General features: G+C 36.3%; 63 protein-coding genes. 2 read left to right on the forward strand and 61 right to left on the reverse strand.

The window, feature by feature from the left end; genetic code table 11:
- Positions 1 to 461 precede the first annotated feature (461 nt).
- The 29 genes from rplQ to rpsJ form a co-directional block, all read right to left on the reverse strand.
- On the reverse strand, positions 462 to 848 hold the full coding sequence (rplQ, locus tag N7659_RS06335) for a 50S ribosomal protein L17 (protein WP_263276342.1): 387 nt from the start codon (positions 846 to 848) through the stop codon (positions 462 to 464).
- A 14-nt stretch (positions 849 to 862) separates the two neighbouring features.
- Entirely contained in the window at positions 863 to 1,801 is a 939-nt protein-coding gene (locus N7659_RS06340) for a DNA-directed RNA polymerase subunit alpha (RefSeq protein ID WP_199568285.1), read from the reverse strand.
- Positions 1,802 to 1,851: 50 nt separating this feature from the next.
- Positions 1,852 to 2,235, reverse strand: a complete 384-nt coding sequence (rpsK, locus tag N7659_RS06345; RefSeq protein ID WP_199568284.1) for a 30S ribosomal protein S11 — start codon at positions 2,233 to 2,235, stop codon at positions 1,852 to 1,854.
- A 24-nt stretch (positions 2,236 to 2,259) separates the two neighbouring features.
- Entirely contained in the window at positions 2,260 to 2,625 is a 366-nt protein-coding gene (gene rpsM / locus N7659_RS06350) for a 30S ribosomal protein S13 (protein ID WP_199568283.1), read from the reverse strand.
- 18 nt (positions 2,626 to 2,643) lie between these two features.
- Positions 2,644 to 2,760 carry a 50S ribosomal protein L36 gene (gene rpmJ, locus N7659_RS06355; protein ID WP_000868345.1) on the reverse strand — a complete coding sequence of 39 codons (117 nt, stop codon included), beginning with the start codon at positions 2,758 to 2,760 and terminating at the stop codon, positions 2,644 to 2,646.
- Between the two features lie 24 nt (positions 2,761 to 2,784).
- Positions 2,785 to 3,003 (reverse strand): translation initiation factor IF-1, encoded by a 219-nt coding sequence (gene infA / locus N7659_RS06360; protein ID WP_001040189.1) that lies wholly within the window; start codon positions 3,001 to 3,003, stop codon positions 2,785 to 2,787.
- 120 nt (positions 3,004 to 3,123) lie between these two features.
- The gene (locus tag N7659_RS06365) at positions 3,124 to 3,762 is read right to left on the reverse strand and encodes an adenylate kinase (RefSeq protein WP_263276343.1); all 639 of its coding nucleotides are present in this window, start codon (positions 3,760 to 3,762) and stop codon (positions 3,124 to 3,126) included.
- Positions 3,763 to 3,838: 76 nt separating this feature from the next.
- Entirely contained in the window at positions 3,839 to 5,146 is a 1,308-nt protein-coding gene (gene secY / locus N7659_RS06370) for a preprotein translocase subunit SecY (RefSeq protein WP_263276344.1), read from the reverse strand.
- Positions 5,147 to 5,162: 16 nt separating this feature from the next.
- Positions 5,163 to 5,603 carry a 50S ribosomal protein L15 gene (rplO, locus tag N7659_RS06375; protein ID WP_199568280.1) on the reverse strand — a complete coding sequence of 147 codons (441 nt, stop codon included), beginning with the start codon at positions 5,601 to 5,603 and terminating at the stop codon, positions 5,163 to 5,165.
- A 124-nt stretch (positions 5,604 to 5,727) separates the two neighbouring features.
- On the reverse strand, positions 5,728 to 5,910 hold the full coding sequence (gene rpmD, locus N7659_RS06380; RefSeq protein ID WP_199568279.1) for a 50S ribosomal protein L30: 183 nt from the start codon (positions 5,908 to 5,910) through the stop codon (positions 5,728 to 5,730).
- 13 nt (positions 5,911 to 5,923) lie between these two features.
- Positions 5,924 to 6,418: a 30S ribosomal protein S5 gene (rpsE, locus tag N7659_RS06385; protein ID WP_199568278.1), complete on the reverse strand. Its 495-nt coding sequence runs from the start codon at positions 6,416 to 6,418 to the stop codon at positions 5,924 to 5,926.
- Between the two features lie 18 nt (positions 6,419 to 6,436).
- Complete coding sequence (gene rplR / locus N7659_RS06390) at positions 6,437 to 6,793, reverse strand: 50S ribosomal protein L18 (protein WP_026216744.1); 357 nt, start codon at positions 6,791 to 6,793, stop codon at positions 6,437 to 6,439.
- A 95-nt stretch (positions 6,794 to 6,888) separates the two neighbouring features.
- Positions 6,889 to 7,425: a 50S ribosomal protein L6 gene (rplF, locus tag N7659_RS06395; RefSeq protein WP_263276345.1), complete on the reverse strand. Its 537-nt coding sequence runs from the start codon at positions 7,423 to 7,425 to the stop codon at positions 6,889 to 6,891.
- A 69-nt stretch (positions 7,426 to 7,494) separates the two neighbouring features.
- Positions 7,495 to 7,893, reverse strand: coding sequence for a 30S ribosomal protein S8 (gene rpsH / locus N7659_RS06400; RefSeq protein WP_263276346.1), 399 nt, complete (start codon positions 7,891 to 7,893; stop codon positions 7,495 to 7,497).
- Between the two features lie 67 nt (positions 7,894 to 7,960).
- Positions 7,961 to 8,146, reverse strand: coding sequence for a type Z 30S ribosomal protein S14 (locus N7659_RS06405; RefSeq protein WP_001085699.1), 186 nt, complete (start codon positions 8,144 to 8,146; stop codon positions 7,961 to 7,963).
- 17 nt (positions 8,147 to 8,163) lie between these two features.
- Entirely contained in the window at positions 8,164 to 8,706 is a 543-nt protein-coding gene (gene rplE, locus N7659_RS06410) for a 50S ribosomal protein L5 (protein WP_018369830.1), read from the reverse strand.
- Positions 8,707 to 8,729: 23 nt separating this feature from the next.
- Positions 8,730 to 9,035, reverse strand: a complete 306-nt coding sequence (gene rplX, locus N7659_RS06415) for a 50S ribosomal protein L24 (protein ID WP_199568275.1) — start codon at positions 9,033 to 9,035, stop codon at positions 8,730 to 8,732.
- Between the two features lie 74 nt (positions 9,036 to 9,109).
- Complete coding sequence (gene rplN, locus N7659_RS06420; protein WP_199568274.1) at positions 9,110 to 9,478, reverse strand: 50S ribosomal protein L14; 369 nt, start codon at positions 9,476 to 9,478, stop codon at positions 9,110 to 9,112.
- A gap of 24 nt (positions 9,479 to 9,502) precedes the next feature.
- The gene (gene rpsQ / locus N7659_RS06425) at positions 9,503 to 9,763 is read right to left on the reverse strand and encodes a 30S ribosomal protein S17 (RefSeq protein ID WP_018369827.1); all 261 of its coding nucleotides are present in this window, start codon (positions 9,761 to 9,763) and stop codon (positions 9,503 to 9,505) included.
- A 27-nt stretch (positions 9,764 to 9,790) separates the two neighbouring features.
- Positions 9,791 to 9,997 carry a 50S ribosomal protein L29 gene (gene rpmC / locus N7659_RS06430; RefSeq protein ID WP_199568273.1) on the reverse strand — a complete coding sequence of 69 codons (207 nt, stop codon included), beginning with the start codon at positions 9,995 to 9,997 and terminating at the stop codon, positions 9,791 to 9,793.
- Between the two features lie 9 nt (positions 9,998 to 10,006).
- Positions 10,007 to 10,420, reverse strand: coding sequence for a 50S ribosomal protein L16 (rplP, locus tag N7659_RS06435; protein WP_199568272.1), 414 nt, complete (start codon positions 10,418 to 10,420; stop codon positions 10,007 to 10,009).
- A gap of 3 nt (positions 10,421 to 10,423) precedes the next feature.
- Positions 10,424 to 11,077, reverse strand: coding sequence for a 30S ribosomal protein S3 (gene rpsC, locus N7659_RS06440; RefSeq protein WP_199568271.1), 654 nt, complete (start codon positions 11,075 to 11,077; stop codon positions 10,424 to 10,426).
- A 12-nt stretch (positions 11,078 to 11,089) separates the two neighbouring features.
- Positions 11,090 to 11,434 carry a 50S ribosomal protein L22 gene (gene rplV, locus N7659_RS06445; RefSeq protein WP_199568270.1) on the reverse strand — a complete coding sequence of 115 codons (345 nt, stop codon included), beginning with the start codon at positions 11,432 to 11,434 and terminating at the stop codon, positions 11,090 to 11,092.
- Between the two features lie 15 nt (positions 11,435 to 11,449).
- Positions 11,450 to 11,731, reverse strand: a complete 282-nt coding sequence (rpsS, locus tag N7659_RS06450) for a 30S ribosomal protein S19 (protein WP_000533766.1) — start codon at positions 11,729 to 11,731, stop codon at positions 11,450 to 11,452.
- 84 nt (positions 11,732 to 11,815) lie between these two features.
- Complete coding sequence (gene rplB, locus N7659_RS06455; RefSeq protein ID WP_199568269.1) at positions 11,816 to 12,649, reverse strand: 50S ribosomal protein L2; 834 nt, start codon at positions 12,647 to 12,649, stop codon at positions 11,816 to 11,818.
- Between the two features lie 17 nt (positions 12,650 to 12,666).
- A complete protein-coding gene (locus N7659_RS06460) occupies positions 12,667 to 12,963 on the reverse strand; it encodes a 50S ribosomal protein L23 (protein WP_199568268.1) in 297 nt (98 codons plus the stop codon).
- The gene (gene rplD / locus N7659_RS06465) at positions 12,963 to 13,586 is read right to left on the reverse strand and encodes a 50S ribosomal protein L4 (RefSeq protein ID WP_199568267.1); all 624 of its coding nucleotides are present in this window, start codon (positions 13,584 to 13,586) and stop codon (positions 12,963 to 12,965) included. The genes N7659_RS06460 and rplD overlap by 1 nt, the downstream gene beginning before the upstream one ends.
- A gap of 25 nt (positions 13,587 to 13,611) precedes the next feature.
- On the reverse strand, positions 13,612 to 14,238 hold the full coding sequence (gene rplC / locus N7659_RS06470) for a 50S ribosomal protein L3 (protein WP_199568266.1): 627 nt from the start codon (positions 14,236 to 14,238) through the stop codon (positions 13,612 to 13,614).
- A 76-nt stretch (positions 14,239 to 14,314) separates the two neighbouring features.
- Positions 14,315 to 14,623 (reverse strand): 30S ribosomal protein S10, encoded by a 309-nt coding sequence (rpsJ, locus tag N7659_RS06475; RefSeq protein WP_018369818.1) that lies wholly within the window; start codon positions 14,621 to 14,623, stop codon positions 14,315 to 14,317.
- Between the two features lie 503 nt (positions 14,624 to 15,126).
- Here rpsJ and N7659_RS06480 point away from each other — a divergent pair.
- Both N7659_RS06480 and N7659_RS06485 read left to right on the forward strand, forming a co-directional pair.
- A complete protein-coding gene (locus N7659_RS06480; RefSeq protein ID WP_263276347.1) occupies positions 15,127 to 15,663 on the forward strand; it encodes a hypothetical protein in 537 nt (178 codons plus the stop codon).
- 5 nt (positions 15,664 to 15,668) lie between these two features.
- A complete protein-coding gene (locus tag N7659_RS06485; protein ID WP_263276348.1) occupies positions 15,669 to 16,214 on the forward strand; it encodes a hypothetical protein in 546 nt (181 codons plus the stop codon).
- A gap of 173 nt (positions 16,215 to 16,387) precedes the next feature.
- Here the strand turns inward: N7659_RS06485 and N7659_RS06490 are convergent, their stop codons facing one another.
- The 32 genes from N7659_RS06490 to N7659_RS06645 form a co-directional block, all read right to left on the reverse strand.
- Entirely contained in the window at positions 16,388 to 17,680 is a 1,293-nt protein-coding gene (locus N7659_RS06490) for an MATE family efflux transporter (RefSeq protein WP_263276349.1), read from the reverse strand.
- Positions 17,681 to 17,701: 21 nt separating this feature from the next.
- Positions 17,702 to 19,186, reverse strand: a complete 1,485-nt coding sequence (gene thrC, locus N7659_RS06495) for a threonine synthase (RefSeq protein ID WP_263276350.1) — start codon at positions 19,184 to 19,186, stop codon at positions 17,702 to 17,704.
- Positions 19,187 to 19,325: 139 nt separating this feature from the next.
- Positions 19,326 to 21,908, reverse strand: a complete 2,583-nt coding sequence (gene adhE / locus N7659_RS06500; protein ID WP_263276351.1) for a bifunctional acetaldehyde-CoA/alcohol dehydrogenase — start codon at positions 21,906 to 21,908, stop codon at positions 19,326 to 19,328.
- A gap of 391 nt (positions 21,909 to 22,299) precedes the next feature.
- Positions 22,300 to 24,336 carry an extracellular solute-binding protein gene (locus N7659_RS06505; protein ID WP_263276352.1) on the reverse strand — a complete coding sequence of 679 codons (2,037 nt, stop codon included), beginning with the start codon at positions 24,334 to 24,336 and terminating at the stop codon, positions 22,300 to 22,302.
- A gap of 471 nt (positions 24,337 to 24,807) precedes the next feature.
- Positions 24,808 to 25,512 (reverse strand): MgtC/SapB family protein, encoded by a 705-nt coding sequence (locus N7659_RS06510; RefSeq protein WP_263276353.1) that lies wholly within the window; start codon positions 25,510 to 25,512, stop codon positions 24,808 to 24,810.
- Complete coding sequence (locus N7659_RS06515) at positions 25,512 to 27,206, reverse strand: ABC transporter permease (protein WP_263276354.1); 1,695 nt, start codon at positions 27,204 to 27,206, stop codon at positions 25,512 to 25,514. Before N7659_RS06515 ends, N7659_RS06510 begins: the two co-directional genes overlap by 1 nt.
- A 2-nt stretch (positions 27,207 to 27,208) precedes the next feature.
- Positions 27,209 to 28,222 (reverse strand): ABC transporter ATP-binding protein, encoded by a 1,014-nt coding sequence (locus N7659_RS06520; protein ID WP_263276355.1) that lies wholly within the window; start codon positions 28,220 to 28,222, stop codon positions 27,209 to 27,211.
- A gap of 25 nt (positions 28,223 to 28,247) precedes the next feature.
- A complete protein-coding gene (locus N7659_RS06525) occupies positions 28,248 to 29,306 on the reverse strand; it encodes an extracellular solute-binding protein (RefSeq protein WP_263276356.1) in 1,059 nt (352 codons plus the stop codon).
- A 13-nt stretch (positions 29,307 to 29,319) separates the two neighbouring features.
- Positions 29,320 to 30,150: a glycerophosphodiester phosphodiesterase family protein gene (locus tag N7659_RS06530; RefSeq protein WP_263276357.1), complete on the reverse strand. Its 831-nt coding sequence runs from the start codon at positions 30,148 to 30,150 to the stop codon at positions 29,320 to 29,322.
- Between the two features lie 370 nt (positions 30,151 to 30,520).
- A complete protein-coding gene (locus N7659_RS06535) occupies positions 30,521 to 32,296 on the reverse strand; it encodes an acyltransferase family protein (RefSeq protein WP_263276358.1) in 1,776 nt (591 codons plus the stop codon).
- Positions 32,293 to 32,682, reverse strand: coding sequence for a hypothetical protein (locus N7659_RS06540; RefSeq protein WP_263276359.1), 390 nt, complete (start codon positions 32,680 to 32,682; stop codon positions 32,293 to 32,295). Before N7659_RS06540 ends, N7659_RS06535 begins: the two co-directional genes overlap by 4 nt.
- Positions 32,683 to 32,705: 23 nt before the next feature.
- Positions 32,706 to 33,140 (reverse strand): low molecular weight protein-tyrosine-phosphatase, encoded by a 435-nt coding sequence (locus N7659_RS06545; RefSeq protein WP_263276380.1) that lies wholly within the window; start codon positions 33,138 to 33,140, stop codon positions 32,706 to 32,708.
- A gap of 148 nt (positions 33,141 to 33,288) precedes the next feature.
- The gene (gene ruvB / locus N7659_RS06550) at positions 33,289 to 34,287 is read right to left on the reverse strand and encodes a Holliday junction branch migration DNA helicase RuvB (protein ID WP_263276360.1); all 999 of its coding nucleotides are present in this window, start codon (positions 34,285 to 34,287) and stop codon (positions 33,289 to 33,291) included.
- A 193-nt stretch (positions 34,288 to 34,480) separates the two neighbouring features.
- Positions 34,481 to 35,383 (reverse strand): helix-turn-helix domain-containing protein, encoded by a 903-nt coding sequence (locus N7659_RS06555; protein WP_263276361.1) that lies wholly within the window; start codon positions 35,381 to 35,383, stop codon positions 34,481 to 34,483.
- Positions 35,384 to 35,487: 104 nt separating this feature from the next.
- Complete coding sequence (gene purB / locus N7659_RS06560; RefSeq protein WP_263276362.1) at positions 35,488 to 36,783, reverse strand: adenylosuccinate lyase; 1,296 nt, start codon at positions 36,781 to 36,783, stop codon at positions 35,488 to 35,490.
- 94 nt (positions 36,784 to 36,877) lie between these two features.
- On the reverse strand, positions 36,878 to 37,960 hold the full coding sequence (gene purK, locus N7659_RS06565; RefSeq protein ID WP_263276363.1) for a 5-(carboxyamino)imidazole ribonucleotide synthase: 1,083 nt from the start codon (positions 37,958 to 37,960) through the stop codon (positions 36,878 to 36,880).
- Positions 37,947 to 38,435: a 5-(carboxyamino)imidazole ribonucleotide mutase gene (gene purE, locus N7659_RS06570; RefSeq protein ID WP_263276364.1), complete on the reverse strand. Its 489-nt coding sequence runs from the start codon at positions 38,433 to 38,435 to the stop codon at positions 37,947 to 37,949. Before purE ends, purK begins: the two co-directional genes overlap by 14 nt.
- Positions 38,432 to 39,685, reverse strand: coding sequence for a phosphoribosylamine--glycine ligase (gene purD / locus N7659_RS06575; protein WP_263276365.1), 1,254 nt, complete (start codon positions 39,683 to 39,685; stop codon positions 38,432 to 38,434). The genes purE and purD overlap by 4 nt, the downstream gene beginning before the upstream one ends.
- Before the next feature lie 285 nt (positions 39,686 to 39,970).
- On the reverse strand, positions 39,971 to 40,630 hold the full coding sequence (locus N7659_RS06580) for an ABC transporter ATP-binding protein (protein ID WP_263276366.1): 660 nt from the start codon (positions 40,628 to 40,630) through the stop codon (positions 39,971 to 39,973).
- Positions 40,623 to 41,471 carry a hypothetical protein gene (locus N7659_RS06585; protein WP_263276367.1) on the reverse strand — a complete coding sequence of 283 codons (849 nt, stop codon included), beginning with the start codon at positions 41,469 to 41,471 and terminating at the stop codon, positions 40,623 to 40,625. The genes N7659_RS06580 and N7659_RS06585 overlap by 8 nt, the downstream gene beginning before the upstream one ends.
- Entirely contained in the window at positions 41,468 to 41,863 is a 396-nt protein-coding gene (locus N7659_RS06590) for a hypothetical protein (protein ID WP_263276368.1), read from the reverse strand. The genes N7659_RS06585 and N7659_RS06590 overlap by 4 nt, the downstream gene beginning before the upstream one ends.
- Before the next feature lie 528 nt (positions 41,864 to 42,391).
- Entirely contained in the window at positions 42,392 to 43,936 is a 1,545-nt protein-coding gene (gene purH, locus N7659_RS06595; protein ID WP_263276369.1) for a bifunctional phosphoribosylaminoimidazolecarboxamide formyltransferase/IMP cyclohydrolase, read from the reverse strand.
- A 1-nt stretch (position 43,937) separates the two neighbouring features.
- Positions 43,938 to 44,489, reverse strand: coding sequence for a phosphoribosylglycinamide formyltransferase (gene purN / locus N7659_RS06600; protein ID WP_263276370.1), 552 nt, complete (start codon positions 44,487 to 44,489; stop codon positions 43,938 to 43,940).
- Positions 44,486 to 45,505, reverse strand: a complete 1,020-nt coding sequence (gene purM, locus N7659_RS06605) for a phosphoribosylformylglycinamidine cyclo-ligase (RefSeq protein WP_263276371.1) — start codon at positions 45,503 to 45,505, stop codon at positions 44,486 to 44,488. Before purM ends, purN begins: the two co-directional genes overlap by 4 nt.
- 13 nt (positions 45,506 to 45,518) lie before the next feature.
- Positions 45,519 to 46,964 (reverse strand): amidophosphoribosyltransferase, encoded by a 1,446-nt coding sequence (purF, locus tag N7659_RS06610; RefSeq protein ID WP_263276372.1) that lies wholly within the window; start codon positions 46,962 to 46,964, stop codon positions 45,519 to 45,521.
- 9 nt (positions 46,965 to 46,973) lie between these two features.
- Positions 46,974 to 50,705: a phosphoribosylformylglycinamidine synthase gene (locus N7659_RS06615; protein ID WP_263276373.1), complete on the reverse strand. Its 3,732-nt coding sequence runs from the start codon at positions 50,703 to 50,705 to the stop codon at positions 46,974 to 46,976.
- 9 nt (positions 50,706 to 50,714) lie between these two features.
- Positions 50,715 to 51,422 carry a phosphoribosylaminoimidazolesuccinocarboxamide synthase gene (purC, locus tag N7659_RS06620; RefSeq protein WP_263276374.1) on the reverse strand — a complete coding sequence of 236 codons (708 nt, stop codon included), beginning with the start codon at positions 51,420 to 51,422 and terminating at the stop codon, positions 50,715 to 50,717.
- A 105-nt stretch (positions 51,423 to 51,527) separates the two neighbouring features.
- Positions 51,528 to 51,770: an acyl carrier protein gene (locus tag N7659_RS06625; RefSeq protein WP_263276375.1), complete on the reverse strand. Its 243-nt coding sequence runs from the start codon at positions 51,768 to 51,770 to the stop codon at positions 51,528 to 51,530.
- Complete coding sequence (gene plsX, locus N7659_RS06630) at positions 51,763 to 52,770, reverse strand: phosphate acyltransferase PlsX (protein ID WP_263276376.1); 1,008 nt, start codon at positions 52,768 to 52,770, stop codon at positions 51,763 to 51,765. The genes N7659_RS06625 and plsX overlap by 8 nt, the downstream gene beginning before the upstream one ends.
- 85 nt (positions 52,771 to 52,855) lie before the next feature.
- Positions 52,856 to 53,617, reverse strand: coding sequence for a DNA repair protein RecO (gene recO, locus N7659_RS06635; protein ID WP_263276377.1), 762 nt, complete (start codon positions 53,615 to 53,617; stop codon positions 52,856 to 52,858).
- Positions 53,607 to 54,782, reverse strand: a complete 1,176-nt coding sequence (locus tag N7659_RS06640; RefSeq protein WP_263276378.1) for a pyridoxal phosphate-dependent aminotransferase — start codon at positions 54,780 to 54,782, stop codon at positions 53,607 to 53,609. The genes recO and N7659_RS06640 overlap by 11 nt, the downstream gene beginning before the upstream one ends.
- A gap of 107 nt (positions 54,783 to 54,889) precedes the next feature.
- Positions 54,890 to 55,852, reverse strand: a complete 963-nt coding sequence (locus N7659_RS06645; protein WP_263276379.1) for a ribose-phosphate diphosphokinase — start codon at positions 55,850 to 55,852, stop codon at positions 54,890 to 54,892.
- Between the last annotated feature and the right edge of the window lie 217 nt (positions 55,853 to 56,069).

Genomic DNA, 56,069 nt, shown 5'->3' on the forward strand with positions numbered 1-56,069 from the left:
TTTTTGACAGGTTACTTTCATAACCCTGCACGTTTGGTTTCTTGTCTTGTTCAGTTTTCAAAGGTCATGCTCTTTCGAGACAACTATTATATTCTAGCACCTCAGCTAAGCTTTGTCAATACATTTTTAAGAAAAAGAAAAAATAATTTTATATTATTTCTACAATTACTTAATCTATAAGATAAACAAAGTATTATTAATGATTTTAAAATAGTAAATCATTAAGGGTAACAATATCATTATACTATAAACATATGTTTTTTAACAATAAAATGATTTTTAATAAAAACGCCTGCTTACGACATTTTTTTATACCACAGATAAAAAAATGTCGTAAACAAGCGTAAGCGTTAGATAGCAATATGATGAGTGTTACCGCCGAAAGTAATCGGCGGTAGACCAGAGCTAGACTAAGAATAATAGTATTCCATCATCATAACACTCAACAAAATTGATAAAAATTATACTAATTCAATAATTGCCATTGGTGCAGCATCCCCACGGCGTGGTTCTGTTTTAAGAATACGAGTGTATCCTCCATTACGTTCTGCATAACGTGGTGCAATTTCAGTGAATAGTTTTTGCAATGCAGATGTAGATGTGTACTTTTCAGTAGCTTCATCAAAGTTTTCTGATGCAATTTCGTTGCGAACAAATGCTGCTGCCTGGCGACGAGCGTGTAAATCACCACGTTTACCAAGAGTAATCATTTTTTCAACGGTTTTACGAATTTCTTTTGCACGAGCTTCTGTTGTCACAATAGATTCATTTATAAGAAGATCTGTCGTCAAATCACGAAGCATTGCTTTACGTTGTGAGCTAGTGCGTCCTAGTTTACGGTAAGCCATTTTTTCCTCCTGTTTTATTTATCGTTTTTTAATCCTAGACCAAGTTCAGAAAGTTTTAATTTCACTTCTTCTAAACTCTTACGACCAAGATTTCTAACTTTCATCATTTCTGGTTCTGTCTTTTCTGTTAAATCGTAAACAGTATTAATGCCTGCACGTTTCAAACAGTTATATGATCGAACAGATAAATCAAGTTCTTCAATAGTACGATCGAATACTTTTTCATTGGAAGCTTTCTCAGTTTCTTTCATGACTTCAGTTGTTTTTGCAATTTCTGTCAAATCAGTGAAAAGATTTAAGTGCTCAATTAAAACACGAGCAGATAAGCCCAAAGCATCCTCGGGTATGATTGTACCATTAGTCATAATTTCAATCGTTAATTTATCAAAGCCATCATTACTACCGACACGGGCAGGTTCAACTTGATAGTTAACTTTTTTAACAGGCGTATAGATTGAATCTACTGCCAATGTTCCTACAGGTGCATTTTCTTTTTTATTCTCTTCAGCAGGAACGTAACCTCTTTTTGTTGCAACAGTCAATGTTGCTCTAAAGCTAGCTCCCTCAAGAATAGTAAATAAATAGTGATCTGGATTAACAATTTCAATATCACTATCTGTTAAAATATCTCCTGCGGTAACTTCCATAGGTCCTTGAACATCAAGTTCAATTGTCTTTTCGTCTTCAACGTGAGATTTTACAGCAAGTCCTTTAATATTAAGAATAATTTGCATCACATCTTCACGCACACCAGGAATAGTATCAAATTCATGGAGTACTCCATCAATTTTAATAGATGTTACTGCTGCACCTGGAAGTGAAGATAAAAGAACTCGACGAAGTGAATTACCGAGAGTTGTTCCATAGCCACGTTCTAGTGGTTCGATGACAAATCTTCCGTAATCTTTATTTTCATCAATTTTTGTTATTTTTGGTTTTTCAAACTCAATCATGTCGTTACTCCCTCTTAAACGAAAAGTTGTGTACTAGTTGTTTTTTACGATTATACACGACGACGTTTTGGAGGGCGAGCACCATTATGTGGTACAGGTGTCACGTCACGAATAGCTGTTACTTCTAGTCCTGCAGCTGCAAGAGCACGAATAGCAGATTCACGACCTGAACCAGGGCCTTTAACAGTTACTTCAACTGTTTTTACGCCATGTTCTTGTGCTGACTTTGCCGCTGCTTCTGCAGCCATTTGTGCAGCAAATGGTGTTGATTTACGAGAACCTTTAAAACCAAGTGCACCAGCTGATGACCATGCAAGAGCATTACCATGCACATCAGTAATCATAACAATAGTATTGTTAAACGTTGCATGAATATGAGCAATACCAGATTCGATATTCTTTTTCACACGACGCTTACGTGTTGGTTTAGCCAATTTCTTTACCTCCTATTTTATTTCTTATTTTTTCTTACCAGCAATCGCTACTGCTTTACCTTTACGAGTGCGGGCATTATTTTTTGTGTTTTGTCCACGGACAGGTAGTCCACGACGATGACGGATACCACGATATGATCCAATTTCCATCAAACGTTTGATGTTCAAGTTCACTTCACGACGAAGATCACCTTCAATTTTGATTTTATCCACTTCACGACGGATAGCATCTTCTTGATCTGATGTTAAATCTTTAACGCGAACATCTTCTGAAACACCTGCAGCTTCTAAAACTTTTTTAGAGGTTTGCAAACCAATGCCATAAATGTATGTTAATGAAATGACAACACGTTTATCATTTGGTATATCAACTCCAGCTATACGAGCCATTTTTTCTCCTTTCTATTTTTATCCTTGACGTTGTTTGTGTTTTGGATTTGTAGGACAAATTACCATAACACGGCCATTACGGCGAATTACTTTACAGTATTCGCAAATTGGTTTAACCGATGGTCTTACCTTCATTTTTAATCCCTCCAATTATTTCGATTATTTAAAGCGGTATGTGATACGTCCTCTTGTTAAATCATATGGACTCATCTCTACAGTAACTCTATCACCTACTAAAATACGAATATAATTCTTTCGGATCTTTCCTGATACAGTTGCTAGAATTTGATGCCCATTTTCCAATTCAACAGTGAACATTGCATTAGGCATTGTTTCAACAACTTTACCTTCAATTTCAATCACATCTTCTTTTGCCACGCAAAAGCACCCCCTAAATTTCGATTTGATTCCCTCTATAAAATAGAGGTAACAGTTATAAGTCAGACTAGCCTATTATATCACGTCTTATAGTCTTATGCAAGTAAGTTTAATCATTTGTTACAAAGACGAAATAACCTTTGAAATGTTTGCAAACACTGCATCGATTTCATCATTTCCTTCGATATCATGGACGATACCTTTTTTACGATAGTGAGCAATAATCGGTGTTCCTTGTTCGATGTTAATATCTAAGCGACGTTTAACCGTTTCTGGTTTATCATCTTCACGTTGATAATAATCATTTTCATCATATCCAGCTGCTGGTGGGTTAAATACTTTATGGAAAGTCTCCCCCGTTTCACGATGAATAATACGACCACTTAAGCGTTCTAAGAGAAGTGATGGGTCAACTTCAATATTAACAACACCATCTAGCGACATGTCCAACTCACTCAAAATAGCATCTAGGGCATCAGCTTGTTCAATTGTTCTTGGATAACCATCTAGCAGAAAACCTTTTTCAGAAACGTCGGCTTGTGCTAATCGCTCTTTGACAATACCATTAGTCACTTCATCGGGAACTAATTCTCCCTTATCCATATATGACTTAGCTAAAATTCCCATCTTAGTTTGGTTAGCGATGGCAGATCTAAACATGTCTCCTGTAGAAATGTGGATAATACCAAATTTTTCAACAATTTTAGCCGCCTGTGTTCCTTTTCCTGCACCCGGAAGTCCCATAATTAAAAGATTCATTTTTTTCTCCATCTATTTTGTCATTCACTAGTGACTCATAAAATAAAATAGAAGGTTGACAAAGTCAACCTATATTCTATTCAGTTATGTTAATGAAACCAACATATTTCTTCTTCAAAAGATAGCCCTCAAGCTGTTTCATACCTTCAATACCTGTCGAAATAAGGATTAACAAACTTGTTCCTCCTAAAGCAACGGTTGATGATAAACCAAAAAGCTGTTGAGCTGCAATTGGCGTTAAAGCAACAAACGCTAGGAAAAGCGATCCTACTGTAGCCAATTTTTTGAGTAAAGAAGTCATGTAGTCTTGAGTCTCACGTCCAGGTCTAACACTTGGTATATATGACGCCCCTTTTTGTAAATTCTCTGCTGTTTTTTCAGGGTTTACCTGAACAAAAGTATAAAAGAATGAGAATAAAACAATTAAGATGGCGTAAACAACCATTCCAGCTGGATTTTGGAAGTTTAACGCTTGACTTAGGGTGTTTAACCAAGGAATATCTTGATTTCCTGTTTGGAGGAATTGAACCAAGGTTCCTGGAATAGTTGTGATAGAACTCGCAAAAATGACAGGTATCACACCTGCTGGATTAACTTTTAGAGGCAGGTATGAACTTGTTGGAGCTCCTTGAGCTCTCTTAGTGTATTGTATTGGAATCTTATACTCAGCCTGTTGCACAAACGTTGTAAAGAAAACAATTGCAAGAACAGCTAAAGTAAAGATACTAATAAATATTATAGAATTTGTCAATTCACTTGGGCGAATATTGACAAAGTAATCTTCATAGATAGTTGAGATAGAGCCTGGTATAGCAGAAATAATCCCTGAAAAGATTATCATCGAAACGCCATTACCAAATCCTTTATCAGAGATTTGTTCTCCCAACCAAGTGACAATCAAGCTTCCTGTCGTTAATATGCATCCAATGAGAATATATGTTTGTGCATTAGGTGTTTCTACTAAAGCAACTGTTGATAGGGCACTAAACCCTGCTGTAATCCCAATAGATTGGAAGAAAGCAAGAAACAAGGAAATATATCGAGTAGCCTGATTTAATTTTCTTCTACCAACTTCTCCTTGTTTGCCCCATTCAACAAACTTAGGTAAGATATCCATTTGAAGCAACTGTACAACAATCGAAGCGGTAATGTAAGGACTTACTCCAAGAGCAAAAACAGAGAAGTTTCTCATGGCGTTACCACTCACAAGATTAAGCATATTTAAGAAAGGTAAATCGCTCAACTGCTCAAGGCTTTTTGCGTTAATTCCAGGTACTGTAATATGAGTACCAACACGGAAAACAAAGATAATAAAGATAGTAAAAAGAATTTTTTTCCTAACATTTTTTATCTTTAAAGCATCTTTCAGTAATTTAAAAAACATAATGAGCTACCTCTCATTAGATGACTTCAACAGAACCACCTTTAGCAACAATTGCAGCTTCAGCACTCTTAGAAAACTTAGATGCTTTAACTGTCAATTTTTTAGTTAATTCGCCATTACCAAGAATTTTGATTCCTGATTTTTCAGCTTTTACAAGCCCTGATTCAACAAGAACAACTGGTGTTACTTCTGTACCATCTTCAAAAATATTTAATTGATCAAGATTTACTAAAGCATACTCTTTTGCGTTAATGTTAGTAAATCCACGTTTTGGCATGCGACGGAACAATGGTGTTTGTCCACCTTCAAAACCTAAACGAACTTTACCACCGCTACGAGCTTTTTGCCCTTTTTGACCACGACCAGATGTCTTACCATTACCAGATGATGATCCACGACCAACACGATTGCGTACTTTACGAGAACCTTCAGCAGGTTTTAATTCATGAATTTTCATTTTTTCTCCTTTTTGTAAAATGCTAACGCCTTTGTAAAGATAAGGTTCTCTCTACAAAAACTCGCCTATACGTTAATTCAGTTCAAGACACCATGAAAAAATCAAAGTGTCTTGGTTATTATTTTTAGTTTACGTCTTCTACAGTGACTAAATGAGATACTGTGTTGACCATACCACGAATAGCTGGTGTATCATCTTTAACAACAGAACTATTTAGTTTACCAAGTCCAAGTGCAACAACTGTTTTACGTTGTGCTGGAAGGCGTCCGATTGGAGACTTAGTCAAAGTAATTTTAATTTGAGCCATGATATCTCCCTTCTTATCCTAACTCTGAAACAGGAACACCACGAAGTGCGGCAACCTCTTCAGCGCGTTTTAATTGTTTCAATCCTTCAACAGTTGCACGAACAATGTTGATTGGAGTGTTTGAACCTAATGATTTAGAAGTTACATCAGCAACACCCGCTAATTCGACAACGGCACGAACTGCACCACCTGCAGCTACACCAGAACCCTCGATAGCAGGTTTCAACAATACACGAGCACCGCTATAGTTTGAGCGAACCTCGTGAGGAATTGTTGTGCCAACCATTGGAACTTCAATCATGTTTTTCTTAGCAGCTTCCACTGCTTTACGAATAGCTTCAGGCACTTCTTGGGCTTTCCCTGTACCAAAACCTACGTGACCGTTACGATCACCAACAACTACTAGAGCAGCAAAGCGAAGACGACGTCCACCTTTTACAACTTTTGTAACACGGTTAATTGCAACAACGCGTTCTTCAAGTTCTACTGCATTATCTTTAAATGCCATTATTAAGTGTCCTCCCTATTAGAATTTCAATCCGTTTTCACGAGCTGCATCAGCTAAAGCTTTAACACGGCCGTGATAGAGATATCCACCGCGGTCAAACACCACTTCAGAAATACCTTTAGCTCCTGCGCGTTCAGCAATCAGTTTACCAACAACAACGGCTTGTTCAGTTTTAGTTCCTTTTGAAACGTCTTTATCAAGAGTTGAAGCGCTTGCGAGCGTGACACCCGCTACGTCATCAATCAATTGAGCGTAGATGCCTGTATTAGAACGAAATACGTTCAAACGTGGGCGATCCGCAGTTCCAGAAACTTTACCGCGTACGCGACGACGGCGTTTTTGGCGGATTTTATTTTTATCTGGTTTCGAAATCACAATTTTCACCTCTTATTTTTTAATATTGAAAACAGTTAATGTAATTAGGTGGTAGGTGCTTTGTAAACCATTGTTTACAAAGATACCACACCTTATTATTTACCTGTTTTACCTTCTTTAAGTCGAACAAATTCTCCAACGTAACGGATTCCTTTACCTTTATAAGGTTCTGGTGTACGAAGGCTACGGATATAAGCCGCAGTTTGTCCAACAACTTCTTTGTTAATCCCACTGACAAGAATTGATGTTGCTGAAGGAACTTCAAATGTGATACCTTCTGGAGCAACCACTTCATCTTGGTGAGATTTACCAACTGAAAGAACTAACTTATTCCCTTGAAGTTGAGCACGGTAACCAACACCACGCATTTCAAGAGCTTTTTTAAATCCTTCTGAAACACCAACGACCATATTATTTAGGTTGGCACGAGTTGTTCCATGGATGGTTTTCATTTCTTTTGAGTCGTTTGGACGATGAAGTGAAATTTCACTACCATCAATTTTAATTTCAATGTTTTTATTGAACTCACGAGTAAGTTCGCCTTTTGGGCCTTTGACAGTTACAACATTATCTTTATTGGTGATTTCAACACCAGCAGGTAATGTGATAACTTTATTACCAATACGTGACATATTTATTTTCTCCTGTTAGATTGTCAAGTCATAGTATGACTAGTTTTCACGGGGTGATAAGAATAATTCTTACCAAACGTATGCAAGCACTTCTCCACCAACATTTTTTTGGCGTGCTTCTTTATCAGTCAAAAGACCTTCAGAAGTTGAAATGATTGCAATTCCAAGTCCATTAAGAACTTTTGGAATATCTTCACGTTTTGTGTAAACACGAAGACCTGGTTTTGAAATACGTTTTAAGTTAGTGATAACACGCTCACCGTTTTGTCCATATTTAAGGAACAAACGAATAACACCTTGTTTGTCATCTTCAATATATTCAACGTTTTTTACAAAACCTTCACGTTTAAGGATTTCAGCAATTCCTTTTTTAATATTTGATGCAGGTGCTTCAAGAACGCTGTGTTTTGCTTGATTAGCATTACGAATGCGTGTTAAAAAGTCTGCAATAGGGTCAGTCATAACCATTTTATTTTTCTCCTCTTACTAGTAGTTTGAATACTCACTTGCTAGTTAATGTTCAATTAAGTTCAGATTACCAAGATGCTTTAGTAACACCTGGAATTTGTCCTTTGTATGCTAATTCACGGAAGCAAACACGGCAAAGTTTAAATTTGCGGTATACCGAATGTGGGCGGCCACATCTTTCGCAACGAGTGTAAGCTTGCGTTGAGAACTTAGCAGGGCGTTTGTTCTTAGCAATCATTGATTTTTTAGCCATTATATTTACCTCCTATGTTATTTTGCAAAAGGCATTCCTAAGCCTTTAAGCAATTCACGTGATTCTTCATCGGTATTTGCTGTTGTAACAATAACAATGTCAAGACCACGAACTTTATCAACATCATCAAAATTAATTTCTGGGAAAATCAATTGTTCTTTAACACCAAGTGTGTAGTTCCCACGTCCATCAAATGATTTCGTTGGAACGCCGTGGAAGTCACGGACACGAGGTAATGATACTGATACTAATTTATCTAGAAACTCATACATGCGTTCACCACGAAGAGTTACTTTAGCACCGATAGCAACACCCTCACGAAGACGGAAGCCGGCGATTGATTTTTTAGCTTTAGTGATGAGTGGTTTTTGTCCAGAAATAAGTGCTAATTCAGCTGCAGCTTTTTCTAAGTTTTTAGCGTTTGAAACTGCATCACCAACACCCATGTTAAGAACAATTTTCTCAACTTTTGGTACAGCCATAACTGATGAATAATTAAATTTTTCAGTTAATGCTGGGATAACTTCTTTAAGATATTTTTCTTTTAAGCGATTTGCCATTATACTTCTCCTTTCCTTCGTGATTAATCAAGCACTTCGCCTGATTTTTTGTTGTAACGGACTTTTTTGCCGTCAATAACTTTGTAGCCAACACGTCCAGCAACACCGTTTTTATCTAACACTTGTACGTTAGAAACATGAATTGGTGCTTCTTTTTCGATGATTGCCCCTTGTGGGTTGTCATTATTTGGACGTTGATGTTTTTTCATCATTGCTACGCCTTCTACAATAACTTTGTTAACTTTTGGTAACGCAGTCAAAACAACGGCTTCAACACCTTTGTCTTTACCAGCGATAACGCGAACTTTGTCGCCTTTTTTTACAAACATTGAGTTGTTCTCCTTAAAATTTCTTACGCCCTAATGGGCACCCTAGTAAACTAGGGGACTAGTTTGTTTTTTAATTAAAGTACTTCTGGTGCAAGTGATACGATCTTCATGTAGCCACCTTCACGTAATTCACGTGCAACAGGGCCGAAGATACGAGTTCCACGAGGTGTTTTATCATCGCGGATAATAACTGCAGCATTGTCATCAAATTTAATGTATGAACCATCTGGACGACGAGCTCCTGATTTAGTGCGCACAATAACTGCTTTGACAACATCACCTTTTTTAACAGCGCCACCAGGAGTAGCTTGTTTTACAGATGCAACGATAACGTCACCAATGCTTGCGAACTTACGTCCTGAACCACCAAGAACTTTAATGGTCAAGATTTCACGTGCGCCACTGTTATCAGCAACTTTCAAACGAGATTCTTGTTGAATCATTCTAATTTTCTCCTTTCAGGCTTATTAAATAATTATAGCTTCTTCAACCACTTCTACAAGACGAAAACGTTTTGTAGCTGATAGTCGACGAGTTTCCATGATACGAACTTTGTCGCCAGTCTTAGCGATGTTGTTTTCGTCATGTGCTTTGTACTTTTTAGAATAGTTGATACGTTTACCATAGACTGGGTGGTTACGTTTTGTTTCAACTACAACTGTGATTGTTTTATCCATCTTGTCAGACACGACACGTCCAACTAGGGTTTTACGTTGATTACGTTCCATAATTAGAATTTCTCCTTTCCCAATCTATTATTTCATTTCAGATTGCACAGTTTTAACACGTGCAATTTGCTTTTTCACTTCGTGTAAACGGGCAGTTTGATCAAGTTGACCTGCTGCAGCTTGAAAACGAAGGTCAAATAATTCTTTTTTGAGTTCGCTTTCTTTTTTAGCAAGTTCTTCTTGAGATAAGCCACGAAGTTCTTTTACAAAATCTTTAATTTCTTGAAGTTTCATGTCTTCTCCTTATTCTGCTTCACGTTTTACGAATTTGCATTTAACTGGTAGTTTGTGGCTTGCAAGACGAAGTGCTTCACGAGCGATTTCTTCAGAAACCCCACCAAGCTCAAACATCACTTTACCACGTTTTACTGGAGCTACCCAACCTTCAGGTGCACCTTTACCAGATCCCATACGCACACCGATAGCTTTAGCGGTGTATGATTTATGAGGGAAAATTTTAATCCAAACTTTACCGCCACGTTTCATGTAACGCGTCATAGCGATACGAGCAGCTTCTATTTGACGGTTTGTTACCCAGTGGCTAGTTGTTGCTTGAAGACCATATTCTCCAAATGCTACAGTTTTACCACCTTTTGCTTCACCACGCATTTTCCCACGGAATTCACGACGGTGTTTAACACGTTTAGGTACTAACATTTGTTATTTACCTCCTTTAGTGTTTTTACGAGTTGGAAGAACTTCTCCACGGTAAATCCAGACTTTAACACCTAACTTACCATAAGTTGTATCAGCTTCTTCCCAAGCATAATCAATATCTGCACGAAGCGTATGAAGTGGAACTGTACCTTCTGAATATCCTTCGCTACGAGCAATATCTGCACCATTTAAACGACCAGATACTTGTGTTTTAATTCCTTTAGCACCTGCACGCATAGTACGTTGAATAGCTTGTTTTTGTGCACGACGGAAAGCAACACGTTGCTCAAGTTGACGTGCAATCCCCTCACCCACAAGATGTGCATCTAAGTCAGGTGATTTAATTTCAATAATATTGATATGTACTTGTTTACCAGTCAATTTGTTAAGTTTTGCACGCAAAACATCAACATTTGATCCACCTTTACCAATAACCATACCTGGTTTAGCAGTGTGAAGTGAAACAATGACTTTGTTAACTGCGCGTTCAATTTCAATTGTAGAAACTGATGCATCAGCTAATTGTTTTTGGATGAATTTACGGATTGCAAGATCTTCATGAAGGTAATCCGCGTATTCTTTTTCAGCATACCATTTCGCATCCCAGTCACGGATGATTCCGACACGCATACCAATTGGATGTACTTTTTGACCCACGATTTTACCTCCTTATTTTTCTGCCACAACTACTGTGATATGAGTAGTGCGTTTGTTGATTGGTGACGCTGATCCTTTTGCACGTGGACGGAAACGTTTCATTGTTGGTCCTTCATTTGCAAATGTTTCAGAGACAACCAAGTTAGCTTTTTCCAAACCAAAGTTGTTTTCTGCATTGGCGATTGCTGAGTTTAAAACTTTTTCAATCACTGTAGCAGCTTTGTTTGGAGTGAATTTTAAAATTGCGATTGCATCAGCAACACTTTTCCCACGAATGAGATCAAGAACAAGTCGTGTTTTACGAGGTGAAACACGGACTGTACGAGCCATTGCTTTAGCTGAAGTAATTTCTGCCATTGTGTCCTCCTCCTATTATTTACGACGTGTTTTCTTGTCGTCTGCTGCGTGACCTTTGTAAGTACGAGTTGGTGCAAATTCACCAAGTTTGTGACCTACCATGTCTTCTTGAATGTATACCGGCACATGTTTGCGTCCATCATAGACAGCAATTGTATATCCGATGAAACTTGGGAAAATCGTTGAACGACGTGACCAAGTTTTAATAACTTTTTTCTTTTCGTCATTAGCTTGAGCTTCAACTTTTTTCATTAAATGCTCATCGACGAAAGGTCCTTTTTTAAGACTACGTCCCATTTTTATTTTTCTCCTTTAAATAGTGTACCACAACGGCTTGCGCTATTAGTTGGCGCTACCGAGCTGGCGGATTAAGCAATCTTATTATTTTTCGTTACGACGACGAATAATAAGTTTGTCTGATTTAGCTTTCTTATTACGAGTTTTAAGACCAAGTGCTGGTTTACCCCATGGTGTAGATGGTGATTTACGACCAACTGGCGCTTTACCTTCACCACCACCGTGTGGGTGATCGTTAGGGTTCATAACAGAACCACGAACTGTAGGACGGATGCCTTTCCATCTGCTACGACCTGCTTTACCAAGGTTAACAAGTCCTTGTTGCTCATTTCCTACAACACCGATTGTTGCACGGCAAGTTGATAGAATCATGCGAACTTCACCTGATTGTAAACGAACTAAAGTGTATTTCCCTTCAGTTCCCAATACTTGAGCAGAAGCTCCAGCAGCACGAACTAAGGCGCCACCTTTACCTGGTTTTAATTCTATGTTATGAACAACTGTACCAACTGGAATGTTAGCTAATGGAAGAGCGTTACCCACTTTAATATCAGCGTCAGGTCCAGATACAATACGTTGACCTACTTCAAGTCCTTTTGGAGCGATGATATAGGCTTTAACACCATCTACATAGTGCACAAGAGCAATATTTGCTGAACGGTTTGGATCGTATTCGATTGTTTTAACGATTGCTTCAACACCATCTTTATTACGTTTGAAGTCAACCAAACGGTAATGGCGCTTGTGTCCTCCACCGTGATGACGAACTGTAATACGACCTTTGTTGTTACGGCCAGCTTTTTTCTTCAATGATACAAGCAATGATTTCTCAGGAGTGTTTGTTGTAATTTCAGCAAAATCCAAAGAAGTCATGTTACGACGGCCATTTGTCGTTGGTTTATAAACTTTAATACCCACGTTAATTCCTCCTTAGATTATTCTGCTTCTGCCGCAAACAACTCAATAGCTTTTGAATCAGCTGTAAGTGTTACGATTGCTTTTTTAGTTTTGCTTGTGAAGCCTGTATAGCGACCTACACGTTTTGCTTTAGGCTTAACGTTAACAGTGCTAATACTCGCTACTTTAACACCTTCAAACACAGCTTCAACAGCTTGTTTGATAAGGAGTTTGTGAGCGCGAGTGTCGACTTCAAAGGTGTACTTGCCTTGTTCAAGAGCAAGCATAGATTTTTCAGTGATAACTGGTTTTTTGATTACATCGTACAAATTCATTATGCAAGAACCTCCTCAATTGCAGAGATTGCTTCTTTAGTTACAAGAAGTTTATCGCTATTCACGATATCAAGAACACTTGCAGTTGTTGCAGTTGCAACTTTTACGTTTGGAATGTTGCGAGCTGAAAGAGCTGCAAATTTGTTTTCCTCTTCAGTAATAACAAGCACTTTTGAATCGACATTTAACGCCGAAAGAACTTTTGCAAAATCAGCTGTTTTTGGTGCTGCAAATGAAAGAGCATCTACAGCTACAAATTTTTCTTCAGCTACTTTTGCTGAGTAAACTGATTTCAAAGCAAGACGACGAACTTTTTGTGGAAGTTTGTAGCCATAAGAACGAGGTGTTGGTCCAAAGACTACACCACCGCCACGCCATTGTGGTGAACGGATAGAACCTTGACGAGCACGTCCAGTTCCTTTTTGACGCCATGGTTTGCGACCGCCACCAGAGACAGCAGAGCGGTTTTTAACTGCATGTGTTCCTTGGCGTAGACTAGCACGTTGGCTAATAACAACATCAAAAACAACTGATTCATTTGGTTCGATACCAAACACAGCGTCATTTAAGACAACTTCGCTAACTTCTTTACCAGTTTGGTCAAATAGTTTTACTTTTGCCATTTTAACTGTTTTCCCCTTTCTTTAATTATTTAGCAGCTTTAACTGCTGATTTGATAGTGATAAGAGATTTCTTAGCACCTGGTACATTACCTTTAATAAGGATAGCATTCTTTTCTGGAATAACTTGGACAATTTCAAGGTTTTGAATTGTCACGCGTTTGCCACCCATACGTCCTGCCAAACGTTTGTTTTTGAACACACGGTTTGGAGCAACAGGTCCCATAGAACCAGGACGACGATGGTAACGAGAACCGTGAGCCATTGGCCCTCTAGATTGTCCGTGGCGTTTGATAACCCCTTGGAAACCTTTACCCTTGGTAGTACCAGTAACATCTACAACATCTCCGGCTGCGAATGTTTCTACAGTAATTTCTGAACCAACTTCTAAGCCTTCAATGTTTTTGAATTCACGAATGAAGCGCTTAGGAGCCGTATTAGCTTTTGCTACGTGACCTTTGGCAGGTTTGTTACTCAATACATCACGTTTGTCATCAAAACCAACTTGGATAGCTTCATAGCCATCAGTTTCAACAGTTTTCACTTGAAGAACAACGTTTGGTGTTGCTTCAATGACAGTAACAGGGATAAATTCACCAGATTCAGTGAAGATTTGAGTCATTCCCACTTTTTTCCCTAAGATTCCTTTTGTCATGAGAAAATATTTCCTTTTCTTTTTTTATAGTGAAAAGTTTTTTTACGAGCGCTTTTCATACTCTTTTGAAATCAAATTATAGTTTGATTTCGACGTTAACACCACTTGGAAGATCTAACTTCATAAGAGCATCAACTGTTTTTTGCGTTGGGTTCACAATGTCGATAAGACGTTTGTGAGTACGCATTTCAAATTGTTCACGCGAATCTTTATATTTGTGAGTCGCACGAATAACAGTATAGAGACTACGTTCAGTTGGTAATGGTACAGGACCAGCAACTGTTGCACCTGTGCGTGTCGCAGTTTCTACGATTTTTTCTGCCGCTGTGTCAAGTGTACGGTGTTCGTACGCTTTCAAACGGATACGGATTTTTTTATTTGCCATCTTTTCTCCTCTCGTCTATTTAAGATAATAGGCTAGCTCCACAAGAAAACCGACAAGTGATTGCGTGGCAATGCAACCAAGCGTGTCGCAACCTCTTGCATCAAAGCTAAGGCTGTTTTTTTACAGCACTAGAATATAATAACAAAATAACAAAGTGATTGCAAGGGATTTGGCAATAAAATTTGATTATTTTTTGATAAATAAGAGACTCCTCAAAAATAAAACTTATTTTAAAAAATAGTATTTTCCTATTTTGTATATTATAGTAGTAGAAAGATAAGGGCAATACTCTTTTGTTTTAAACAAAATTATAAGAAACAATTCTGCTGCTATTCTCCAGTTGATTCTATATGCTTAAATTCTGTTGAAGTGGAAATTAATCTAATCCGCTATCTGACTTACAACTGGTTAATAAAATGATATAATACTTGAAAAATGATGTTTTCATTTAAATAGAATTGATTGACATTAAGAAGAACAGACCAATAAGCAGCGAGGAAACAGTGTTACTAGACAAAACAAAGTTATCCCTAGTTAGAAACAAAAATTCTTTTATTTATGTAGATCTAACAGACGACCAATTTTATGAAGTGATGGAACCTCAAAATATTATTCCAGAAAACAAGTACCTTGTGGTTGCTTATATTGCTGGTGGTAGTCTTATCAAACAACTTGATCACTTCTATCTACCAATATCTCATTTTCAATTTAACTTGATACTATTGTTACTATTTTTATTTTTAATAACCTTATACTCTAGAAAACAACTGAAAGCTCTGGATAAAGAATTACCAGCCATTCCTTTAACCCTTTCGTTAGCACAAAAAAAGGAAATAATAGAAGAAGCCAAACAAAATGTAAGGATTAATCAGTATATCTTTTTGACTTTGATTGTTTTATGGACACTATCTGTTTTCTTATTTTTGTTTTTCTCAGTGACTTTGTTTCTAATCAGTAGTCTGGTGTTCTGGTATGTGCTAAATTTACTTCGCCCTACCCTTAAATTAAAAGAAAGAAAACACTATTTAGCTCTTAGGTAAAAACGATGAAAAAAACATTAATTTCTTTAGGTACCTTTAAACAAGACGATATTTTTTATGATGCTAACTTAAAAAAGATTTTTTCAAGTCCAAGTAATCCTAAAAAATTAAGAGGGTATTCAATCCATATCGCAGCAACCTTGCTATCTCTACCAATGATAAACTGGTTAAATAAACACTTTATTTCTCTTCAAATGGTTGGTAATATTTTAGTAGCCCTTGTGTTTTGTCTGATAACCCTGTACTTTACAGAACAATATGTCATAAAACTCTATGATAATATAGAAGTAAGAGAGCATTTTTTCTCCTCTTTGGATTATGAGGAATTTTTAACTCAGGAAAACAAGAATTCTAAAATTGTTGTTATCCTTTGGCAATGTCTTATCTTTCTTACAGTTTTTCTGCTCTTGCTTTTTATCATAACAGCTGTATTTACATTTTTATTTCTTGGAATATTGATGCTATTTGCCACTTCCCTATTAACCTATTCAAATGTTCTTGAACGTTATAGGATTATTAAACAACTAAATAAAGAGTTATCTAACAACTAACCTAATAAGCCACTTGATAATTCAAAAAACTAAAGATGATATTTTTAGTTAGACTGTCATAAAAGCAAGATGGTTTTTCAAATACAGATTCCGTTAATCAATTCTCAAAATAAGTAAAAGACTTCTTTTTACAAAAGAAGTCTTTTACTTATTGATGTTAAAAATTAAAATGATTAGAAAGTAATAATTTTTTGTTTAAAATATTTTCTATAAACAAGCCATAAAAACAAGCCTCTAAAAAGATTGTCTAAAACAGTTGCTAACCAAACACCAGATAGGCCCATTTTTAAAATAATACTTAAGAGATAGGCAAAACCAATGCGAATCACCCACATGCCAATGCTTGTTGCATAAAAAGGAATTCTTGAGTGCCCCAAACCCTGCCAAACAGCTGTCATGATAAGAGTTGCAGAGGTTGCTGGGCTACCCATCAAGGAATAAAAAACAACAATGAGACTGGCTGAAATCGCTACTTGATCACTAGTAAACAATAAGGATAACTGTCCCCCAAAGAGAAAGACTAAAACACTAAGACAAAGCATCACAAGGGTTGATAATAAATAAGATTCTTTTACAATTCTATCAATTGTTTTTGGATTGCCTTGACCTAAATAATCAGCTACTAAAATAATAGTCGCCGTTGCCACAGCAACACCTGGCATATAATTGAACTGGGTTAGGGTCTCTCCTATAGCATTGCCTGCTACTGCTTTTGTGCCCAGTTGGACAATAATAGCAATGATAACCACATCACCTAATCTCATCATTAAACGCTCAGCTGTAGCCGGTAAGGCAAGAGACAGTAGGGTCCGATTCTTATGCCATTTAAACTGAAAATCTTGTTTTAATGTTCCTAATTGATGCCACAATGCTAAACTGCCAATGAATCGTGCCAACACTGTTGCACCAGCAACACCAACAATGCCTAGGTGAAAAACGAAAATAGCAATAACAGAAAAGATGACATTTAAAAAATTAACAAATAAGGTAACATAAAGAGATACTTTAGGGCGATTGTCAGCTCTTAGAACACTTGAAAAAACAATCATCAGTCCCATAAAAAGACTGCCACCACCAACAATAGCTAGATAAATAGCACCCGCTTGACTAACAGCTAAAGTCGTCCCCAAAGATGAGAGAACCCAGCTCCCCCAAAAAATGGAGAAAAAAGCCAAGACAAGACTTAGAAGTCCCGTCAACATAATAGTATCTCGCATCAATAATTGCGTTTCAGAGTGATTTTTCTCACCTAAACTTCTCGCAACAAGGCTAGCGACACTAGAACCTAGAGCGATAAAGACCGCTTGGTAAATACTAATAATGTTATTAGCCACTGAAACGCCTGAAACTGCAATTAAGCCGATTTGAGCAATTAAATAACTATCCACAAAACCCATCGTCATTTGTAATATGTTTTCCATCATTGCTGGAACAGCGATAGATAGTATTTTTTTAGTATGCTGCATAGATAATGACAACCTCTAAAACTAGAGTCCTAGATACCTTTCTACTGTTTCTTTCATGTCTTTAGTTGCGATGGTTGTTTGATGACGAATTGGTGCTTTTTCAATGCCGTCTACAGCTTTAGGAATGACTATTTGAGAGAGTTTTTTGAGTTTCTTTACTGCCTCAAAATCATCTGTGATACTTGTTTTCTCAAGAGCTTTGACGACAACCGTTGGAAATTTATAGGGACTTGCTGTTGATACGACAACTGTTTTTGTCATATCTTTTGTTTTTTCTTGATAATCCTTATAAACGCTTGATGCAACGGCTGTATGAGGATCCTCAACATAATGATTTTCAAGATAAACACGCGCAATGTCCTGACTCGTTTGTTCTTGGTTAGCAAAGCCAGCGGCAAAAAGATTTAAAATAGAGGCCTCTTTAACTGGTAATTGATAACTACCTTCACTTGCTAATTGCGCCATTAGTTCACGCGTTTTTGTAGCATCGTTGCCTACTAAGTGAAAGACTAAACGCTCTAGATTAGATGACACAAGAATGTCCATTGAAGGACTTGTTGTCACTTTGAAGGGTCTATTTTTATCATAGGTTGCTGTGTTAAAGAAATCTGTTAACACATTGTTTTCGTTGGAGGCACAGATAAGTTTTCCAACCGGCACACCAATTTTAGAGGCGTAAAAAGCAGCGAGAATATTACCAAAATTACCAGTTGGTACTGAAAAGTTAATCAATTCACCATTTTTAATCTCACCTTGTTTGAGAAGTTGTGCGTAAGCATAAACATAATAAACAATTTGAGGAACCAAACGGCCAATATTCATGGAGTTGGCTGATGAAAATTGTATGCCTTTTTCTAGTAATAGAGCACGCAACTCTTCATCGTTAAACATGTCTTTTACACTGGTTTGGGCATCATCAAAGTTCCCATCAATAGCCAGAACATGCGTATTTTCACCTTCTTGGGTAACCATTTGTAACTCTTGGATACGACTCACGCCATTTTTAGGATAAAAGACAAAAATTTCTGTTCCAGGCACATCAGCAAAGCCTGCCATGGCTGCTTTTCCTGTATCTCCTGAGGTGGCTGTTAAAATAACGATTTTATTGTCCACGCCTTGTTTTTTAGCGGCAGTTGTCATCAAGTAAGGCAAAATCGATAAGGCCATGTCTTTAAAAGCTATGGTTGATCCGTGAAATAGCTCTAAATGGTATTGACCGTTCAACTTAACTATTGGTGCAATCAACTCTGTATCAAACTTATCATCATAAGCATTTGATACACAATAGGCGATTTCTTCCGGTGTAAAATCATCTAAAAAAGCTGACAAGATTTTTTTAGCAATGTCTTGGTAACTTAAGTCTTTTAATTGGTTGAAATCTAAGCTTATTTCTGGAAAAACAGTAGGGGTGTAGAGGCCACCATCTGTTGCTAATCCTTTTAAAATAGCTTGGCTAGCTGTTGCTGTGTTTTTAGCATCTCTCGTTGATTGGTAAATTAGAGTCATTACGCTCTCCCTTGTTTCATAAAGTCTTTTTCTTATCATATCATATTTTTAACTGATTTGCCTAAACAAGTTTTCTGAATAAAACCTATTCAATACAAATGAAAAAACACCAATTCTCAAAGAGAATTGGTGTCAAGGATTACCCTTCATAATCAAAGGCGATTTCAATAATTTCTTTTAATTCTGAAATGAGTGGTTCTTTTGGATTTGCGGTTGTACATTGGTCTTCGTAGGCTTTTTCAGCTAAACGATCAGCATCTGCTTTTAATTGTGCTTTGGTCACACCTTGTGACTTAAAGTTCATTTTAATGCCGATTGATTGACCAAGCTCGTAAACCTTGCGAGCAAGTGTTTCTGCTAATTCTGCATCTGTTTCACCTTCAAATCCCATGAAGCGAGAAATATCAGCATAGTCTTTTTCTGCGCGGAAGTAGTCATATTTAGGGAACATGGCATGTTTTTGCGGATCTTTAGCGTTATATCTAATGATATGTGGCAGTAAGATGGCATTGGTACGACCATGAGGAACGCCCCATTCACCACCAACTTTGTGAGCGATAGAGTGGCAAATACCTAAGAAAGCATTAGCAAAAGCCATTCCCGCCATAGTTGAAGCGTTATGCATTTTTTCACGTGATTCTTCATCAGGGGTGTTCACTGATTTTTCAAGGTAGTCAAAGACTAGTTTGATGGCTTGAAGAGATAAACCACGTGTGTAATCACTTGCCATTACTGAAACATAAGATTCAATCGCATGGGTTAAAACATCCATTCCTGTATCGGCTGTCACACTAGCAGGAACACTCATAACAAGAGCTGGGTCAATAATAGCCACATCTGGTGTCAAAGCATAATCAGCAAGAGGATATTTGGTATGGTCATCACTGTCAGTAATAACGGCAAACGGTGTTACCTCAGATCCTGTTCCTGATGTTGTTGGAATACAGATAAAGGTTGTTTTTTCTGCATAAGGAATTTTATAGGTACGTTTACGAATATCTAAGAATTTTTGTTTAGCACCAAAGAAGCTAACATCAGGGTTTTCAAAGAACATCCACATTGCTTTTGCAGCATCCATCGCAGAACCACCACCTAGAGCGATAATAGTGTCTGGTTGGAACTCGTTAAACATTTCAAGCCCTTTGTAGACGGTATTAGTTGATGGGTTTGGCTCTACTTCTGAGAAAACTTTCACAGATGGATTGTTTTTATTTAATTGTAATTGTTTTTTCACTAAATCAGCATAGCCAAATTTAACCATCCCTGGATCACAGACAATCATGACTTTCTCTGCTTGAATTTTACGAAGGTACATGATGGAATTTTTTTCAAAGTAGATTTTGGGTGGTAATTTAAACCATTGCATATTATTACGGCGCTTTGCTAGTGTCTTAACGTTAATCAAATCAATTGCCCCCACATTGTGTGATACTGAGTTGCGTCCGTGTGAGCCACAACCAAGGGTTAATGATGGAATCATTTCATTGTAGATATTTCCGATACCACCTTCTGCTGATGGTGAGTTAACAAGAATACGGCATGCCTTCATACGAAGACCAAAACGGATTTGAAGATCTTCATCTTCTGTGTGAATCACTGCAGTATGTCCTAAACCACCAAGGTTTAACATTTTATCACATTTTTCTAAAGCATCTTCCACGTCACTTGCTTTGATAAGGGCAAGTACTGGAGACAGTTTTTCAAGAGCTAATGGGTGTTCCATAGTCGCATCTGGAATTTCTGCCAAGATAATTTTAGTGCCTTTTGGTACTTTGATGCCTGCTAATTCAGCGATGAATTCTGCTGAATAACCAACAATTTTCGGATTAACAGCTGTTTTTGCTTCATTAAGAACAGCTTTTTCTAATTTTTTAATATCAGCTTTTTTAGAAACGATAAAACAGTTATGTGCTTCAAACTCTGCTTTGACCTCATCATAAACCGAAGCATCGACAATAGCAGCTTGTTCAGAGGCACAAATCATCCCATTATCAAAGGTTTTTGAAACAATCAAATCATTAACAGCACGTTTAATTTTAGCATCTGCTGCAATATAACTTGGTACATTACCAGGTCCTACACCAAGAGCAGGTTTACCACTTGAATAAGCCGCCTTAACCATACCTGGACCACCTGTTGCAAGAATGGTTGCAATTAAAGGATGGTTCATCAAAGCACCTGTTGCTTCAATACTTGGTTGTTCAATCCATTGCACACAGTCTTCTGGCGCACCTGCTTCAATAGCAGCATCGCGAACAATACGAGCAGCTTCTGAAGAACATTTTTGTGCTGATGGGTGAAAGGCGAAAATAATTGGATTTCTTGTTTTTAAAGCAATCAAGGCTTTGAAAATGGTTGTTGAGGTAGGATTAGTTGTCGGAGTAACCCCACAAATCACACCAACAGGCTCAGCAATAGAAATCAAACCTGCTTCTTTATCTTCTGCGATAACACCAACTGTTTTATCATACTTAATCGCATTCCAGATATACTCTGAAGCATACATATTTTTAATAGCTTTATCTTCGTAGATACCACGACCTGTTTCTTCAACAGCCATCTTTGCTAAGGGCATATGTTTTTCTAATGCCGCCATACTTGCATGGTGAACGATATCATCAACTTGTTCTTGTGTGAAATCTTCCATAGCGTGTAAAGCTTTCGTTGCTTTTTGAGCCAATTGATCAATCATTGTTTTTGCATCAACAGTTTTAGTTGCCATAAGTTATTTTCCTCCAACATTGTTAAATGTTTCACAATTTTTATGGTTTTATTATAGCTCATTTTAAAAAGTTTGTAAATAGTTTCACAATATTTTTTCAATTTTTTTTTGAAAGTTTTTTCCATTGACCAAAAAACAATTCCTTACGCTACTACCCTAACGTTTTTTTAATTGTTCTCATTTTCTCATTTGTTAAATTAAGTGAGACAGAAAAAAAGCCATTCATGTTAGACTCTGACAAACAATTACATTTGTCTGAAAGGAACTAACATAAATGACCTATAGTCATCTTACTATAAATGAGGAAATGAAAGGCGATCCAATTTAGATATTTTGGGTAAAAGGAGTCCTGCTAAATATAGAACTAAAATATAAATTCAAAACTAAATTTTTATTGATTATTTTTCATTTTCTTAATAAGCTCTTCACCTAACAACCTTTCAAATTGTAAATCAGTTTCAAAATCAAACCATTTTATTCTACTTCCAACACTGAAGGTCTTGTCAAATTGTTCTAACCAAGGAAAATTTTTATTTAAATTAGTATTATTGACAACATATTTTGATGGTAAAAAACCTCCTAGAAGGGCTAAAGCAACAGAAATTTCTTCACTGAATAACCAATCAATATATTCAAGTGCTTCATTAACCATTTTGGATGACTTCAAAATTCCAATCGCTCCACCTCCTATAACAGGTTGATTTCCTGGTATTGGAGCATAACCAAATGTAAATTCTGTATCAATGGAATCATCATTGAATAGTGGACTAGCATAATTAGAAAACAGAATTTCCATAACTGTTTCCCCTGTTTTTAGACTATTTACAAAGTCTTCCCACCAATCAGAACTACTTTTTTTTGTATAGTTAATACTATTTTTATAATCTAAAAAAACAGTTTCTATAATGCTTAAAGTCATATTATTTTTCAAAAGACTTTCTCTCAAGCGAGGAATAAAATCACAAGCAGCAACAATTGGTGATTTTAATCCTCTACTATGCCCAAAAAGAGTTGGTGACTCATTATTGATATTTTTAGTAAAAAACTCAGAAATTTTATCAAATTCAATATAACTTTGAGGTATTTCTAATGAATTTTTGTTTTTTTCAAAATATTGTCGCTGTATCAATGTATTCTCAAAAATATCTTTCCTATATACCAAAATCTGACTACTGATATCTAGTGGGAATGTATATTGACATCCATTAACATGTGTATATTCTTTAGAAACTGATTTGTCAATTTTAGCATTGATCGTCTTTGTTATACTCTCATTAGAAATATTTTTAAAAATTAATTCAGCGTAAGTTGGCAACCAAGCCATGTCAACTCTTATGATATCAATATCAACTAATAATTCGGGATTAGATAATAAATCCAATATTTCTTCATATTCTCTCTCGACGATAACTATATCTCTCCCAGTCAAAAATTTATATCTATCTGATAATATTGATAAAGCTTGGCTAATTGGAGATTTTAGAGTAAGAATTTTAATGGCGTTAGTGTTTTCTTTTAGAAAACTAAACTTCCCAGACATTGACTCATAAGGTAATAACTGATGTAAAGTCTTATTTTCTATCTTTAAAATACAATTTTGTGCTAACTTGCGGTAATCTACTTTTAAAGTATAAACATTATCTTGTTGAATAAAATCTGAAGAACCAACGAGATAAAATATCGGTAAATCTTTTTTCCCGAACCATTTTAACATATCTTTTAAACGATTAAGCAGAAATTTATCTGTCAAAAAAATAACATCAAAATGTGTTAATAATTTTAGACTAGGATAAAGTTTCAATACATAGTCATAATCATTAAGATAATAGTGTTTAGAGGAATAGTTTTGGATAATACTTTCACTAATATAACTTGAAAGACTATAATCACCCTCAAAACCAAATGATAAAAAAGTGACAGTATTTATAGAATTCTTATAAAGAAATTCTCTAAAATTCTCTAAAACCGTTGAAATTTGAAAACTCAATCCATTTTTCTCAGGATAAGTGTCAATTTCGTATACTTTAACTGAGTGAAGCCTACTTACCTTAAATTTTTTTATAGAGAAACCTAGACAAAAAATGGCATGCGGTAGTTGTCCTAAACAATCATTAAAAATGTGAGATATATTTGACTTACTCCTTATGTTCACTATCTCAATATCAAAACTTGAACTACCTACCATAATCTCATCCAAAAAATCAGTATATTGATTTTTCATTGTAGATAACACTAAAATATAACACTTATTAGATAACCCTCTCCTTAAAAATTGAGCTTGAGTATTGATACGGTAACCTAATTTTTTAGCTGCTTCTTCAACAAGTTTAATTTTATCTGCTCTAACATTCCCTCTTTTATTTAGAACATTCGAGGCTGTGCCATGTGAAACTCCTGCCTCTTTAGCAATATCATTTATCGTAACCAATATCATTCAACTCCTAAAAACTAGATTAAAACCCTCTATTTATCTTTTAATTTATTATTTTCAAAAGAATTTAACATTCTCTTAAATATAAAAAATCGGTGAACATTTTTCTAATCGACATCTAACTACTATATAATATATAGATTTGGTGGTTTTTATTATTTAGTATTTCAATAATACCATATAAACAAGATAAAGAGAAATATATTTCAGATGGTTTCTTAGCGTTTCATAAGCAATTTGAGCATCCTCTTTCAGAAACCATTATTCATCTTATTCTCCAATCCTTCAATTGTAAAATCACCTTTCTAATGTTTCACACAAGCCAATTGATAAATAGCCTCATTCAATAAAAATTAACCATTTTGAAAAATAGTTTAAAGTATCCTTCTATCTTTATTCTACTCCAACAAATTATTACTTAAAACAAAAATTTAATTCATTAAAAAAAGATAAAGAGATTGTAACTCTTTATCTGATTTCTTCCACATAAATCACACCTGCAATCTCTGACAGGTTTTCCATTAATTTTAGATGATCAAATTTTTCATTTAATTGCAACTCCATATAACAAGATATTTTTGTAGAGTTAATACTTGTTAGTTTTCTTTCTTCGTCTAAATTAGCAATGCCATTTTGCATATCTATTATTTTTATTCCAGATGTGCTCAAATAAATTAACAATCGATTGTAAGCTTCCATAGAACTGAACACTATATAATACTCAGCAATTTTTGTTTTTGAATTTAAATATTTTTTTACAGGAGTAAATATAGTCATAATAGCTATTAGAAGAATTGCTGCAACAATAGCCCCTTTATAAAAACCTATTCCTATAGCTAATCCAATACATGCTGACGACCATAATCCAGCGGCAGTAGTCAGTCCCTTTATTTTGTTTCTATTTGTTACTAAAATAGTTCCAGCTCCTAGGAAACCAAGTCCACTAATCACCTGCGCCCCCATTCTGCTAGGATCTCCTGTACCGTATTCATGAACTATAAATTGATTAGTCATCATTACAATACTAGCCCCAAGACAAACTAAAATATAAGTTCTTAACCCTGCCGCTTGATTTTTTACTCCACGTTCGTAGCCTACAATACCTCCTAATACAATTGACATAATACATCTTAGGAAAATTTCATCTATGTGCAATCCTCCTGAAGTTAACATTATCGTTTACCTTTCTGTGTTTGAAAACGGTTAGCAATATAAAGTGCAGCACTTGACATAACCATTAATACCACTGAGTATACTAACATCATTGCTTGTGCATTTATAGTCGCGGTCTCGTCAGTAGATTGTTTAATAACAATACCTAAAGGTTGAAATAGTGGATGATATAGGAAAACTGATAAGTCATAATCAGAAAGTAATGAGTTGAAATTCAATACAACTACTGACAAAACTACTGGCATTATTAAAGGAATAATTACCTTGGTCATTGTGCGTAAAGTTGATGCACCCATACTTCTAGCCGCTTCTTCCATATCATTATTAATACTAAAAAAAGCAGCACGAATCATTCGATAAGAGAATGGTAATTTTTGAATAATATAAGCAATTAACATAATGGCCAATGTGCCTACTAGTACAATATTAAATATCATTAATTTAGGTTCATTATACGTAAACATTAATCCTAGTGCAATTAATGTACTTGGAAGAATCCAAGGAATCAAAGCGCCATATTCAAAAAATTGATCTATTTTAAACTTATTCTTATGAACAATTCTTGAGATAACAATAGCAATGATAGTTACAATTATAGCTGCTAACAATGAATAGACCAAACTGACTAAATAGGGTTTGAAAGCTTGACTATTCGAAAATAGTTGAGCATAATTTTCAATGGTGAAACTGCTCAATTTTAAATTGCCTGTTTTGATTGTCAAAGCATCAGTAAATGAATAGACAATAATTAATAGAATAGGAAGCATATAAATGCCAAACAAAACATAAGCTACTATGTGAGCCAAAAGATTCCAAAATGGAGAATTAATTTTTTGTTTTTTAAGTCCAGCTTTTGTTTTTGAAACAGAAACATAATTGCCTCCACTTTCAATCCTATTTAACAATGTTAGTAGTAAAATGGTTGCCAACCCTAAAATCAACGCTAATAACGCCGCTAAATCTCTAGAAGATGTCGTTTTAGCAAATGTAATTATCAAGGGGTTAATTGTCTGAAAACTTTCTCCCCCAACAATCAGTGGTGCAGAAACCGCTGATAATCCTGTTAAAAAAGTCAAAATAGTTAATGCAAAAAGTGTTGGTTTAAACGTAGGAAAGACAACTCGGAAAAATACAGTGATTGGATTAGCTCCCATATTTCTTGAAGCCTCAATAGTATGATAATCAACACTTCTCACAGCACTGGTCAAAAACATAATATGATTAGAGGTACAAGCAAATGTCATAATAAACAAAACAGCACCGTATCCTTGAAACCAATTGGATGATAAATTAGGAAATATATTTGTTAAAAGTTGAGTAACGACACCATTACTACCGTACACAAATTTATATCCTGTTGCCAAAACGATTCCGCCATAAACTAATGATGTCATATAGCCAAGTTTTAATATTTTTGACCCTTTTATTTCCCAGTACTCTGTAAAAAGAACCACTAATGTCCCTACAATATTAACTGTTAAGACCATCGAAACAGCTAGAATAAAACTATTAGATATACTACTTAAAGCTCTTTCTGATTTTAAAATTTTAGTAACAGCATCTAATGTAAATGTACCATCTTTTAAAAAGACATCGGTAACTAAACCTATATTAGGATAGATTACAAAAGCAACAATTAGCCAGAAAACACCAATTCTAATAATCCAATCTCGCCATTTAAATTCTTTTTTCATAGCTAATCTCCTTTGAATTGCATGATATCCTTTGGATTGAAATATAAATTCACTTTATCACCAACAACATGACGAGAACGTCCATCATTTTTTTCAATGATATGTATGACTTCATCATTTAAAAGTTTAACAGTGTATTTGATTAGAATACCATTAAATTCTAAATCAGTGATTGTACCAACTAATTCTAAATCGGTTTGTTCATTATTGGTTAGTTTAATTCTCTCTAAACGGATATAACCTTCTGTGTCTTCGAAAATCTTCTCTTGACCTTGTAATTCTTGTAAAGTTTTAGCATCGATTTTATTTATAGAGCCAATAAATTCACACACAAACTCTGTTTTAGATTGGTTATAAATTTCATATGGTGTTCCAACTTGCTCTATAAAACCATTATTAAACACTGCAATGCGATCTGATAGAGTGAGTGCTTCTTCTTGATCATGTGTGACATACAATGTTGTAATACCAAGTTCTTTTTGCAAACGCTTAAGCTCTTTTCTCAAAGAAACTCGTAATTTAGCATCCAAATTTGATAAAGGCTCATCTAAACACAAAATTTTTGGTTCTAAAACTAGTGCACGTGCCAGGGCGACACGTTGTTGCTGTCCACCGGAAAGTTCAGAAATATTTCTATGTAATTGTTCTTCGGAAATATTAATCTTCTTTGAAATTTCACTAACCTTTGCTTTAATGATTTCAGGAGAGACTTTTTTAACTTTTAATCCAAATGCTATATTTTCAAATACTGACATTGTTGGGAAAAGTGCATAGCTTTGAAATACAATTCCAATCCCCCTTCCCTCAGGCTCTACCTTTGTGATATCTTTATCTTCAACATAAATATTACCGGCCGACGGTTCAATAAATCCGACCAATGTTCTTAATGTAGTAGATTTCCCACATCCGCTAGGCCCAAGAAATGTGAAAAATTCTCCTTCATTAATGTTTAAATTTAAGTTATCGATGGCAATAAAATCGCCGTACTTGATTTGAATATTGTTAAAATTAATCATATTATCTCCTAGAAAATTTGAAATGTTATTGAATAAATTCTAGTTGAGCTTTCTCAATCCAACTATCTACATTATTTCCAATAAATTCCCAGTCAAGCTTTTGAGGTTTAACACTATCAACAAATTCTTTTATATCTGGTTTAACTTCTGCTAGAGCATCTTGATTTGCTGGTATAGAACCAAATTCATCGCTCCATGCTTTTTGAACTTCTGCTGAACCAAACCAGTCAACAAATTCTTTTAATAGAGCTTGTTTTTCACTTGTATTCAAAATCCCAATTTGTTCTGTAACATATGGAACTCCCACTTCTGGGCTCATAACTTGAAATTTATAATCTCTTTCTGATTCATTTTGAAGAACCCCGGATCCCCAAATCATACTGTAATTTAAATCATTTTCATCATCAATTATTGCAGAAATAAAATCCTCACCATCAGCATAAATATGTGCATTTTGTAGATAATCTTTTGCTACCTTCCATCCTTCTTCGGAGATGCCTAATTCACCATCTTTATCTGGGTAGCGACTCACAATACTAGCAAAAATAATTTTTGAAGTTCCTGAACCTAAATTCAAAATACCATATTTATCTTTATATGAACTCTTTGTTAGATCAACCCAATCTGATGGCATTTCAACTGTTTTATTTCCAATTAAAACTAATGGCTGAACAACTAGTGAATGATAGTAACCATCTTTATCACCTAAAGAACTATCAACCTCGTCAGCCCATTTAGGTGAATATTTGACAAGTAGCTCTTCCTTCTTAATACGTTCAAATTCTAATGTGTTTGGACCAAAAACAAGGTCAGCAACCGCATTATTTTTTTCGGCGATAAGTCTATCGGCAATTTCGCTACCTGCAATATCAACAATCTGTAGTTTATAACCAGCTTCTTCTGCCTTTTCTTGTAAATACTCTGATCGACCATTTGAGGCAGAATTGGTATATATTACAATTGTTTGTGATCTATCTATTTCTCCTGAATTACCATCAGTTTTAGCATCATTGCTTGAATTTGAACAAGCTGCGAGTAGTAACATTGAAGCCACTAAGGAAAGTTTTTTGATTTGTTTGAACATATATATGTCCTCCTTAATTATTTTTTAAATTATTTGCAGTTAAAAAGTTATATAGTAGATAAGGCCAATCTGTTTGAATAATGTCAAATCCTAATTTGACTAGTCTCCCCCAAGATTGTCCATCATTTTCTATAGCAGAATCATCATCTAAACCAGCTGATAAAACAATAGTATCACTTAAAGTAAGAGCATTTCCCCAAATTAGAAGTCCTTTGTTTTTCAATGACTGAATTGTTTTTGGAGAGACTAAATCAGTGTCCAAAGTTTCAAAAATCAATTCGATAGCAACAATATTTAAACCCTCAAAATTTAAAACTAAATCTAATTCTTCCATTGTTTTTACTATAGGCATATACATAACATCTAAACCAGAATCTCTTAATTTTTCTAAGAGATGTCGTTCTACTGGGGATTTTAGTAAAATTTGTTCTAATGATTTATAGCCTTTAAGTCTATCGAGAAACGTATCCCAATAGAACCAACTTCTATCAATATTTATAAAAGCTTGTCCTTCAAATTTATCTAAAATCTGCTCAATGGTTTCTATTTTCTGATTAATTGGTTCAAATACAGAATTAAAACATGTCTTAGAAACAATTTCTTTAGCATTTAATGTTCTAATATCAAAATTATCATTAAAGACTAAAGGTTCCTGACCATCGTGAAATGCAAAAAAATCACCATCTTGAGAACGAACAACATCAACTTCGAACATATCAGCCTTGTGTCGAATGGCATTATAATAAGCTTTTGAAGTATTTTGAAGAATATTTCCTCCATTAGTCCCTCTATGAGCAGCAATTATTATCCCATTTTTCTCTCGATACTCTTGTAATCGATTCATAGTTTCCTCCAAAAATTTATTACAGTAATATTGTAACCGCTTTTTTGGAACGTGTCAAGTTTTTTGTGAATTTAATTTGTTAGAGAGAAACAAGAGCTATTTTATTAAAAGGATAGATACAGGTTAGTTCCCTTAACCTATATAGTCTATAGTTAAAAATAGCGATATTCCAGACAAAATTAACTCTGTCTCCGTAATATATGCTTGAATAAATTGATAATAACATTCATAAGAACGATAGATTTCTAACAATGGTAAAGAATTTTTTTCTGTCTCGCTTAATTTGACAATTTGAGTTTTCTTTAACAAGCAAAAACACTTCCCTATCTTAAAAGACTAAGGAAGTGCTCGCTATTCATAATTCATTTATTTATTTTGCTTGTTTTCTAGCAACTGTTTCAATGGCTTCTTTTATTGTTTGGGCATAAAGGTCAGAACCAGATGAGTCAGAGATAGAAAAATGAACGCCATCTGTTCCAGCCCAGATATTTGGATTATCTACTGAAGCTTGGTACCAATCCGCTACTTCAATATAATCGTATTGTTTGGCTAATTCTAGTTCATAATTTCGCACATTCTCTATGCTACCATCTTTGACATTGTATGGTGTCACTAAAACTAAGCGATGACCCTCTGGTAAATTATCCACAAACTGCATGATTTCAGCTTGATAGTTATAGGGTGAATTCACACCAACTGCCAAAACAACTGTTTTTGACAGGGTCTTATTATCAATATGATTTTTATAAATCTCAAAAGCTAGCGGAAAATTACGGCTAATGGCAGCGTCTAACTGTGCTTCTGGTAGTTGCTGGCTAATCGTATCACTAGCGCGTAAGGTTACTGAATCTCCAATAATCATGATGTCACTAATTGCAGACGCATCACCTGCTGCTAACATGTGCGTTCTATCCATATTAGTGTCTGCTTGTTTTAATGAATTAACCAAAAGATCTGTCTCAAAAGCACCGACACGAGGCGATCTTACAATCACAAACAAACTGATAACAACAAGTGTTCCAAGACTTGCCAAAAGCCATTTTGAGTAGTCTTTCACATGAATTGGTATATCATAAATGACCGGCGTTTTACCTACAATAATAGGTTCAATCACATAGAATGATAGAGAAGCAAAAGCAATAGACAATACCGTTGTTAAGGTTACAGCTGACCAGTTTCCCATTAACTGTGAAAAAATAATATAAAGTGGCCAATGAAAAAGGTAAATGCTGTAGCTAATATCTGATAAAAAGGTAATCGCCTTTGGTTCTTTGATGTCAGGTGTTTTTTCATGTAAGACACGACTGGCATAAATCATCACTGCTGTAAAGAGTCCCGTTAAAATGAAACCAAATAAATAGGTGAAAATGTGATTAAAGTCAAGAAGACGTGACAATAATAGAATCAGTGAAAGACTCAAACCAAAAACAATTAACACCGGTTTTAACTGCCATGAACGCACGTTGATTTTGAACTGTTTGGTTGTTTCTCGAATACCCGTCATCGTGGCAAACATGGCCCCTAAAAAGAAACCATAACTATGAGATAGACTTGAGAAATACACCGTTGAAAACTGATCAACAAAGAATGATCTAACAAACATGCTCAAAAAACTTGCAACAAACAAAACAGTTGATAATAAAAAGATAAGACGTCTGAAATCTGTACTTTTTTTAATTCTTTTAGACAATAACCAGGTCAGAAAGCCCCAGACAATGTAAAAATGTACCTCAATCGCTAAACTCCACGTGTGTAAAAACAAATGTGGAATAAACTGACTTTCATAATTCCCACCAATCAAAAGTTCATAGATATTGGTGGTGAAACCAAGAGTTGCTGCAACTTGTCGACCTATATCTGCCACAAAATCTTGTTTGACCAGCAAGGTAAGAGGTAGAACAATTAAAATCAGCAAAACCAGTGGTGGAAAAATCCGATAAAAACGGCGCCTAAAAAAGCGCAACAAATCAATCGAATGTTTTTGACTAAACTCATCGATTAACAGTGCTGTGATTAAATAGCCTGAAAAGGTGAAAAAGATGTCAACCCCAATAAAGCCACCAGGAAAAGCATTCCTAAAAAAGTGATAGAGTAGCACCAAGAGTAGACCGGTGATACGAATGACAGAAAACCATTTTATTCTCATTTTTGATATATTCCTTGTTTAAAAGTCCCTTCGTAGACTTTTTTATCCTTTGCAATTAATTTGCCTTGTCCATCTGCTTGACCATCCTTAAAATCGCCTTCATAGGACCAACCGAGATTTGAAGTAAACACTCCTTTACCATTAAAAACACCATTGACAAAGTTGCCTTCATACACATCACCATTGTCATAGGTTAGTTTTCCTTGGCCATTCATTCGATAGTTGACAACATAACCAGTATAATGGATTTTCCCTTCGTCATAAGTAAGAGCTGTCTTGGTTTTTAAGGGAATCAAAAAGACACTCATCCCTAAAATAAGAATGATAAAAACAGTGATTAATTCTATTTTCTCTCTTGAAAAGGTCAATTTCTTTAATGTATCCATTTTTTCTGACTTTCTTTGTATTTTTAAAGGCTATTAAAATAATCTAACCATTCTAAACAACCTTGTGAGATAAGACGGTAGGTTTCTTCAAAATCCCCTGTATGCCAAGGATCAGGAATTCCCTTTTTAGCAAACATAAAAATCTTTTTCTTTAGTTTGCCTTTGGCTAATTTTTTCAAATCAGCCACATTATTCTCATCCATTCCGATAATATAATCAAATTCTTGTAAATCTTCTACTCGAATGGGTTGTGAGCCTTTCATATGATTGAAATCAATCTCATGTTGGTCCAACATTCTTTGTGTTCCAGCATGAATGGGCTTTCCTTTTTCCCAACGAGATGTTGCTCGACTTTCTATATAGAAACGATCATCATCTTTAACTAAATCCTTCATAACAAATTCAGCCATGGGGCTACGACAAATATTGCCTAAACAAACAAAACAAATTTTCATGATTTTCATCTCCTTAACAATATTATAACAGAAAAAACAAAAACACCTAGGTAAAACAAGTGGTTCCTTTTTGAAATTTCTCTCATTTTTAAATCTTTCAATGATTAAAAGAACTCCCATTATTTGCAGGCAGAGAGTTCTTTTTTAGTTATTATTTTTCTAGATAAGGATAGCCTAGGTGCTCATAAGCTTTTTGAGTTGCCACGCGCCCTGATCTGGTTCGCATCAAGAATCCTTTTTGAATGAGATAAGGCTCATACATATCCTCAACCGTTTCACGTTCTTCAGCTATATTAACCGACAAGGTTCCTAGTCCAACAGGACCTCCTTGATACATCTCAATCATGGTTTTAAGGATTTTTTGGTCGACATAATCAAGCCCCTCGCGGTCGACATCAAGCATGACCAAAGCCTCATCTGTCATTTGCTGAGTGATGGTTCCGTCTCCTTTGATTTGGGCATAATCGCGCACACGCTTTAAAAGACGATTGGCAATACGTGGTGTGCCGCGACTACGTTTGGCAAGCTCAACAGCGGCCTCATGGACAATTGTCATATCAAAAATCGTAGCCGTTCGTTCAACAATTTCTGTCAAATCCTCAGTTTCATAGTATTCCATGTGACCTGTAATGCCAAAACGTGCTCTCAAAGGGTTACTGAGCATGCCAGCACGTGTTGTTGCACCAATCAAAGTAAAGGGTGGCAAATCAAGATGAACGCTGCGACTAGCCTCACCATTACCAATCATGATATCGATGTAAAAGTCTTCCATGGCACTATAAAGTACCTCTTCAATCGCCATCGGCATCCGGTGAATTTCATCGATAAATAGGACGTCGCCTGGCTCTAGCTCATTTAAAATAGCGACCAAATCACCTGATTTTTCGATGGCTGGTCCACTCGTTTGCTTTAAATGAACGCCGAGTTCGTTGGCAATAACAAAAGCCATGGTCGTTTTCCCAAGCCCTGGAGGCCCAAACAATAACACATGATCAAGTGCCTCATCACGTCCTTTAGCGGCATCAATAAAAATACTCAGCTGATTTTTAACCTTATCTTGTCCAATATATTCTTTTAAAAATTGTGGTCTAAGGGTGCGCTCAACCATTTCTTCGTCACCCATTAATTCATTATCTAAGATTCTATTCATAGCCATATTATAGCAAAAAAGCCTTATCTTGTCTGCCAATAGCTTATCAATTGAATAAGATTGACGACTATATTCCCCACCAATCATACTCAGAAAAAACAAAGCTGTTATCATTTTTCATGTGCTATCCTCCTTACTTTTTTAAGTAACTTTAGTATAGCTGAAGATAAAAAAATAATACACGACATGAATGTCAGGTATTATCTTTAGCCCATTCTTTTTTAATTTTTTCTTTGAGGTGCTTATCATCAATCAAATCAGAAAATGAGAGCGCTTCTTGATAAGCTTTTTCTGCGTTTGAATGATGGTTATGGTAGTCTAAATAATATTTCCACTGCAACATTTTTAAAATAGGCATTTTTTGAAAATCTTGAATGGTCATCATAATCTCATAACTTGTCTCTAAAATAGCTTCGATATGGTTTTGGTGTCCTAATTTTAAAGCAACCCCAAAATTGTTAAGCAAGACATTATTTAAAACATATAAATTGTCAACAGGTAAGTGATCCACTTGCGAAAAAATATTAGTCATTAACAAATGGTAGGATTCTTCATGATAAAGGCGTTTTGAAAAGCGATCTGTCGAGATGCAGATAAAATAGAGCTCAATTAAAATCAAATCATTAATCGTATAGTGTTTCTTTAACAATAATTGCTCAAAATAATCATTTAAAATCGTAATGCCAAAATTAATGTTCTCGCTCATATGAACATCTAGTTTTGACTGTAAACAATCAATCACTAGTTGTTCTTCTTCTGGCAATTGCTCATAATAGTCTATATAAATCTCATCTAAATAGGCTTCGCGATTTAAGAGACGTTCAGTTTCAGAATAGGTTTGGGTGCGTAATAATAGATACTTTAATGTCTGATAACGTTCTGGTAAAACAAAAAAGTTAGTCTCGGCCAAATCATCAATAGATACATGTAACTGTGACGCAATATACTGAATGGTATAAAGAGTTGGAGTCGACTCTCCAGACTCTATCCTTGACAACTGCCGAACAGATAATTTATCAGCTTCTGCACAAAGGTCTTCTTGCGTCATACCCATCTTTAAACGCTGTCTTTTAACATTTTCACCAAACCTATGCATAGCACCTCCAAAAAATTTATTTTTAGTATATCACAACTCTAACCATATCCCTATTGACTTGTTTAGACAAAAAGAGCAACTGTTGTGTTACTCTCTTTAAAGGATTATTCTAAACCAATGCGTTTAAAAATATCATCCACACGTTTAGTGTAATAAACGGGATTAAATAACTCATCAATCTCATCTTGTGTTAAACGGGAGGTAACTTCGCTATCAGCTTCTAAAAGCGGTTTAAAGGCCACTTGATTATCCCAAGCATAAGCGGTTTTTGGTTGCACCAAGTCATAAGCTTCTTCTCTTGTCATCCCTTTTTCAATCAAGGTCAACATGACACGTTGGCTATAAATCAAGCCAAAGGTAGACTGCATGTTGCGAAGCATGTTTTCAGGAAAAACAGTCAAGTTTTTAACGATATTACCAAAACGGTTCAACATATAGTTGATTAAAATGGTGGTGTCTGGTGTGATAATGCGCTCTGCTGACGAGTGAGAAATATCACGTTCATGCCAGAGTGGTACATTTTCATAAGCTGTTAGCATGTGGCCACGAATCACGCGCGCTAGTCCTGTCATGTTTTCAGATCCGATAGGATTGCGTTTGTGGGGCATGGCTGAGCTACCTTTTTGTCCTTTTGCAAAGAACTCTTCCACTTCACGTTGCTCAGATTTTTGCAACCCACGAATTTCTGTTGCCATACGTTCAATTGATGTTGCAATCCCCGCTAAGGTCGCAAAATACTCTGCATGCAAGTCACGTGGTAAGACCTGTGTTGAAATTTCTTGTGGACGAATGCCTAATTTGCCACAGACATATTCTTCTACAAATGGTGGAATATTGGCGAAGTTGCCGACCGCTCCTGAGATTTTACCGGCTTCAACACCTTTTGCCGCACGTTCAAAACGCTCTTGATGACGTTTCATCTCGCTATACCAAGTAGCTAATTTCAAGCCAAAAGTTGTTGGCTCCGCATGAACACCATGTGTACGTCCCATCATGATGGTCATCTTATGCTCACGCGCCTTATCAGCGACAATATTGGTAAAGTTTTCTAAATCGCGACGAATAATGTCGTTAGCTTGTTTGTAAAGATAACCGTATGCCGTATCAACCACATCCGTTGAGGTTAAACCGTAGTGAACCCACTTGCGTTCTTCACCAAGCGTCTCAGAAACAGCACGCGTGAAAGCCACAACATCATGACGCGTTTCTTCTTCAATCTCAAGAATGCGGTTGATATCAAAGTCGGCTTTTTCACGAATTTTTGTCACATCTTCTTTAGGAATTTCACCCAATTCAGCCCAAGCTTCATCGGCCAAGATTTCAACTTCTAGCCAAGCACGATATTTATTTTCTTCACTCCAAATGGCCGCCATTTCAGGACGGGAATAACGTTCAATCATTGTTTTCTCCTATTTCTTTTTAGCAATTAAATTCTGTGACATACTGGTGAGACTTAACCGATTGTCACCACTACTTTTCTCGTTTTGATTTTTCTTAATAATCAATCCCTTTACCAAACTCTTTGGCATCTTTTTCTAAGAGAGTGACATGCCCCATTTTACGATTGTGTTTCGCTTCTTGTTTGCCATACAGATGCAGATGGGCGTTAGGATGTTCTAAGACATAATTTTTAGCTTTTTCTAGGTGTTGTCCAAGGATATTTAGCATGACTGCCGGTTGATGTAACTGAATTTGTGGCAGTGGTTGTCCTAACACTCCTAGAATATGCGTGTCAAACTGGGAAAAATTACAAGCTTCAATCGAATAGTGCCCAGAATTATGTGGACGCGGTGCTATTTCATTGACCAAAATAGTGTCACCCGCCACAAACATCTCAACACAAAGAGTCCCTGACAACTCCAATTGTTTAGCAATCTTTATTGCCATATCCTGTGCCTTGTCTGCCAAGGCTTCTGGGATGTGAGCAGGCACAATTGTTTTTGACAAAATATTGTTACGATGATTATTTTCTTGAACAGGAAAGACGGTCACTTCTTTACCATTCCCCGAAACAATCACAGAAATTTCCTTGTCAAAGCTGACAAACTCTTCCAAGACACAGGCTGAGGAATCCGCTAGTTTTCTTGCTTCCGGCAGGTCTTCTTGTGAGCTGATAACGATTTGTCCATGACCATCATAGCCGCCTGTTGCTGTTTTTAGGACATATTTCTTAGCAAAATCAATAACATCTAAATCACTACTACTCTTAATGACATGATAAGGGGCCACAGCAACACCAGCTTCTTGAGTGAGAAAATCTTTTTCAAAAATCCGATTTTGTGAGATGCGAAGCAGGTCTGTTCCTTGAGGGAGTTGATTTGGTTTCACAACCGCATCAAGACCGTCGGCATCCACATTTTCAAATTCATAGGTTAAGACGTCACAACGCTCAGCCAATTCTTGTAGAGCATTCACATCATCATAAGGGGCCACAATCACTTCACTGACGCGTGAGGCTGGACAATCAGCAACTGGATCAAGTGTGATCACCTTGTGTCCCATATAAATGGCTGAAATAGCCATCATTTGTCCCAGTTGACCACCACCGATAATCCCAATCATTTTAGATAAGTTCATCTGTAGAAGCCTCCGCTAGTTCACCTTGTTGTTTTGCATAGTCACTTAATTTTTCAGCGAGTTCTTCATTGGTTATTGCTAAAATTCTTAATGCTGTCAAAGCAGCATTTGTCGCTCCTGCTTCGCCAATCGCCATTGTTGCGACAGGTACACCACCTGGCATTTGCACAATGGAGTAAAGCGAGTCAATGCCACTTAAGGCGCGTGATTTAACCGGCACACCAATGACTGGTAAGATTGTTTTGGCTGCTACCATTCCCGGTAGATGAGCCGCACCACCTGCACCAGCAATAATCACCTTAATGCCACGCTCACGGGCTTTTTCTGCAAAATCAAACATCAAATCTGGTGTTCGATGAGCAGAAACAACTTTTTTCTCATAAGAGACTCCAAACCTATCAAGCATTTCTGCTGTTTTCACCATGGTTGACCAGTCGGATTTACTGCCCATAATAATTGCAATCTCTGTTGTCATAGTGCTTTACTCCCAATATCTTTTCTGTAGAAGAACCCTTCTGTGTTTTCTTTTTCTAGTGCATGATAAATCACATCTTGTGCTTCTTTGACGGTGTTTTGCGTGGTGACAAGCATGTAGACACGTCCACCGCTTGATACCAAGTGATTGTCTTTATGTGTAACCCCAGCAAAATAGGTGATGATATCATGGCTTTTGGTTATCGGTACTTTGACACCCTTGTCATACCCAAGAGGATAACCATTGCTTGCAACAACCACACCAAGTGTCACACCTTCTTGAAGCCATGTCAGTGTAGCTGGTTTATCATTTAAAATATCATCAATAGCTTGTGCGAAATCAGAAGTCAATCGTGGTAAGATAACTTGTGTTTCAGGGTCACCAAAGCGGGCGTTAAATTCAATTACCTTAGGACCATCTGCTGTTAAAATCAAGCCAGCATATAAAACACCAAGATAAGAACGACCTTCTTTGACCATTGCTTGAAGCGTTGGCTTAATAATCTTAGCAACAGCTTGGTCGATCACTTCTTGAGGCAAATGAGGAACTGGCGAATAAGCACCCATTCCACCAGTATTTGGTCCTTTGTCACCGTCATAGGCACGCTTATGGTCTTGCGCACTTGGTAAGAGATAGAAAGTTTCACCGTTTGCAAAAGCAAACAAGGAGAACTCTTCACCCTCTAAAAATTCTTCAACAACGATGCGAGCACCTGAGTGACCAAATTTATTATCAAGCAACATTTCTCTAGCAGCAGAAATCGCATCATCTACAGTTTCAGCTACAACAACACCTTTTCCAAGTGCTAAGCCATCTGCCTTAACAACAATTGGGGCACCTTTTGATTGAATATAAGCTTTTGCTTCTTCAAAATCTGTGAAGGTCTGGTAGGCTGCCGTTGGAATCTGGTATTTAGCCATAATGGTTTTGGCAAAGTCTTTTGACCACTCAAGCTCAGAGGCTTTTTGTGATGGTCCAAAAGCCTTTAAACCTGCTTTTTCAAAATCATCCACGATGCCAGCAGCTAAGGCATCATCTGGTCCAATAAAGGTCCAAGCAATATCTTTTTCCTTAGCAAAGGCAATGAGCGCTTCATGTTCGGAAATCGCTATGTCGACCAATTCCAAACCATCATGTGTCATACCATCATTTCCCGGTGCCACATAGACTGTCTCAACTTTTTCTGAGTGTAACAATTGTTTGGCGATAGCATGTTCTCTACCACCCGAACCAATAACCAGTAATTTCACATCTTCACCTCAATAAACGGATTTTATAAGACCATTATATCAAAAATGTTCGGTTTTTTATATGAGATAATGTGTTTTTAAGCAAAAAAATAAAAAGAAGACAAACTTAACTGCTCAATTTATCTTCTTTTTAAGTCAACAATATCTGAAACAGGATAAAACGACTAAAAACTTAGTCTTTTAAAAACAGTAAAGTGGTTTTATCTGCAGTTTTATTAAACTTGCCATACTAAATTATTGGGTCTGTTTGGTATTAATTGATTTGTAGCTGGTAGTAAGCATTTCCTATTCTTCTAAGTGTAATTTGTGATTTTCAATAGTGTAGATACAATCTGCCAACTGTCTCAATCGATCATCATGCGTTGCTATAATAATTGTCTTGCCAGATAACTTTTGTTCAAGTAACAACTCAAAAACAATAGCTATATTCTCTTTATCTAAATTAGCTGTTGGTTCATCAGCTAAAAGTAAGGCTTTGTCACCAATTAAGGCTCTTGCAATAGCTACCCGCTGTTTTTGACCACCTGAAATATGCTTAACTTTTTTATCTAAGATGTCTTCAATACCTAAACGTTTAGCTAATTTGTTTACTTGGCTTGCTACTTCTGAATCACTTTTTTCTGTTTGATAGAGTGTTGGAAGAATAAGATTTTCACGAACAGTATAATCATTTATTAAGGCAAAATCTTGAGGAATATAACCAATGGTATTTCCACGAAACTTGCTCATAACCTCATCGGTAACAGCTGATAGATTTTGCTCTTGCCAAAGATAATGTCCATCTTGAAAAGATTTTAAGCCAGCAATAATATCTAATAAAGTTGTCTTTCCTATACCAGATGCGCCATAAAGTAAAGTGATTTGATTTGCTTTTGCTTCAAAAGTTATTGTTTGAAAAATAGTTTTGTCTTTATAAGATTTTTTTATACCATCTAATCTAAGCATCCAGCTCTCCTTTCACTCGTCGAGAAATCATAATGGTCACCCATAAAAACTGTAAAGCAGCAAGGGTTAGCAGATAAACATAGTCCCAGAGAATTAAGCCAAAGTAAAAAATAGTGTGGGCACTAATGATAAAAGTCAATAACGCTAATAAGATTGGACTATATAAGAAGAAAGTAACCGCTCGACTCAAGCGACGATAGGATAAACCAACAAGTCTAAGCACTTTAATCTCTTCTTCACAAATACGCCAAGTAGAGACCACAAGCCATCTCAATAGTAAAAAAATGATAAGGGTGAGAAAACTTCCGACATATAAACTAAATAACATATTATCCCTATAATATTGATGGGTTTTGTCATACTGCTCTTGAAAAGGCACAATTTCAACGTCATCTCCTAATTCACGGATAGTGGCCTGTATTGGTTCTGTGTCTGAAAGGGTAATATCTCTAAGAATCAAGTCATTTAAAGATATAATCAAAAGACCAGGAGAAAATTGTTTTTTCAGTTCATCTTCAGTTAGCAAGACCAACTCCCCACCATCTAGATACTCCATTTTATTAGTATAAACTTTATCTTGCTTGATTAATTCAGAAAATTGTTCAATCAACTTGTTTCGCGTTGGTTCCATATCAGAATCCGTTAGATTTGAAAGAGGAGTGTAAACAAAATCGAAACTTTCTTTTTGAGCTTCAATTTTCATTACTTGAACCTTGGAAAAATTTCTAATGAATTGACTGGTTTCATTCCATATCAAAAGATTCATAAAAAAATAAATCACAAAAACAACTAGAAACACATACCAGCGTTTTTTCAACACTAACCAATAAACTGCCGTCATAAGTTTCTCCTTAATAACCAATAGGTCGATAAACCACTCAATAAATACATACTGTATAAACTACAAACGATAGCCATGATTCTATTTACAGTCAAAAACTCTAAGGGATAACTGAGTAAAGCAATGTAGCAAGGCATTAAGAGAGCAATGAAATGGCATTTTAAGTAGGCATAAAAAATATCTGTCTGCGCCATTCCCAACAAGCGATGCACACGTAAAATTGGTAAACGTGCTTTGATTGCGATTAAGCATAAGCCGAATTGAGCAAAAATCAAAACAGACACAGTTACTAGGTTTAATCGATTTGTCAAAACAAGAATCACCAAAAATAAAACTGTTGCTAAATCAAGTTTGAACAAGATACCATACAAGTACCACCGTTTTTTAGTCATCTCTCTCCCTTCTAATATGCTATAAAAAATTGAGCTTTAGTTTATAAATAAACCAGCACACTGTTATTGATAGGGTCTTAGGTTTCCTCCAAGAATTCTTGCACGTTTCAGCCTTACAGTTTAGTTGCCAAACCCTATACTTTTAACCCTATTTAATCAATTGATCTAATAAATAACCGCATAACTATTGCTTTCAACTGTTAAATATTGCAATAAAGCCGTTAATATCCTTATTTTTTTCATTGATTGTGGCACCCTTTTTTGAGAGCGCTTTTATTTGATTATACACATTTTTTATTAAATTATCAAACTATTTTGAAAATTCTAAATAAGACAATTTTAGAGTAGTACTTGTTAACTGCTAACTATTAGCATCAACTAATTTTTCCCTATAGAATAATTGCTATGCGTTAAACCACCAGAAAATAATACTCTTATTAACAACAAAAAAACTCTATGATATCTTTTGTCAATTGACTTACTAGAAATATCATAGAGCTTCTCAATTTATCTTCTTTTAATTTAACATTAATGTCTAAAATGTCTTACATCAGTAAACAACATGGTCATGCCATGCTTGTCAGCTGCAGCAATCACTTCATCATCACGGATAGAGCCGCCTGGTTGGATGATAGCTTTAATGCCTGCTTTTGCAATTTCTTCGACATTGTCAGCAAATGGGAAGAAGGCATCACTCGCTAAAACAGCACCTTCAAGACGGTCTTTTGCTTGATCGATAGCGATTTTAACTGCTCCTACACGGTTGGTTTGACCTGGGCCAACACCTAGTGTCATCTTATCGTTTGAAATTAAGATACCATTAGATTTAACGTACTTAATCGCTTTCCAAGCAAATTCTAGAGCGACTTTTTCTTGCTCACTTGGTTGACGTTTAGTCACAACTTTCCATGACGTTGGATCTTCTTTAATCACATCTTGATTTTGTGACAACATGCCACCAACAATACCGGTGTATTCTTTTTCGATTTCACTGTCAGCTTGTGCATCAAATGGTAATTCTAAAACGCGTAGATTTTTCTTAGCAGATAAGATAGCCAGTGCTTCTGGGCTGTAACTTGGTGCAATGATGATTTCAAGGAAAATCTTGCTCATTTTCGCAGCTGTTTTTTCATCTACTTCTCTATTTAGAACAACAATGCCGCCAAAAATAGAAACAGAGTCTGCTTCATAAGCATAATCCCAAGCCTCTTCAATCGTTTCAGCTTGACCAATACCACATGGGTTCATGTGTTTCAAACCTACCACTGTTGGCTTATCTGTGAAGTCACGAATAATACGAATAGCAGCATCAGCATCTCTAATATTGTTAAATGAGAGGGCTTTTCCATTTAATTGCTTACTTGAAGCAATAGAATAGGCTGTTGGAAGAGCATTTTGATAAAAATCCGCTTCTTGTTGTGGGTTTTCACCATAACGCATGGTTTGGTTCAAGTCATAAGTTAAGGTTAACTTTTCAGGTGTTTTTTCACCGACTTCTTTAGTGAAGTAGTCAGCAATTAGAGCATCGTAGGCTGCTGTGTGTCTAAAGACTTTAGCTGCCAAACGTTTACGAACATCAAGACTAGTCTCACCAGCTTTAGAGAATTCTTCTAAAACAAGTTCATAATCATGAGGATCAACAACAACGGTCACACTCGCATGATTTTTAGCTGCTGAACGAAGCATGCTAGGACCACCAATATCAATGTTTTCCACAGCATCTGCGTAGATTACATCTGGTTTTAAAATCGTTTCTTTAAAAGGATATAGGTTGACAACCACCAAATCAATCAGCGAGATAGCATTGTCTTTAGCCGCTTGTAAGTGGCTGTCCAAATCACGTCTTGCAAGAAGACCACCATGAATTTTGGGATGAAGAGTTTTAACACGACCATCCATCATTTCAGGAAAACCAGTCACCTCATCGATCGCAATGGTTGATACACCTTCTTGGTCTAACATCTTTTTGGTACCACCTGTTGAGATGATTTCCCAGCCCAAATCTTTTAAGCTCTTAGCAAAAGCAACGATACCTGTTTTATCTGAAACACTGATGAGTGCACGTTTTGTCATTTTAGTTCTCCTTTTTTAATAAACTGTCCACGACCTGTGGATAAAGTCGATGTTCACAAGCGTGAATACGTTCTTCAAAACTGTCCATCGTATCAGTCTCAAGACGTTCCACGCGCTCTTGTGTGATAATTTCTCCTGTGTCAATGCCTGAATCTACCCAATGAATGGTAACTCCCGAAGCTGTAACACCAGCATCCCATGCGTCCTTGATGCTATGAGCTCCTGGAAATTCCGGCAAGTAAGACGGATGGATATTGATGATTTTCCCTTCATATTTTGAAAGGAGGGTTTTCCCGATGATTTTCATGTAGCCAGCCAACACCACTAAATTAATCTGATGAGTATCTAGTAAGTCAACAATGGCTTGTTCATAGGCTTCCTTAGATGCAAATTCTTTTAACTCAAAAGCAAAAGCTTTGACGTTCAATTGGTTTGCCCTGTCTAAGACAAAGGCATCCCGATGATCCGAAAAAACAAAGGTCACAGGAAATTTTTCAGCAATGGCTTGAAAATTGGAACCATTACCTGACGCAAAAACGGCTATATTTTTCATTTGATAACCACACTTTGATCTTCTTTTTTAACAATATGGCCAATCTCATAAACAGGTTCATCGATGAGTGACTTAATCTCAGCAACATGTTCTGGCTTAACGGCAAGCACTAAACCAATTCCCATGTTGAAAATTTCAAACATTTCTGCGTGTTTAATTTGTCCATATTTTTCAATCGCTTTAAAGATTGGTAAAACAGGAATCTTATCTTCTTCAATCACTGCGGCTAATTCATCTGAAAACATTCTTGGCACATTTTCAACAAAGCCACCACCAGTAATATGAGCAATGCCATTAACCAATCCCTTTTTAACTAAAGGAAGAACGCTCTTAACATAAATACGAGTTGGCTCTAATAAGACATCTTTTAAAGCTTTTCCTTCTAACTCTTCTAGTTGTTCATCACCACTATAATCTTTGAAGACACGGCGAACCAAAGAATAGCCATTGGAATGAATCCCACTTGAAGCAAGTCCCAACAAGACATCACCCTTAGAAACCTTGCTACCGTCAATCAATTCTGATTTCTCAGCAATACCAACAGCAAAGCCAGCCAAATCATAATCATCATCACCATACATCCCTGGCATTTCAGCCGTCTCACCACCAATTAAGGCAGCACCTGCTAAGACACAGCCATCAGCAACACCTGCAATGACTTGTTCTAATTTTTCTGGCTTGTTTTTACCTGTGGCAATATAATCTAAAAAGTAAAGTGGTTCTGCACCTGCCGCAATAATATCGTTAACACACATGGCAACACAATCTTGACCAATGGTGTCATGTTTATCATATTTTATCGCAAGCATGAGTTTTGTACCAACACCATCTGTGCCACTGACAAGCACGGGTTCTTTGACATTTAATTGGGATAAATCAAATAGACCACCAAAACCACCCAAGGCTCCCATTGCTCCTAGACGTTTTGTCTTAGCGACATGTTTTTTGATGCGTTCAACCACTTCATAACCAGCTTCCACATCAACACCTGATTTTGCATAAGCATTTTCTGACATGTTTACCCCCTTTTTAATTTGTTCTAAAGTCAACTTTTTGATGGAGATTTCTAAGGTATTCTTCCTCATAATCGTAAAGTTCTGTCGGATAGTTTCCATCAAAATAAGCCACACACAAGCCACCGTTAGGGGCATCTGATTCTAAGCCGATTGATTCAATCAAGCCATCAATGGATAAAAATGATAAGCTGTCAGCACCAATAATCTCACACACCTCCTCGACAGAATGATTGGCAGAGATGAGTTCACGCTTGGTTTGAATGTCAATACCGTAGAAACAAGGATGTTTTAATTCTGGACTGGCAATGGCCACATGAACTTCTGAGGCACCAGCCTCTCTTAATAAGCTAACAATTCGTCTACTGGTCGTTCCACGAACAATCGAATCATCAACCATAACCACGCGTTTGCCTTTAACCACACTAGAAACAGCAGATAATTTCATCCTTACCCCTTGTTCTCTCAATTCTTGCGTTGGTTGGATAAAGGTTCTTTGAATGTATTGATTTTTAATCAAGCCCATTTCATAAGGAAGACCTGATTCTTCAGCATAGCCAGAAGCTGCTGATAGTGAGGAATTAGGAACACCAACAACGATATCGGCATCGATTTTAGCTTCTTGAGCAAGGCGTTTTCCTAGATTTTTTCGAGCCGTGTGCACATTTATCCCATGGATAACACTGTCTGGACGCGCAAAATAAATGTACTCCATAGAGCAAATAGCCATTTGCGTATCAGTTGTAAACTGATCAAAAGATAAACCAGAATCATCAATAATCACGATTTCACCAGGTTTCACATCTCTCACCCATTTGGCACCAATGACTTCAAAAGCACAAGTTTCACTGGAAATCACCCAAGAACCATTAGCAAATTGACCAATAGAAAGGGGTCTAAAACCATTTGGATCTAAAGCAGCATAAATCTTATCTTCTGTCATCATAAGATAAGCAAAGCCACCTTTAACTTGATTAAGCGCATCCTTAAATTGCTCGATAAAAGTTTCTTTTGGACTACGACGAATGAGGTGCATGAGAATTTCTGTGTCTGAAGAACTAGCAAAAATAGCACCCTTTTTCTCCAATTCAGCACGCAGAGACTTGGCATTGGTCAGATTACCATTATGCGCTAAAGCGATTTGGCCATCTGAAAAATCAAATAAGAACGGTTGAATGTTATTAATTGAAGCTGTTCCAGCTGTTGCATATCGTACATGTCCGATAGCTGCTTTTCCCGTTAATTTAGCAAGATTGCTTGGTCTTTTAAAGACTTCTGAAATCAGACCTGTATTGCGATGACGAAGAAGTTTACGCTCATCATTTGACACAATACCAGCCCCTTCTTGTCCTCTGTGTTGAAGACTATGAAGACCATAATAAGTGACTTCTGCCGCTTGATCATGTCCCCATATCCCAAAAATACCACACTCTTCATTGAGTGATTTTACTTCATAAGTCATTTTTTCCCCTTAGTTGTTTTTAAAATAATTGACGGCGCTAGCAAAAAGTTGTTGGTCTTTACAACCTGGAATATTTTTAAAGTTTCCTTCTTCATAACGTTCTGAGTGGCCCATTTTCCCAATAATTTGTCCATTACGGCTTGTAATCCCTTCAATCGCATGACTAGAGCCATTCGGATTAAAGCGAGAATCCATACTTGGATTACCATCAAAATCAACGTACTGGCTAAAGATTTGTCCATATTTTTGAAGCTCTATAAATTCAGCATCAGAAACGACAAATTTTCCTTCTCCGTGAGATACTGGGATCACATGAATATCACCCACGGCCACACCAGCCAACCAAGGTGAGTTGGTGTTTGCGATTCTTGTTTCAACCATCTTAGCAACGTGTTGGTTGGCATCGTTATAAAACAGAGTTGGGCTGTCTGTATGACTCTCTTCAAAATTACCATAAGGGAGTAATCCTGATTTAACAAGAGCTTGGAAACCATTACAAATTCCAATGATTAAGCCACCACGAGCTATGAAGGCATCTATTGCTGTTTTAATCGTTTGATTCAATAAAATATTAACAATAAATTTAGCAGAACCATCTGGCTCATCTGCCGCTGAAAAACCGCCGGCAAAGAAAATAATGTTGGCTTTTCCAATCATGTCAGCCATCTCAGCAATTGATTGTGCAATCAACTCCTGAGTCAACGTTCTAAACGGTACTAGAGCCACTTTCGCTCCAACCTGTTCAAAGGCTTTAGCAGAATCGTACTCTGAGTTTGTACCAGGAAAAACAGGAATATAAACGAGCGGCTTATCCGTTTTTTCTGAGACATTTTTTGTTGGTTGAGTGGAAACGACAGGCACATCTGATAGACCTTCTTTTTGTTCAAAAAGCGTTGGGTAAACGTCCTCAAGAGTTCCTTCAAACGCACCGAGAAGCTTTTGACCAGCAATGGTGACATCATTAACAACAAGAGAAAAAGCGTTTGTTGTTGTCCCCAGTTTAACCACACCAGAGATGTCTTCTTTACTTGTGAATACAAAACCACCCAATTGCCCTTGAAGAAGAGTTGAAATGATTTTATCATCAATTGATAACTGAGCACCGAAGCGATTACCAAAACTCATTAAAGCTAGTGTTTCTCCAAGACCTCCATATTTAATGGCTGCACTAGCTGTTATCTGATGTTGTTCTTGAAGATGGCTAAATTGTTCAAAATTAGCAAGAATTTGTTTAAAATCAATCGTTTCTGAAATAGCTTGTCCTTCAATATAATAGATATTCTCATCAGCAGCTTTAAATTCTGGCGATAAGACCTTGTCGACTTTTGAAGTGGTAACACCAAAAGCCACAAGTGTTGGAGGTACTGTTAGCTCTTCAAAAGTGCCACTCATTGAATCCTTCCCACCAATAGATGGTAGGCCTAATTGGATTTGCGCTTCAATAGCACCTAAAAGAGCTGACACAGGTTTTCCAAAACGTTCTGCTTGTTTATCCAAACGCTCAAAGTATTCTTGATAAGAAAAACGCGCTTTTTGCCATTTTGAACCTGTTGCCACTAAACGACTGGTTGCCTCAATAATTGCATAAGCAGCACCATGATAAGGTGACCATTCCGCAATATAAGGGTTATAACCTTGTGCCATCACAGAAACAGTGGTGGTTTTTCCTTTTTGAACAGGTAATTTTTGGACTGAACTTTCTGTTGGTGTCACCTGATAACGACCACCTAGAGGATGGTTAATTGTTGAGCGACCAACCGAACTATCAAAGAGAGTTTGAAGGCCTTTTTGACTCGTATGATTAAGATTAGAAAGCACAGTGATGAGCTCTTGTTCAATGGTTTGTAAATGAGTTGTTTTTTGGTAAGGAAGAGTTTTCTTACTATCTGTCACATCGACATCAACAACCACGCGGACACCATTGGTGTCTAAAAAGGCACGTTCAATATCAACAATTTTTTCACCATTCCAAGTCATCACAAGATGAGCTTCTTTTGTCACCTCAGCGACAACGACTGCTAGAATATCTTCTTTTTCAGAAGCAGCAATAAAGGCATCTGCATCTTCTTTAGACACAACAACAGCCATACGTTCTTGGCTTTCTGAGATGGCAATTTCAGTTCCATTTAATCCCTGATATTTTAAAGGTACTTTATTGAGGTCAATCAAAACACCATCAGCTAATTCACCAATAGCAACACAGACCCCGCCTGCGCCAAAGTCATTTGATTTTTTTATCAGCTGACTAACGTCTGGATTTCTAAAAAGACGTTGGATTTTTCTTTCCTCGATGGCGTTACCTTTTTGAACCTCAGCACCCGCTGTTTCAACCGTTTCAACCGTTTGTACCTTAGAAGAACCAGTGGCACCACCAATACCATCTCGACCAGTTTTACCACCCAACAAAATAATCACATCACCAGGTTCTGGTTTTTCACGTCGAACATTTTTCTTAGGTGTTGCTCCAACAACCGCTCCAAGTTCCATACGTTTAGCGACAAATCCTGGATGGAAGTATTCTCTCACATAAGTGGTTGCTAAGCCGATTTGGTTCCCATAAGAAGAGTAGCCATGTGCTGCTTTTTTTGAAATCACTTGCTGTGGTAATTTTCCTTGACGCGTGTCAGCAACATTTTGTGTGATATCACCAGCTCCTGAAATTCTCATCGCTTGGTAAACAAAACTACGCCCTGACAAAGGATCACGAATGGCACCACCAATACAAGTTGCTGCACCACCAAATGGTTCAATTTCAGTAGGGTGATTATGGGTTTCATTTTTAAACATTAATAGCCATGTTTCATCTTTGCCATCAACATCAACAGAAATTTCAACCGAACAAGCATTAATTTCATCAGAGACTTCCATATCATCCAAACGACCATTGGCACGCTCATAACGACCAAAAATAGTCGCCATATCCATTAATGTCTGAGGTTTAGCTTCACGACCCAGTTCTTTTCTCATAGCCAAGTACCTATCATAAGTCGCTTGAAGTTGCTCTTCAAATTGAGAATGGGTGAAATTAATCGTTTTTAATTCTGTTTCAAAAGTAGTGTGACGACAATGATCAGACCAGTAAGTGTCTAAAACTTTTAATTCCGTTTCTGTAGGAACTCTCTCTATCGTTTTAAAATAATCTTGAATAAAGAGTAAATCAGCCACTTCCATGGCTAAATGTTGTTCTTTTTTAAAGTCTATAAACTGATCTTTTGAGTAGTCATTGAAGAAATCAAGTTTAGGGATATGAGCATTTGCTTTTTCAAACGTTTCAACCATCACAGGCTTTGTAATGTCTTTAAAGCGTGAATCAACAGGGTTCAACAGATAAGTCTTAATTTTTTCTAACTCATCTAAAGCAATATCAGCATTCAACAAGTAAAGTTGTGCTGTTTTGACAGTAACGTTATTGGTTGCCCCTAAAAGAAACAGGGCTTCTTGAGCACTAGCTGCTCGTTGATCAAACTGACCAGGTAGAGCTTCAATGGCAAAAAATTGATAGTGATTGAGAAAATCAGAAATACCTTTTTCTGTCATCAAATCATCCGTTACTTGTTCTGAGAAAATATGTTTATCTGCCTTTTCAGATAAGTCAGAAGACAAATGAAAAACATCATAAACTTGCAAAAGACGCAAATCTTTTAAGGTCTTAACCTGCAAATGATGTCTCAATTCTGCAAGCAAAGATTTTTCTTTCACTCTAAAATTAGCTTTTTTTTCAACAAAAATACGTTTATTCATGTTTGCCCCTTACTTATTTTTAGACAGTTGTTCCAAAACAACGGTGTAAACATCTATAATTGAACCAATATTACGACGGAAAACATCTTTATCCATATGGTTTCCTTCTTTATCCCATAAACGACTGGTATCAGGTGAGATTTCATCAGAAAGAATGATATCGCCATTACCATCACGACCAAATTCCAATTTATAATCAATGAGAGTCAGACCGACCTCTGCAAAAATATCTGTTAGAACGCGATTGATTTTCCTTGTTTCTTCTTTTAAAAACGCTATTTCTTCAGCGGTTGCAATCTTCAAAAACAAGACATGTTCGTCATTGATAAAAGGATCATCTAGCTCATCATTTTTATAATAAAATTCAATAATGGGAGTCTCAAATTTGATGCCTTCTTCAAGTCCGAAACGCTTAGCAAATGACCCTGCTGAGTAGTTGCGAAGGACAACTTCAAGTGGAATAATACTCACCTTTTTATTAAGCTGATCCGTTTCTGATAATTGCTTAATGAAATGTGTCTTGATGCCTTTTTGATTTAAACGCTCAAAAATAAGCGAAGAAATCTGATTGTTAAGTCTTCCCTTGCCTTCTACAATTTCTTTTCGTAGGCCATTTAGAGCAGTCGCCTGGTCCTTATAGCTAGCAATAATCTCATCTGGATGACTTGTTTCATAGATGTCTTTCGCTTTTCCTGAATAAATTAATTGTTTTTTCATGATATTGTTCGCCTTTTAAGTTTTTATAGCTTAATATTAGCATAAATAAAGAGATTTAACAATAAAAAATGAACAATAAAAAAGATATTCGAAAAATTCGAATACCTATTTTGTTTTTTCATATAAATAGTCAACCATTTGTCCCATGGTTCTGACATCCTCAACTTCTTCATCAAGGATTTCAAGGTCAAATTCATCTTCTACATTGATGACAAATTCAGTTAAAGTGATAGAATCAGCTCCTAAATCATCTTTAAAATTAGTGTCCATAGTCACTTCAATATCTTCTTCTCCAAGTTGTTCAATAATCATTTTTTGCATTTTTGCTAAAATATCTTCTTTAGTCATTTGATTCACTCTCCTTTGAAAATTCATTGGTTAACTGGTCCATAAGACCACTTTCTAACATAAGACTAACTTGTTTGATCGCATTATAAATCGCTTTAGCATCACTTGAGCCATGGCATTTAATAACTGGGGCTTTAAGTCCAAACAAAACAGCACCACCTGCTGATGAATAGTCAAGGCTTTCTTTAAGTTGATAAAGGCTTCCTTTTAAGAGTAGGGCTCCCAATTTTGTTGAAAAACCACCATCTTGGATTGTTTTTTTCAACTGTCCCATAATTGAGATGGCTGTTCCTTCAATTGATTTCAACACAGCGTTTCCTGTGAAACCATCAGCAACAACCACATCACAGACACCTGCTAGAAGATCACGTGCTTCGACATTACCAATAAAGTTAAGTGAAGCATCATTAGAAAGACGCTCAAACGTTTCTTTTCTTAAGGTGTCTCCCTTGGTATCTTCTGTCCCATTATTTAATAACCCAACACGAGGTGAATTAATGCCTCGAACATTCTTAGCATAAAAGGAACCAAGGACAGCAAACTGATGTAAATGTTTTGGAGTATTTTCAGCATTAGCACCCAAATCCAGCATGTCAAAACCTTTACCATCCATGGTTGGAATGGTTGACATTAGTCCTGGACGATCAATGTTTTTAATGCGACCAACTACAAATAATCCTGATGCTAATAAGGCACCTGTATTGCCAGCTGATAAAACCGCGTCAGCTCGACCTTCTTTGACGGCTTGTGTCGCTAGAACCATTGAAGCTTGTTTTTTCTTTCTAATTGCTTTTACAGGCTCATCTTCAGAATCAATTTTTTCAATGGTATGACTAATCGTAACTCTCTTAGTATGTGTTAAATAAGGAGTGATTTTTTCTCTATCTCCATAGAGTTGAATTTCAATATCTGAAAAATCATCTAATGCTTGATTAACACCTTCAATAATCGCTTTGGGAGCATTATCTCCGCCCATAGCATCAATGGCTATTTTTTTCATTTTGAAACTCCTTTTTACAAATATTGACTTGTCTATTATAGCATGATTCGCTTTTTTTATCATCTTATGAAAACGGTATTCCTTTTTAATCCTGTTTCATAATATTACCCCATTTTTCTAAATCATCAATAAAGGTTTTACTTTTTAATTTTAGACCAACATAATCATCATAAAGAGCATCTATAAAAAGTCTTAGCTCTTTCTTTAATGATTCGTTAACGGAAATAGTTTTTAACTCATCAAATTGAACGGTCTGAAACTGATTAATGAGGTAGGGAATATTAGGATTCAAATGACTGCGATGACTGTCTTTATCATAATGTTCCGGACAAATAAGACCAGAAAAACGATGAGAAAAATCAAAAGGCAAGTTTTTGCGATGGCAAAAAAGACACTCATTAAAGTTTAGTGACACACCAAAGTGATCTAGCAATTGTATTTCAAAAATATTGGTCAAAATGTCATAATCTAACCCCTTGTTGATGAGTTTTAAGGTCTTGCTTAAAAAAGCAAACAAAGCAGGATCTGGTGTGGCATCTGAAATAGCACTATCAGCTAAAGCAACAATATAACTCGCATAAGCTAGTTTGAATATGTCAGTATTAATCTGTTTAAACACTTCAACTTCTTTGTAATCTTCAATGTAGCTGAGACCAGTCTCATTGATTTTCAAAATAAAGTTAGCCATTGTTAATGGTTGAATGACAGGAGTTACTTTTGATTTTCTAGCACGTTTGACAAAGAACATTCTTTTACCATCAGATTCCGTAAAAATTTTCACCAATTTATCATCTTCTCGGAAATCCTTATTATAAAGAACAAGTCCTTTCGTTTCCTTAGTCTCCATATTCCTTCATAAATTCCTTCAATCGTCTCAAGGCTTCTTTAAGAGTCTCCATACTGGCAGCATAAGAAATTCTGATATAGCCTTCACCGTATTTACCAAAAGCAACACCTGGAATTAAAGCAACAGCTTGCTTTTTAGCAAACTCTTTTAAAAAGCCAAAGGAATCAGAAGCTGCTTCTCCTGGGATTTTTGCAAAAATATAAAAGGCACCATTTGGTTTAATCACTTCAAAACCAAGCTCATCAAGTTTTTCAATAATATAATCACGACGCTCAATATAAGCTTTTTTCATTGGTTCTGCATCATTTTTTCCAACGGTTAAGGCTTCAATCGCTGCATACTGAGCATTTGTTGTCGCAGCAGTCACCAAGTATTGATGACTTTTAATGAGTTGACTAGCTAATTCTTTTTTCGCAAAGATAAAACCAATACGCCAACCCGTCATGGCATGTGATTTCGATAACCCGTTGATTAGAATCGTTTGTTCTGGAAGGTACTCAGCAATAGAAACATGAGGTTCTTTGGTATAGGTTAATTCAGAATAAACCTCATCACTAATCACAAAGACATCATACTTTTTAAGAACCGCTGCTAAGTCCTTAATTTGCTGACGAGAATAGGTCACACCTGTAGGGTTAGTAGGGTAATTTAAAAGTACAGCTTTTAGTTTTTCGCCTTGGTCTAAAATGGCTTTTTCAAGCATCTCAGGCGTCAAAACAAATTGATTGGCAGTTGTGTCAATTTCAACGATATCTGCACCAACCAATTTGACAAGAGGCTCATAACCAGGATAAGCTGGAGCTGGTAGTAAAACAGTGTCCCCTGGCTCTAAAATTGCTGTTAGACTTGCTGAGAGGGCTTCCGTTGCACCAACAGTGACTAACACTTCATTTTCAGGATGATAATTTAAATGATATTTTTCTTTCACAAAATCACTAGCAGCTTGTCTTAATTCTAACAAACCAGACATGCCAGTATAGTAACTTTTATCATTATCAATAGCTCTTTTAGCAGCCTCTTTAACATGATCAGGCGTTGTAAAATCTGGCTCACCAAGGGTTAATCTTAAAATACCTGGAATTGATGAAATCGTTTGATCAAACTGACGAATTAATGATATTTCAATTCTGTCTAAATTTTTATTAAATCTTTTGCTTAAATCCATAATGCCCTCCAGCTTGTATTGTATTCTTATTATACACTAAATTATCAGTAAAAAACACCTCTAAAGTGAGGTGTTAATCGCTTAAAATCACTAATAATGGGTTCTTTTTACTTTCCAACTTCAAACAACGGAGACAAAGGACGTTTTTCATGAATACGTAAAATAGCCTCAGCAATCAATTGTGCAATTGAAATTTGTTCAATCTTATCAATGAGTCGTTCCTCGGGTAGATAAATGGTATCAAGAACAATCATTTTCTTAATGGCTGATTTTTGAATGTTATCAAGAGCCGCCCCAGAAAGAATTGGGTGAGTGCCACTTGCATAGACAGCTGTTGCACCAGCTTCAGCAAGAGCATCTGCCGCGTGACAAATCGTACCTGCTGTGTCAATCATATCATCTATTAAAATACATGTCTTATTTTTAACATCACCAATGATGTTCATCACTTCACTGGTATTCATCTTATCAACACTTCTACGTTTATCAATAATAGCAATTGGCGTTTTTAAAAACTGTGCTAATTTACGTGCTCTAGTCACACCACCATGGTCAGGACTAACAACAACATAATCATCTCCCACCATCCCACGACGTTGGAAATAATCAGCAATGAGTGGAGCACCCATCAAATGATCTACAGGAATATCAAAGAAACCTTGAATTTGTGCAGCATGTAAGTCTACAGTGAGAAGACGATCTACACCAGCCACCTCTAGCATATTAGCAACCAATTTAGACGTGATGGGTTCACGCGAACGTGCTTTTCTATCTTGTCTAGCATAACCGTAGTATGGCATGACAACATTTACCGTTTCCGCACTAGCACGCTTTAAAGCATCTACCATAATCAATAGTTCCATCAAATGATGATTAACTGGTGAACTCGTTGATTGGATAACAAACACATGATGACCTCTAATGGATTCTTCAATATTAACTTGAATTTCACCGTCTGAAAATTGTCTAACGGTTGATTTTCCTAAAGGAATTCCCATTGTTTTAGCAATATCTTTTGCTAGTTGTTGATTAGACGATAACGCAAATAACTTTAAATTAGAATAAGACATGATTTCCTCCCAAAATTTTCTCCTCTATCATTTTAACCCTTTTCACCTATTTTTTCAATCCTTAATAAAATGTATTCAATAATAAAAAAAGGCTCTATAATATCTGTAGTGGGTAACTCCGCCACAGAAGTTATAGGGCTTTTTCAATGCAGACAAAAAGTCCCACATGACTTATAATGAAAAGCGACAAAACCACTCATTAGAAAGAATCATATGG

The organism is Streptococcus sp. CSL10205-OR2 (assembly GCF_025660655.1).
GTDB lineage: Bacteria > Bacillota > Bacilli > Lactobacillales > Streptococcaceae > Streptococcus.

What these genes read in the sequence shown, in the direction of transcription:
- purE (WP_263276364.1), bottom strand. Translation starts at nt 38,435, where the DNA reads ATGACAACAGAGATTGCAATTATTATGGGCAGTAAATCCGACTGGTCA.
- N7659_RS06640 (WP_263276378.1), bottom strand. Translation starts at nt 54,782, where the DNA reads ATGGATTTAAGCAAAAGATTTAATAAAAATTTAGACAGAATTGAAATA.
- rplE (WP_018369830.1), bottom strand. Translation starts at nt 8,706, where the DNA reads ATGGCAAATCGCTTAAAAGAAAAATATCTTAAAGAAGTTATCCCAGCA.
- N7659_RS06340 (WP_199568285.1), bottom strand. Translation starts at nt 1,801, where the DNA reads ATGATTGAGTTTGAAAAACCAAAAATAACAAAAATTGATGAAAATAAA.
- purK (WP_263276363.1), bottom strand. Translation starts at nt 37,960, where the DNA reads ATGAACTTATCTAAAATGATTGGGATTATCGGTGGTGGTCAACTGGGA.
- ruvB (WP_263276360.1), bottom strand. Translation starts at nt 34,287, where the DNA reads ATGAATAGAATCTTAGATAATGAATTAATGGGTGACGAAGAAATGGTT.
- N7659_RS06490 (WP_263276349.1), bottom strand. Translation starts at nt 17,680, where the DNA reads ATGCAGCATACTAAAAAAATACTATCTATCGCTGTTCCAGCAATGATG.
- purM (WP_263276371.1), bottom strand. Translation starts at nt 45,505, where the DNA reads ATGTCAGAAAATGCTTATGCAAAATCAGGTGTTGATGTGGAAGCTGGT.
- N7659_RS06460 (WP_199568268.1), bottom strand. Translation starts at nt 12,963, where the DNA reads ATGAATTTGTACGATGTAATCAAAAAACCAGTTATCACTGAAAAATCT.
- purN (WP_263276370.1), bottom strand. Translation starts at nt 44,489, where the DNA reads ATGAAAAATATAGCCGTTTTTGCGTCAGGTAATGGTTCCAATTTTCAA.
- rpsQ (WP_018369827.1), bottom strand. Translation starts at nt 9,763, where the DNA reads ATGGAACGTAATCAACGTAAAACCCTAGTTGGACGTGTCGTGTCTGAC.
- rpsE (WP_199568278.1), bottom strand. Translation starts at nt 6,418, where the DNA reads ATGGCATTTAAAGATAATGCAGTAGAACTTGAAGAACGCGTTGTTGCA.
- N7659_RS06580 (WP_263276366.1), bottom strand. Translation starts at nt 40,630, where the DNA reads ATGCTTAGATTAGATGGTATAAAAAAATCTTATAAAGACAAAACTATT.
- rpsJ (WP_018369818.1), bottom strand. Translation starts at nt 14,623, where the DNA reads ATGGCAAATAAAAAAATCCGTATCCGTTTGAAAGCGTACGAACACCGT.
- plsX (WP_263276376.1), bottom strand. Translation starts at nt 52,770, where the DNA reads ATGAAAAAAATAGCCATTGATGCTATGGGCGGAGATAATGCTCCCAAA.
- recO (WP_263276377.1), bottom strand. Translation starts at nt 53,617, where the DNA reads ATGGAGACTAAGGAAACGAAAGGACTTGTTCTTTATAATAAGGATTTC.
- purF (WP_263276372.1), bottom strand. Translation starts at nt 46,964, where the DNA reads ATGACTTATGAAGTAAAATCACTCAATGAAGAGTGTGGTATTTTTGGG.
- rplP (WP_199568272.1), bottom strand. Translation starts at nt 10,420, where the DNA reads ATGTTAGTACCTAAACGTGTTAAACACCGTCGTGAATTCCGTGGGAAA.
- N7659_RS06525 (WP_263276356.1), bottom strand. Translation starts at nt 29,306, where the DNA reads ATGTTCAAACAAATCAAAAAACTTTCCTTAGTGGCTTCAATGTTACTA.
- purC (WP_263276374.1), bottom strand. Translation starts at nt 51,422, where the DNA reads ATGAAAAAACAATTAATTTATTCAGGAAAAGCGAAAGACATCTATGAA.
- rpsH (WP_263276346.1), bottom strand. Translation starts at nt 7,893, where the DNA reads ATGGTTATGACTGACCCTATTGCAGACTTTTTAACACGCATTCGTAAT.
- N7659_RS06515 (WP_263276354.1), bottom strand. Translation starts at nt 27,206, where the DNA reads ATGAAAAAAGAATTTAAATGGCGAGATTGGATTATTAGAATTGGTGTT.
- N7659_RS06645 (WP_263276379.1), bottom strand. Translation starts at nt 55,852, where the DNA reads ATGTCTTATTCTAATTTAAAGTTATTTGCGTTATCGTCTAATCAACAA.
- rpmJ (WP_000868345.1), bottom strand. Translation starts at nt 2,760, where the DNA reads ATGAAGGTAAGACCATCGGTTAAACCAATTTGCGAATACTGTAAAGTA.
- rplC (WP_199568266.1), bottom strand. Translation starts at nt 14,238, where the DNA reads ATGACAAAAGGAATCTTAGGGAAAAAAGTGGGAATGACTCAAATCTTC.
- rplF (WP_263276345.1), bottom strand. Translation starts at nt 7,425, where the DNA reads ATGTCACGTATTGGTAATAAAGTTATCACATTACCTGCTGGTGTTGAA.
- N7659_RS06615 (WP_263276373.1), bottom strand. Translation starts at nt 50,705, where the DNA reads ATGAATAAACGTATTTTTGTTGAAAAAAAAGCTAATTTTAGAGTGAAA.
- rplX (WP_199568275.1), bottom strand. Translation starts at nt 9,035, where the DNA reads ATGTTTGTAAAAAAAGGCGACAAAGTTCGCGTTATCGCTGGTAAAGAC.
- adhE (WP_263276351.1), bottom strand. Translation starts at nt 21,908, where the DNA reads ATGGCAACTAAAACTGTTGATGCAAAAACAATGATTGATCAATTGGCT.
- purH (WP_263276369.1), bottom strand. Translation starts at nt 43,936, where the DNA reads ATGACAAAACGTGCACTCATCAGTGTTTCAGATAAAACAGGTATCGTT.
- N7659_RS06510 (WP_263276353.1), bottom strand. Translation starts at nt 25,512, where the DNA reads ATGTTAACTTCAGGAGGATTGCACATAGATGAAATTTTCCTAAGATGT.
- rpmC (WP_199568273.1), bottom strand. Translation starts at nt 9,997, where the DNA reads ATGAAACTTCAAGAAATTAAAGATTTTGTAAAAGAACTTCGTGGCTTA.
- N7659_RS06555 (WP_263276361.1), bottom strand. Translation starts at nt 35,383, where the DNA reads ATGCATAGGTTTGGTGAAAATGTTAAAAGACAGCGTTTAAAGATGGGT.
- N7659_RS06535 (WP_263276358.1), bottom strand. Translation starts at nt 32,296, where the DNA reads ATGAGAATAAAATGGTTTTCTGTCATTCGTATCACCGGTCTACTCTTG.
- N7659_RS06405 (WP_001085699.1), bottom strand. Translation starts at nt 8,146, where the DNA reads ATGGCTAAAAAATCAATGATTGCTAAGAACAAACGCCCTGCTAAGTTC.
- rplD (WP_199568267.1), bottom strand. Translation starts at nt 13,586, where the DNA reads ATGGCAAAAGTAAAACTATTTGACCAAACTGGTAAAGAAGTTAGCGAA.
- purB (WP_263276362.1), bottom strand. Translation starts at nt 36,783, where the DNA reads ATGATTGAACGTTATTCCCGTCCTGAAATGGCGGCCATTTGGAGTGAA.
- N7659_RS06485 (WP_263276348.1), top strand. Translation starts at nt 15,669, where the DNA reads ATGAAAAAAACATTAATTTCTTTAGGTACCTTTAAACAAGACGATATT.
- N7659_RS06520 (WP_263276355.1), bottom strand. Translation starts at nt 28,222, where the DNA reads ATGATTAATTTTAACAATATTCAAATCAAGTACGGCGATTTTATTGCC.
- rplO (WP_199568280.1), bottom strand. Translation starts at nt 5,603, where the DNA reads ATGAAAATTCATGAATTAAAACCTGCTGAAGGTTCTCGTAAAGTACGC.
- N7659_RS06365 (WP_263276343.1), bottom strand. Translation starts at nt 3,762, where the DNA reads ATGAATCTTTTAATTATGGGACTTCCGGGTGCAGGAAAAGGAACACAG.
- N7659_RS06590 (WP_263276368.1), bottom strand. Translation starts at nt 41,863, where the DNA reads ATGACTAAAAAACGGTGGTACTTGTATGGTATCTTGTTCAAACTTGAT.
- rpmD (WP_199568279.1), bottom strand. Translation starts at nt 5,910, where the DNA reads ATGGCTCAAATTAAAATTACTTTGACTAAGTCTCCAATCGGACGCCTT.
- rplQ (WP_263276342.1), bottom strand. Translation starts at nt 848, where the DNA reads ATGGCTTACCGTAAACTAGGACGCACTAGCTCACAACGTAAAGCAATG.
- N7659_RS06585 (WP_263276367.1), bottom strand. Translation starts at nt 41,471, where the DNA reads ATGACGGCAGTTTATTGGTTAGTGTTGAAAAAACGCTGGTATGTGTTT.
- N7659_RS06625 (WP_263276375.1), bottom strand. Translation starts at nt 51,770, where the DNA reads ATGACTAAAGAAGATATTTTAGCAAAAATGCAAAAAATGATTATTGAA.
- secY (WP_263276344.1), bottom strand. Translation starts at nt 5,146, where the DNA reads ATGTTTTTTAAATTACTGAAAGATGCTTTAAAGATAAAAAATGTTAGG.
- rplV (WP_199568270.1), bottom strand. Translation starts at nt 11,434, where the DNA reads ATGGCAGAAATTACTTCAGCTAAAGCAATGGCTCGTACAGTCCGTGTT.
- thrC (WP_263276350.1), bottom strand. Translation starts at nt 19,186, where the DNA reads ATGACTCTAATTTACCAATCAACGAGAGATGCTAAAAACACAGCAACA.
- N7659_RS06530 (WP_263276357.1), bottom strand. Translation starts at nt 30,150, where the DNA reads ATGAATCGATTACAAGAGTATCGAGAGAAAAATGGGATAATAATTGCT.
- rpsM (WP_199568283.1), bottom strand. Translation starts at nt 2,625, where the DNA reads ATGGCTCGTATAGCTGGAGTTGATATACCAAATGATAAACGTGTTGTC.
- rplN (WP_199568274.1), bottom strand. Translation starts at nt 9,478, where the DNA reads ATGATTCAACAAGAATCTCGTTTGAAAGTTGCTGATAACAGTGGCGCA.
- rpsS (WP_000533766.1), bottom strand. Translation starts at nt 11,731, where the DNA reads ATGGGACGTAGTCTTAAAAAAGGACCTTTCGTCGATGAGCATTTAATG.
- N7659_RS06540 (WP_263276359.1), bottom strand. Translation starts at nt 32,682, where the DNA reads ATGGATACATTAAAGAAATTGACCTTTTCAAGAGAGAAAATAGAATTA.